The following is a 44,655-nucleotide window of genomic DNA, read 5'->3' on the forward strand; positions in this document are numbered from 1 at the left end:
TGGCCACGCTGGTCGTCAACAAGCTGCGTGGCGGCCTGAAGATCGCCGCCGTCAAGGCGCCGGGCTTCGGTGATCGCCGCAAGGCCATGCTGGAAGACATCGCCATCCTCACCGGTGGCCAGGTCATTTCCGAAGACCTCGGCATCAAGCTTGAGAATGTTGGCCTCAACATGCTCGGCCGCGCCAAGAAGGTGTCGATCTCCAAGGAGAACACCACCATCGTCGACGGTGCCGGCAAGAAGGCCGAGATCCAGGGCCGCGTCGCCCAGATCAAGCAGCAGATCGAGGAGACCACCTCGGACTACGACAAGGAGAAGCTGCAGGAACGTCTCGCCAAGCTGGCGGGCGGCGTTGCCGTCATCCGCGTCGGCGGTGCGACCGAGATCGAAGTCAAGGAAAAGAAGGACCGCGTCGATGACGCCCTCAACGCGACCCGCGCGGCCGTCGAAGAAGGCATCGTTCCCGGCGGCGGCGTCGCACTCCTGCGCGCTTCGCTGAGCATCAAGGCGACCGGCGCCAACTCCGACCAGACCGCGGGCATCGCCATCGTGCGTCGCGCGCTGCAGGCTCCGGCCCGCCAGATCGCGGCCAACGCCGGTGCGGAAGCATCGATCGTTGCCGGCAAGATCCTCGAGAACAAGGGCCCGACCTTCGGCTTCAACGCCCAGACCGGCGAATATGGCGACATGATCGCCATGGGTATCGTCGATCCGGTCAAGGTCGTGCGCACGGCTCTCCAGGATGCGGCCTCGGTCGCCGGCCTGCTGGTCACCACCGAAGCCATGATCGCGGAGGCTCCGAAGAAGGAGTCGGCTGGCGGCGGCATGCCTGGCGGCATGGGCGGCGGCGGCATGGGCGGCATGGGCGGTATGGATTTCTAATCCACGCATCCATCAGCCTTCAGATACGGAAAGGGCGGCCGAGAGGTCGCCCTTTTTCGTTGTCATCGGTCGATTATTTCGCCGGATCGCCCCAGGCTCGGATGCTGCCGTCAATGCGCTGTGACAGCGACCCCTTTGGCTGGCAAGGCACTTTCTATCAACGCGGCGACCTCATCGGCCACCGCCAGTATCGGGGCGCGGTCGCGGGTGGCGCGCGCGATCACCATCAGCCCTTCCAGCGATGATTCGACAAGCAGCGCCAGAGCGTGGGCGCGGCGCTCGGACACCCCTGCCTTGACGAAGGCAGCCTGCAGCAAACCTATCCATTGCTCGAAAGCCGACCGGCACAGTTCGGCCAGCTCCGGCACATCGGTTGGCGAGTCCAGCACCACAGGCGCGATTGGACAGCCAAGCGTGAACTGGTTGTCCTCCAGCATACGCGCGACCGACTGGTAGATATGGTGGACGGCCACCGCCGGATCTTTTTCGGCGGCCAGCTCTTCGCCAAGCCTTTGCGTGACCTTTTCGACGCTGTCGCGCGTCACCTCGATGACCAACTGGTCCTTGCCGCCCGGAAAATGAAAGTAGAGCGATCCTCTTGGCGCACCGGAGGCGCTCAAAATATCGTTGAGCGAGGTGCCGTGATAGCCGCGCTGCCTTAGCAGCAGCGCCGTCGCCTCGATCATGCGGGTTCGGGTATCGTTCGCCATCTCGACCTCTGTCAGGAGCGAGCATTATAGGCCTTGCGCCGAATATGACAACCGGTCTATATATTATGTAGATCGGTCTATATATAGGATTTCATCGAAGAGGAGAAAAGCGAATGACCATCCGTGAGGCAGAAGCCCAATGGCAAGGGTCGTTGAAAGAAGGTTCGGGCCGGCTGCGGCTCGGCAGCGGCGTCTTCGAAGGTGCCTATTCCTTCCCGTCGCGCTTCGAGAACGGTCCCGGCACGAACCCCGAGGAACTGATCGCGGCGGCGCATGCCGGCTGCTTTTCGATGGCGCTGAGCGCCATAGCCGGCAGCGGCGGCCATGTCCCCGCGCGGATCCACACCGTCGCCAAGGTGCACCTCGGCACGAGCAAGGCGGGACCGACGATCATCCGCATCGATCTTGAAACGGAAGCCGAAATCCCGGGCCTGGCGCCCGAGGAATTCCAGCGCCTTGCGCAGTCTGCGAAAGCGACATGCCTGGTCTCCCGCGCTTTGGCTGGTGTGGCTGACATCAGGCTCAAGGCCGACTTGGCCACGGCCGCGGAGAAATGAAATCAGGAGATACTGAGATGAAACAGGATAGCATCATGGTTGTCCATCCAGACGACCAATCCAGACAGACGGCCGAGATCATGCGGCGCTACAACGACGTGTTCCAGCTTCATGATCCATCGACACTCCCGGGCCTGGTGGCCGAGGAGTGCGTCATCGAAAATACCGTGCCGGCGCCGGACGGCGCCCGCCATGCCGGCCGGGAGGCGTGCGTGCGCCTGTGGTCGGCGATAGCCAGCGAACCCGGCACCCGCTTCGACATCGAGGAGACTTTCGTCGCCGGTGAACGGGCGACAATCCGCTGGCGTTACTGGCGTGCCGACGGCAACTCCATCCGTGGCGTCAATCTGATGCGCGTAGCGGACGGGCTGATCGTCGAGGCGATGGGTTATGTGAAGGGATAGGTCTGGCGCTGCCCCTCATTGCCCTGCCGGGCATTTCTCCCCGTATAGTGACGGGGAGAAAGCTGCCTTTGTCCGAACCGGATAGATAGGTAACGGAATGGACCGATTGCATGGGTGACAGTTTTCTTGTCCGCCGGGAGGACCGGCGATGGTTTGGCAAGAGACTGGCATCATGGACGAGCGGCTTCGGTTTGTTGTGGAGTGCCTGGCAGGCGAGGAGACGATGACGCAGCTGTGTGGAGACTTCGGCGTGTCGCGCAAGACCGGCTACAAATGGCTTGGTCGCTATCGCGCGCTCGGCCCGGGAGGTTTGCGTGATCTGCCACGGGCGCCGCTCAATCATGGCCGAGCGACGGCCCTGGATCTGGTGGAGCGGATCGTTGCGGCCAAGGAGACGCACCCGCTGTGGGGCCCGAAGAAGATCATGGCGCGGCTCAAGCGCACCGCTCCCGAGCTGCTGTGGCCGTCGGCCTCGACGGCTGGTGCGATCCTTGCGCGGCACGGGCTTGTCAGCGTCCGCAAGCGGGCACGGCTGCGGGCCTGTGGCAACGGACCATGGCCGCAAGCCGAGGAGCCGAACGCGGTATGGACGGGCGATCACAAGGGCTGGTTCCGGACCCGTGACGGGTGGCGCTGCGAACCGTTGACGGTGATGGATGCGTCGAGCCGCTACCTGTTGGCGCTCGAAGCGACGGGCTCGACGGCGGACGATGAGGCCTGGCCGGTATTCGAGCGGCTGTTTGAGGCGCATGGTCTGCCAGATCGGCTCAGAAGTGACAATGGCCCGCCTTTCGCGTCGGCCGGCGTCACCGGGCTGACGCCGCTTTCGGTGCGCTTCATCAAGCTCGGCATCACGCTGGAGCGGATTGCGCCCGGCAAGCCGCAGCAGAACGGACGGCACGAGCGCTTCCACCTGACCATGCTGCCGCTGGCCAGGGCGCCGGAGGCCGACAGAATGGCCCAGGGCCAGGCCTTCGAGGCCTTCCGGCGCAGCTACAATGAGGAGCGTCCGCATGAGGCGCTGGCCATGGACACCCCGGCGCAGCATTACCGCGCCTCGCCGCGCGCCATGCCCGCGACACCGCCCGAGCCCGACTATCCGGCCGAGGCGGCGGTGCGCAGCGTGCGTCACAACGGCGAGATCAGGTGGAACGGCGGCTTCGTTTACGTTTCCAAGACGCTGGCCGGCGAAGCGGTCGCCGCCACCGAAACCGAGGATGGTGAATGGGCGCTCAGCTTCCATGCCCATCCGCTCGGCATCCTCGACACCAGGCGCATGAAGCTCGTCCGCCGCAGCGCCGCGCCAACCAAACCGCTTGGCGCTGCGGCCGACAGCACAGGGGGAAACTGTAACCCATGTATCCGGTTCAAAGTGTTACCCATCTATCAACTGGACACCTTCGCGAAAGATTTCGCCAATCTCACGCGTTGAAGGAAGGATGCCAGGTTGCGGCCAGCCCCCTTCTCCCCGTCCTAGACGGGGAGAAGATGCCAGCAGGCAGATGAGGGGCGGCGCCAGCTTCGATGACTGCCCGCGATCCTTACTGTCTACCGGTCAGTCAGCGCCAGTTTTGCGCCGAGCGCGACGAAGGCGCCGGCGAAGGTGCGGCGCATCCAGGTCAGCACCATCGGCCGCGATACGACATGGCTGCGGATCGAGGCGGCGAAGATGCCGTAGCCGACGAAGACGACAAAGGTCAGAAGCATGAAGACGGTGCTGAGCTCCAGCATCTTCGACAGCGCATGCGGTTCGGTGGTGCTGACGAACTGCGGCAGGAAGGCGAAGAAGAAGATCGACAGTTTCGGGTTGAGGATGTTGATGAGGATGCCCGAGGTGATCACCTTGCCGACCGAGCGCGGCGCGACATCCTGCCCGACGTTCAAGCCGCCGCTCTCCTTCAACGTGTTCCACGCCATGTAGAGCAGGTAGGCGACGCCCAGATATTTGATCGTCTCGAAGGCGAGTGCGCTGGTGTGCAGCAACGCCGCCAGCCCGGTGATGGCGGCCGCCATATGCGGAATGATGCCGAGCGTGCAACCAAAAGCAGCGACAATGCTGGCGCGCGCGCCACGCGAAAGCCCGGCGCTCAGCGTATAAAGAACGCCGGTGCCGGGCGAAGCCACGACAATCAGCGACGTCAACAAGAATTCGATGCTCACGGATGATCTCCCGGCGTTGTCCCTGCCGCCGGCAACGTAGCCAGCCAAACGCGTGGGCACAAGCCAGCCCGAGGGCCGTTAGTGCCTCATTTCGAATTTCGGCTCACTACCCTTCTTTGCCCTTTGTTCGGAGGACTTCTAAGGCAAGCATTGACCCTGAAGCGACATTCGCATTGAGGTCAACAGCGAGTCTGATTGACTGGCTGCCGCATCGGCGCATAGTCGTCGACTAACGCGATGTCCCCTTTGGGGAACAGTCGTATGAGGGGAGGCAAGCCATGGAAGTCGCAGGTGGCGCTCGTGCCGACGTCCACGTCCCGTATATTCTCGTCCATTCCGATCGCGAGATCAGGCGTCTCAGCCATCAGGCGGGCATCATTAACCCGATCACGCGAAGAATCTTGCTGTCTGCGGGCATAAGTCCCGGGATGCGCGTGCTCGACGTCGGCTGTGGCGCGGGCGACGTTACATTCCTGGTTTCCGAGATGGTAGGCAGCGAAGGTCAGGTCATCGGCGCTGATCGGGCTCCAGCGGCCCTTGCGGCGGCGGAGGGGCGCGCGGCGACGCATCCGATCCAGAATGTCAGCTTCCGTGAAGGCGATCCCGCGGCACTCTCGTTCGACCGACCGTTCGACGCCGTGATCGGCCGCTATGTTCTGATGTTTCAAGCCGATCCTGTGGCCATCCTGCGAGGCGTCGCTCGCCATCTCCGGCCTGGAGGGATCATCGTCTTCCATGAGCCGGATTGGGACGGCTGTCGATCCAGCCCGCCGGCGCCGAGCTACGACGACTGCTGTCGATGGATCGTCGAGACGTTCCGGCGCAGCGGTATCGAGACCAACATGGGTATCAAGCTCGATGCGGCATTCCGCGCGGCTGGATTGATCGCGCCCTCAATGCACTTGGAGGCGGTCGTTGGAGGAACCAAGAGCGGTTTCGAATGGTCACACCAGACCGCTGAACTCATTGTCACGATGCTGCCGGAAATCCAGAGCCGGGGAGTTGCGACGGCCGCTGAGGTCGATATTGAAACCTTGGGACAGCGCATGCAGCGCGAAATCGAGGCGGGTAGCGTGATCGTGAGCCGCTCGGAAGTGGGCGCCTGGTCGCGTGCCCCGACCTAGCCATGACAAGACTGGAGCGACAGGGTAGCCCGTAACAATCCTTCTCCTGGGTTCTGGGCGGCTGCCTTGCAGGAAAGACCAAGGCGAATGTCCCGCTCTTGGCAACGTGCTCGTTCTGGCAGATGAGCCGAACGGCGACTTCCCAACCCATTCCGGGCGCGCTCCTCACGCCTTAGGTATCTCCTTAGCAGCACCACGTTTTCTAGTGGTGAAAACCTGACGGCTGGTACCCGTCGTGGAAGACCGCTCCGGATAGGATTTCCGTCAGCGTACTGTGCTGACTTCGACGACTACGAGGGAACGGCCTGTCGATGGTGCCGGTTGGCTGCTACGCCGTGCCGACCTGGGGAGTGCTGGGGCGGGTTGTGCAAAGAGATGCTGTTTCGGACCGAGGTTCAATCATGATCGACGACCGCCTCACCATCCTGAATTTATACGAGCTGAAGAAGACGCCGGAAGACTTCGAGATAGCGGTAGGCGCGCTGGCAAGGCGGGTCGAAGCCGAAGGTTCATCCGGGAGTCCTGTCCTACAGGTTCTTCGTGAACGCCACGGAGAGGACAGCGCGCGGCGTCATCGACTATAAAGATCCTGACGCTTGGATCGGGCACCACGACATTGCCATGAACTGGCCCGAAATGACCGCGTTGCATGCGGCGGCGACGTTGGCGGAAGTCATCTTTCTCGGCCCGCTGACAGCCGAAATCCAAGCCTGGATTGAAAGCTCGGCGCTGACGGAACGAGTTCGTAGCGGGAATATATTTGCAGGCGGATTCCAGAGGCTGAGTGGCTGGTCGAACGAATGACTGGATGGCGTCACCACTTCCCGTTCGGACTCTCCGGCGGAAGGGTAGAAAAGGGCTCGTGAGCTGTATTCGCCTCGGGCACCAAGCGTTGGATTTTCGCCACTCGAATTCGGCGCGCCAATGTCGACTTTCCACCCGAAGTGGAAAGTCAAACTAAAACACTACCTGAGAGCCGGACTCGTACTACAGCGTCGACAGCCCATGCGCCTTGCGCGCCATCAGGCAATCGTCGCCACCGGGCATGCAGGTGCGGCAGACGTCCGGTCGGACCTCGTAGATGCCACAAGCGGTCGACTTGCCGACCTCGCCGGAAAGTGCCGAACAGCGCACGCCGTCGCAGCGCATGCCGGCTTCGTCGGCGGCCACATAGTCTTGCGGGATCCGGTCGAGCTGAGCGTCATCCTCGGTCGAAAAGCGCGGCCATTCGGCCGAATAGGAACAGCAGGCGCCGCAGCTCTGGCAGTCGAAGAGAGGAGCGGCGCTCTCCTCCAGAGACGAAAAGTCCCCGGCGCTCGCCAGGGCAAGCGGCCCTGACGCAACGGGATCGGCGTTTCGCGGCAAGGGCGCTATTTCTTCTTCCTGGTCTTGCGCGATGCGACATCCGCCGGCGACTTGAACAGATCGGTCGCGGCCTCGGCGGTGACGTCGGCTTTCGGTGCGGCGGCCGGCTTGGCCGGCTTGGCGGCAGCGGTTGCTGCCGGCTGATCCTTGGCGGAAAATTTTATGGCCATATCAATCCTCGTCGGAGAAACGCGATGATGGCGCATTCGGGTTGCGAAGGCGGCCGATCAGCGCCGAGACCGCCGTGATGTTCATTTCCTCGGGCGACCAGTTCCTGGCCTCCTCGATGTGCCGGGGCGCCAGCTCGCGATGCGTGCTGCCGCTATAGGCGGCATCCTGATGGGTGACGCGCTCGTGGGTCTTGGCATTTTCGCGGACATACTCGATCAAATAGTTCGGGCATTCGGAGCGGCCACGCACGCCGAGCCTGACCTGGGCATCGCCATGGGCGCGCCTGCAGCGCTCGAGCTTTTCGAGCACGCGGCGGACATATTCGACCGGCTTGTCGAGTTCTCCCACGACATCGGCGATGGTCGAATCGGCGGCGATCGCCTTTTGCGGGACGCGCTTGGTGGCCATCAGCGTTTGCCCACACGCTTCGGCGAGGCGGGGAGCGCGGCGGCCGCAGCCATCTCGTCGGCTTCCTTTTCCAGGCGCAATTCGCGCAGCCGCGCGGTCTTGGCTTCCCGGGCCTGGCTGACAGCATCCTGTTCGGAAATGATGCGGTTGAGCGACATGGACTGGGTCTGGGTCTTGCTGAAGATGGATTCGGCCTGGTCGCGGGATTTCTTTGAAGTGGCGGTCAAGGTCTTTCTCCCGGTTCGGAGCGTAATGCCGAAAAATGGCGAGACCGGTCTTTCGACCAGGACCACGCACAAAGCAATACGGCAGTCGGATTCAAATTGCTGGAGCACCCTTAACACGTTCAAGCGAACGCGCGGTGCTCTTTTCGAACTTTTGAAGCGCCCCAAACGCAAAAGGCCAGGCATTGCCTGACCTTCCGCTGGAGCGCCGCGCGTCCTTTTGGACGCGCTGACACTTTTTCATCTGCGCATGATCCTTCGGAAACGATGTCTCCGGGATCACGCGCTGGAATCCGCCATTCACCGGTGCCGGTACATCCGTGGTCACCGGCGAGGCTGAATTCCGTTTTAGGCCGCCTTCAACTGATCGGCGGACATCTTGCCCGACTTGTTGTCGCGGACCATCTCATAGCCGAGCTTCTGGCCCTCGACGATGTCGCGCATTCCGGCGCGCTCTACGGCCGAGATGTGGACAAAAACGTCGGCGGAGCCGTCGTCAGGTTGAATAAAACCAAAACCCTTGGTGGCGTTGAACCATTTAACTGTGCCTGTGCTCATAACGAACCCTTTCCGTGGCAAATATTCGTTCGCCGTCATGCGAATGCACAACAACGTTTGTCTCGATTTTGATGGGGGAAGTTCGTCAAAGGCGCGCCTGAGCACGCGGATAACAAAAGTCAGTCAAACAAATATCGACGAATTTCTTATAGACTTCTTTTGACGCCGTGTCAATTTTTGCTTTCGCCGCCCGGCGGACCGATCGCCGCCAGGTTGGATTAAGCAGGGATTCGATGGCGGATTTGGCGCCGAAACCGGTCGAGCGTCAGCTGTCGAAAAAAATCGCACCATGCCGGGAACCATTTTGGCATCCATGCATTTTGGGTATCGTCAGCAGTTCACGAGAGCAATCTCAGGAAAGGCTGACACAAAGGACGCCTCCCGTGCAATAAAACGCGCGAGGGGCGTTCTTTTATGGCGAGCGGCAATCGCCGCTTAGCGCCGGCGAGCCGGACGGCTCTGGCCATCGCGGACCCGTGGCCTCGGAACCGAAAAACCAGCCGCCCGTTTGCCCAGGACAAAGGCAAATTAAACCCCAGGAGATGCGGCCATGGTGAACAAGGATCAGGTTGCGGGCCTAGCCAAGCAGTTAAAAGGCTCCGTGAAGAAAGCCGCCGGCAAGGCCACCGGCAACAGGCGCGTCCAGGCTGAAGGCTCGGCCGACAAAATCGCCGGCAAATTGCAGAAGGCCTATGGCGACGTGAAGGATAGGGTCAGAAAGGCGCTCTGATCGCTGCGCTGCCGTTTTCAACAGCGATGAGGAAGCGGCTTAAGTAGCGGTTCAGCTTTTGATAAAAGCGCCGAACCGCTCTAAGTGTTTGTTTTTACGCAATTCCGGACGGAAAACCGCTACGCACTTTTCCTGGAATTGCTTTAGGCGGTTTGCTGTCTGCTTCAGTTGCCGCCGTTAGAAGTTCAGGCTCTTCGAGAAAGCGTTGGTGAAGGCGACCTCGCCATGATCGCCGATGGCTTCACCAAGCACCACGTCCATGCTGTCGCTGGTCACCCGCGCCAGCGCGAAGCCGCCCATATAGGCGGCCTTCGGCTTGAACAGATCGACCCCGTCGCGGCGGTAGATCATCGGCACCTCGTGCTGGTGACCGTGCAAGATAGCGACGACATTGTAGCCCTTCAGCGCCGCCAGCAGCGCCTGCCGGTCCGCTTCGCTCCACCAATGCGGCGGGCCAGGACCGTCATCGTCGAAGGTTCCTTTGGCGGCATCCCATCGTTCGATCGAAAAAACATCCCAGCCATAGTGTTGGAAGAGGATGACGGGGCGGCCATCCGCCGCATAGGTCGCCAGATCCTGCTTCAGCCATGGCAGGCTGGAGAGCGCGCCATGGCCGGTGTCGCCGGCAAAACGGTGCGTCTGGATGAGATGCAGGCCACCCCAGTCCCAGGAATAGTAGTCGGTATCGACATCGTAGTCGGTCGCCGGCACCGGCGGCTTGAAGAACACGCCCGGGCGGTGGTTGACCTCGACATAGTCGCGCAATTCGCGCCGATACCAGTCGACATGAGGTGGTGGGCCATTCTGGTCGAGATCGTGGTTGCCGAGCCCGACATAGACCGGCATGTGCACGCGATCGGGGCCGACGCCTTGCTGATAGCGCTGGCTGAACTGGAGAAGCTGCGTACCCTCGCTGGGCTGGGTGATCTGGCCGCCGCCATCGTCGGTCATGTCGCCGCCGACGACGAGGCCGAGCGGCGTGGCGATGCGGCTGCCGGCCGAACGCAAACCGGTGGCGGCGCCGTTGATTTCGGCCGGCCATTCCTTGTCGTCGATGGCGTTCAAGGCAGCGACACTGCGCAGCAGGGCAGCGTCGGTCTTGCCTTCCTGCTGGCAATTGGGGCTCAACCCGCTGGCCATACGGCAGGCATGGACATCGGCAATGAACAGGAAGGTGGCGTCGACTGGCGGACTGCGCTGCCCGGTCTGACCGAGCGCCGGTCGCGCAACGGCGCCGGCCGCAGCAAACCCTGCCGCCTGCGCCAGGAAGCTGCGCCGGGAGAGTGATCCTGCCAAGATGCGATTCATGGCGCGAAATTCAGCACAGCCGGCGCCTCTTCGTCTAGTTGCCTCGAACAGTATGTCGACACGGTGCCACAGGTCTGGCATTGCTTCCGGTGTCTGAACTCAACTTACGCGGGCAGAGGAGGACGCCATGAAGACTATATCCATCGGCACGACACTCACCATCCTGGCGAGCGCCGCGCATGGTGCCGAGTGCATCGACGCCAAAGCCGCCAAGGCCGGCTTCGTTCTCGAAAGGCCCGGCATCCACAGCGAGTTTCGACCGGCGGCGGGTGGAATGGTGTCGGTTGCCAACGAATACCAGTCTCAATCGCCGCAGACGCAGTTTCTGTTCGGCGGCCTGATCGAGGTGTTTCGCGACAGCGAGACCGGTCAGCTTGCCATGATCCCGCTTTCCGATCTCAGAAAGCTGTTTCCGCTCAAGGCCGGGGCGAAAAGCAAGACCGTATTCGTTCGCCTCGCACCCAACAAACAACCGAAGGGCACCGAGACGCTCGAGATCAACGTCAAGGGCAAAGAGACGTTCAGCCTGGGCGACTGCAAATACAACGTGCTCGCTGTCAGGCAGTCGATCAAGAATGAGGCCGGCAAGACACAGGATGAATTCACCGCGCTCTACGCGCCCGACCTGCAGGCTGTTGTGGCCAGGCGCTATGACGAGGGCACCAACGCCGAAAGCGTGGTCGGCTACGAGGTCATCAAACCGCTGCCGAATTAGGCTCCGGGACGGAGGCGGCTGACGCTCCGATGTCAAAAGGCTCGATACTGCCGCAGCACCCTGCGACGTCGCTTCGCTCCTGCCGAGGAAGCTCCCTGCTCCAGCGCGCTCAGGCAATCGCGCAGCACGCCTGAATCCTGCGTCGTCTTGGCCATCGACATGGCGCCGGAATAGGTGGCGACCGCGAGCGCGGCGAAGCGCTGCGGATCGGTGTCCTGCTCCCTGCCCGCTTGCTGGTCGGCCCTGATCTTGTCGGCGATCGCCTCGCGCCACGCCGAAAAAATGGCGGCAAGGGCAGTGCGAAAATCCGGATCGGCGAGCGACAGTTCATGCGCCAGATTGTTGAGCGGGCAGCCGCGCACGAAACCCTGTTGCTCCAGTTCCGTTGCCACGGCCTCGAACACGCTGCGCACGCCCTCGCGTGCCGAGCCTGCCGCCTGCAGCGGCGCGATCCATGTTGCTTCGACGGCAGCCGCCACCCGCTCCTCGATCACCGTCAACGCAAGCGCCTTCTTGGTCGGGAAATGATGATGCAGCGCGCCGCCAGTGACACCCGCCGCTGCCATCAGGTCACCGAGGCTGGAAGCGTGGTAGCCGCGCGCCTGAAAGGAGGCTTCGGCGACATCGAGCACGCGTTTGCGGAGGCCTTCCGGGTCGTTGGTGCGTTTCCCGGGCCGCACCTTTGGGCGAGCGGTAATCTCTGCTGACATCTCCACACGATAGCAGATTGACAAAACAGGACAACCGGTCTGTTTTAGAACAGGATGATCACCCTGTTTTGGAGATTACGCGATGAGCCTGCCCCTGAATGCCCCGTCGAAATCCAGCTTCAACGCCTCGCCGATCGTCGAGCTCAGGCAATACACGCTGAAACCTGGCCGGCGCGAGGCGCTGATCAGCATCTTCGACGGTCACCTGATCGAGGGTCAGGAAACGGCAGGGATGACCATCATCGGCCAGTTCCGCGATCTCGACCGACCAAACATGTTCGTCTGGCTGCGCGGCTTCGACGGCATGGAAGCGCGCAAAAAAGCGCTGACCGCGTTTTACGAGGGATCGGTGTGGGCCGCCTGGCGCGATGCCGCCAACGCCACGATGATTGACTCCGACGACGTGCTGTTGCTGAAACCGGCATGGCCGGGCGCGGGCTTCGACCTGACGGGCTCGCAACGGACAGCCTTGCCGGCTTACGAAAAGCCAAGCAGAGACAACCGCTTGTCGGATATTGTTGTCATTAAGATTCATCATCTGCGGCCCGGCGCCGAAGTCGACTTCGCCAGCCGCTTCGAAACTGATGCCGAGTCCGTGCTGGCGGCACCTGGCGCGCGGCCACTCGCTGCGTTTGTCACCGAGCATGCCGAAAACAGCTTTCCCCGCCTGCCGGTTCGATCAGGCGAAAACGTTTTTATCAGCGTCACGGGTTTCGACAGCGCCGACGCCCATGCCCGTCATGAAGCAGCGCTTGCCGCCGCGCCGGCCTGGCAGGCATTGCAGTCGGACCAGGCCAGACCGACGGAAACGCTGCGTCTTTCGCCCACCTCACAATCGCTGCTCGGACGGTGACCTGTCGTGAGGACGTCTCACGATCAGGCCTTCGCGACCCGTATGAAACGTTGCCTTCGTTGGACTACCGTTTCGAACGCGTCAGTTTCCGAAGATTGGACTTCAAATTGCCGCCGGCAGCCACGTGGCCTTCAAGCAAGCGGGCCCATGTGGCCACCGCGGCCGAGCGCGTCAGGTTGGTTTGCGCGAATTGCTGCGCCTCCGCGGCTATTTCGGCCTCCATTTTCGGATTGGCACGCAACCATTCGATACGCTCGACCAGGTCGGACATGTTCCGTGCCACCGGGACGTAGTGACGAAACGGCTCGATATCCCCGAAGAACCACTCATGCCATGGTCGGTCCTGCATCAGCACGACGCGCTTGGTGTGCAGCAGCAATTTCAAGCGCCCGCTATAGCCGGCACCTTCGACATCAATCATGTATCTGAATGTGGCGACCTGCTCCTCCATGGTCTTGAAGGTGCCGGAATATTGCACGGAGGCGGAGTCGTAATCAGGCGCGGTGTCATAAGCCTCCAGGAGATCGGGCCGGGCTGTCGCAGCCTGGACCGTTGCCTTACGCGCATCGTTCATGCAGCGCCCTGCCCAAAACGCGCTGTTCTTGCGCGGCTGCCCCTCCGACGCGGCTGCCATCGCCGACGTTTTTTGATCGTAGTCGTCGAATTTCGCCTCTGGCCAGCCATTGAACGTGAAGTCAGGCGCGGCGATCTCGGCATAACCGTCTGCCGAAGCAAAGCCGAACCGCGTCCGGAAATACCTGGATCTTTTTGCAAACGGCACATCGGCCAAGTTGACATAGAAAGATGGGATGCTACGAACGCCGAGCAATGCCAGCGCCTCGGCAATAAGGGTCAGGACCTGTATGTGCCTTTGAAGCCAGACGGCGCGGAAACTTGCCTGCAGCCTTCCCTTGCTGAATCGGCAGTACATTTCACCTCGATTAAGCCTATGCACCAAGCCCCGCCCCTGTTCGGCGACGCGAACAGGTATGGGTAGATTCGGGATCGCTGCGTCGAGGCCTGCCATTTCAATGATGCTCTTCTGCGAGGTTATGTGCGGATTTTAATCGTAGGTGCCGGCGTGTCAGGCGCGACTTTGGCCAGATCGCTGGCTGACGCCGGCTATGCCGTTCGGGTTGTCGAGGCAAAATCGCATCCCAGTGGACACTGCCACACCGAGCGAGACGCGCGGACCGGCATCATGAAGCATGTGTTCGGACCGCATATTTTCCATTCCGACGATGTGGATGTCTGGTCGTTCGTTTCGCGATTTGCAGAATTCAGGCCTTTTGCATTGGAGGTAAGGGCCAGTGTGGCCGGCCGGCTGTTTTCGCTTCCAATCAATCTAAACACGTTGAACCAATTTTTCGAACGGCAGTTCACCGCAGAGGGCGCGCAGGCTCATATTCGGAATCTTTCGGTACCGCTGGACCATGACCCTCGAAATTTCGAAGAACAAGCAATCTCAAGTATAGGTGAGGCGCTTTATAACGCGTTTTTCAAGGGCTATACGCAAAAGCAATGGGGACGTCCACCCGACCAATTGCCGAGCGATATTTTCAAGCGCCTGCCACTGCGCTTTACCGAAGACAACAACTACTTTCACCATTCCAGGATCGGAATTCCGCAAGAAGGCTACACCGCCTTGGTGGAAAAGATGCTTCACCATCCGCTCATCACGGTCGAATACAATACCAAGTTCCACCGTGACGGCGTCGACCGCGAATTCGATCATATCTTCTACACAGGTGGACTGGATGCATTTTTCAATTTCGAGTTCGGGCGGCTGCCCTATCGGTCGCTGCGATTCGAGGATTTCGTCGTCGCTGGAGACTTTCAGAAAAGCGCAATCGTGAACTATCCCGATCCCGAGGTTCCATACACTCGGATTTCCGAACACAAGAAGTTCTCGCCGTGGGAAACACATGAAAAAAGTCTGTGTTCCCGCGAATTCAGCTTTGAATGCGGCGAGAATGACGTTCCATTCTATCCGGTCAATCTGGCAGCCGGATCGGCGTTGCTGGATCGCTACCGGTATGAGGCCACGCAACTCCGCAACGTGAGTTTCGTAGGCCGCCTTGCGACGTTCAAATACCTGGACATGGATGTTGCCATTGGACAGGCGAGGCACGCGGCGGCAGTTACGATGGGCTGTCTTACCACCGATCTCCCGGTGCCCGCCTTCTTTCAGCCATGAGAAGTCAAGAGAGCTACGTCACAGCTTTCCGCGCCTGCGACAGCAAGCAAAGCAGTTGATGAGCATACGCTCTGAGGTAAGTCTATATATGTCGCAAAACCCGTGCTTCTTTTTCGCTGCCGATCAAAATTACTTTCCGTACGCTTGCTTGGCGGCGCGCCGCGTGTTGGACGTATCCGGCCCAATCAAGGGCTTTCTTCTTCAGACTGGTGCCGGCGCAAAGGACTTGGAGGTCGCTGAACGCTTGCTCGGCTCCGCGGTCAGCATCCTCGACGTGTCGAGGTTCATGGAGGCGACAGACTTCAATCCGGGTCATCTGACCTTGGCGACCTATATCAGGCTGTTTGCAGATCAATTGCCTGAGTTCGAGCCCTACGATCGCATCGTCTATGCCGACAGCGACGTGCTCTTCAATCGATCGGTAGCCGACCTCGCCCACACGCAACTGCACGCGCCGTTGCTGGCCGCTCACGACGAGCAGAGCTATTTCGACGCGAAGTACCGGAAGCACCTGCCGATGAAGCCGGGCGCACCGAAATTCAATGCGGGCGTGCTGGTGTTCAACATGCCGCTGGTGCGGCGAGAGGGGTTATTGCAGAGGACTCGGCAACTCTCCTCGCAGCATACCTACGGTCTGGACCAAGGTGCGCTCAACGTTGCCTTTGAAGGCAGATGGCAGACTATGCACCCCTACTGGAACGTCATGACGAATTTCAGCAGTCAGATATCGTTCGGCAAGTCGTTCGCGCGTCATTTCACGCGGGGTAAACCCTGGTCGCAGCGTTCAATCGGCGTCGAGCCCGAAGCCTTGGCCATCTATCGCCAACTCGCAAAGGATACGCCTTGGGCCGGTCATTTCGCCCGGCAGCCGCGGTTCGCCCTCAAAAGCTTCACCCGAAAGCTCGATGCCATCACCGGCTTCCTCATCAATGACGAGAAGCGCAAACGAAGGTCCCGGTTTGACGCCGAACAGGTCAGCAGGATTTTTGCCGATCATGCGGACCGGTTCATGATGGCCGCGCAATATCCCGAGCGCGTTGCCGGGATCGCAAGGTAAGACCAAAAGCAGCCAGTCGGCCGGCTAGGCGCGTGTATCGCTCAGTTAGCCGAACATCAGTCGGCAATGCTTGGGGGAAGCGAAATCGTGTATTTCGGTGCCCGGCTCCTTTTGAGCTTGCGCCACGGCCTTAGCCGGTCTTTCAACGGGATCACAGGTGTTTTGTAAGACTGCGGGACAAGGCCGGCGAGCCTATAGTAGCTGTCAAGAATATTGGTTTGAAGCAGACGGCGTTCCTGGGTGAAGAAGCTGAAATGCGCTACGACCAGATCGCCGAGCACTTTGCCCGGGCGATCGAGCATCGCCGGCAGCGTTGCTGATAGCCACTCTTCCTCGCCGCCACTACCGCTCTTCGGCGGAATAAAAAGATCACCCAGTTCCACTATGTCGGATCCAAAGAAGCCGATCGCGTTGATCGAAAAGCGCGACAGCCGGATCTCCCGGTCCGGCACGCGGAAATCGCCGAGTCTGTTGGCTTTGACGGCTTCGATGAAGACCGGGTGAAGCGCCATCGGAAAACTAGCGTGGGCCCACGAGAATTCGCATGCCGCCTGACACGTAAGTGGCCCGTCGACCAAGACCCTGGAAAGATACTTGATCAGCGTGTTGCAGATTGCGTTGTTGATGATCAACGGCGCATACCACAGAGCCGACCCCCTTTCGCTTGCTACCCTCTCCATGAATCTAGGGAAGAAGCCATCTTCCAGAAAAACCACATCGTCGTCGAGGCGCAAATAGAAAGCGTCCGGATCGTCGCAGAAGCGAAAGAAGTCGCCGATCGCGTTGTTGCTGCCATCAGCATCAGGAAGCGTTTTTATCCTGCAACGCGTGTCTGTCGCAGCCAGCTGTTGGAGATAGGCACGATCGACCTCGTTGCGGCAATTGTCCCACAAATGCCATTCGTATACTTCAGGGCTCTTCAGTACATAATGGCTGAGCAGGCGGAGATATTTCTCGCGACCGGCCGGTGTCACAACAATCAATTTCACGAATAGGATGTCCTGTCATAGCCGCGCATCGGCTCGGCTGTTGCCTTGCCGTTTCTACTCCCGGCGAGATGATCGATATAGCCGCTTTGCTCAAACCACAGCGGTGGTCACAGTGCCAAGAGAATCGCCGGCATAAATGTCTCCCTGATCGTCGCGCAGGATTTCACGCACCGCTCACAGGGCGCATCGCAGGCACAGCCGAAGATTCCATGTTGGCCGAGCGCCATTCAGAAACCTGTTCTCGAAACCATTCAAGGGTCAGCCTAACGCCTTCTTGATAGCTGACCTTCGCTCCCCAGTCTGGAAGAACACGCCTGGCCAGAGTCAGGTCCGGGCATCGATTTGTGGGATCCTGGGGAGCTGGCGGATGATGCTCGACCCGGGAACCTGGAACGAGCGAACAGACGAAGTTTGCGATCTCCAGCACAGACACCTCGCAATCGTTTCCGATATTCAAAGGGCCCCGGTACGATATGTTGTCGCGCCAGAAAAAACGCTCCAAACCGTCGACGATATCCTCGACATAACCCCAACTGCGGGATTGAAGACCGTCGCCATAGACCGTCAGGATTCCGGTGGTCAGGGCTTGGCTGATAAAATTCGATATAGCGCGACCATCGTCGATACGAGTTCGCGGTCCATATGTGTTGAACAATCTCGCGACACGGACATCGAGTCCGCTGATGCGCTGAGATTCAAACAACAGCGCTTCGGTGCAGCGCTTGCTCTCGTCGTATGACGATCGGGGTCCTATGCAATCCACCGAGCCCCTGTAGCTCTCCGGCTGCGGAGAGACCAAGGGATCGCCATAGACTTCCGACGTCGAAGTGAAGCAGAAGCGACCACCCGGTTTGAGTAGCGTCAGAAGATTCAGCGCGCCCCCGATGTTGGCCTTGATCGTGCGTACCGGCTCGCGCATGTACCATGATGGAGAAGCAGGCGACGCCAAGTGCATGATTTCATCGAAGCGCTGGTGCGATGCGAAGCTCTCGGCGTCTTGTACTTCCAGGCTCAGTCGCGGATCATTGATATGCTCAATGTTCTGCTGCACTCCGGTCCACAGATTGTCGACGACAACCAACTTTCCCAGGTCGGCGCGCAGCAACAGGCGATCGACCAAATGCGATCCGATGAAGCCGCAGCCTCCAGACACCAACACGCTCCGCGACATGGAGTTTCTCCTCGACATTCGGCCATTCAACAAACAGCCGAACTGTTTTCTCGGAGGACGCCATACACGCATTCAGTCCAAAGCCATAAGTTTTTCCTGCCAGTGCACTTTATCCGCGCCGCGCTAGTTCGGATGAGGGTGTTCGAGTGGATCGCCCGCGTTGGAGTTTCTTCCACATACCTCAACCGTCTCGGCGCCAACGCGCCGATCCACCTTCTCGATAGCGAGAGAAGAAAGAAGATTCTCCTTCAACCGATTTGCATCCTTGCCGCCCGCAATCTCCGCTTGAAGCCATTTGTGCAACGCGATACGCCGGTGCCGAATTCGACAGACCGGAGAGACCAAGTGAGCGCGCCAGAGACCAGAACCGAAACCGACACGTTCGGTCCCATCGAGGTCGCCGCCGACCGCTACTGGGGCGCACAGGCGCAGCGTTCGCTGGGAAATTTCAAAATCGGCTGGGAAAAACAGCCAGCGTCGATCGTTCGCGCGCTCGGCATCGTCAAGCGGGCGGCGGCCGAAACCAATATGGAGCTGAAGCGGCTCGATCCGGCTATCGGCAAAGCGATCATCGAAGCCTCTCAGGAAGTCATCGACGGCAAGCTCAACGATCATTTCCCGCTGGTCGTCTGGCAGACCGGCTCGGGCACGCAATCCAACATGAACGCCAACGAGGTGATCTCCAATCGGGCGATCGAACTGCTGGGCGGTGTCATGGGATCCAAGAAACCGGTGCACCCCAACGACCACGTCAATATGAGCCAGTCGTCGAACGATACCTATCCGACGGCCATGCACATCGCCTGCGCCGAGCGCATCGTGCACGACCTGTTGCCGGCGCTCAGGCATTTGCACGCCGCGCTGGAGGCCAAGACCAAAGCTTTTGCCCACATCATCAAGATCGGCCGCACGCATACGCAGGACGCGACGCCCCTCACCCTTGGCCAGGAATTCTCAGGCTATGCCGCGCAGGTCGCCTCATCGATCAAACGCATCGAGATGACGCTGCCCGGCCTGCAGGAACTGGCGCAAGGCGGCACCGCCGTCGGCACCGGTCTCAACGCGCCGGTCGGTTTTGCCGAGAAGGTGGCGGCGCGCATTGCTGACATCACCGGCATCGGCTTCGTCACGGCGCCGAACAAGTTCGAGGCGCTAGCGGCCCATGATTCCATGGTGTTCTCGCATGGCGCCATCAACGCCTGCGCTGGCGCCCTGTTCAAGATTGCCAACGACATTCGTCTGCTCGGCTCCGGCCCGCGCTCCGGCCTTGGTGAACTGTCGCTGCCGGAAAACGAGCCGGGTTCATCGATCATGCCGGGCAAGGTCAACCCCACCCAGTGCGAGGCGTTGACGCAGGTCTGCATCCAGGTGTTCGGCAACAATGCGGCTGTGACCTTCGCCGGCAGTCAGGGCCATTTCGAGCTCAACGTCTACAACCCGCTGATGGCCTATAATTTCCTGCAGTCGGTGCAGCTGCTCGCCGACGCCTCCATCTCCTTCACCGACAATTGCGTTGTGGGCATTGAGGCGCGGGAGGACAACATCAAGGCCGCCCTGGACCGTTCGCTGATGCTGGTGACAGCACTGGCGCCGACCATCGGCTACGACAATGCCGCCAAGATCGCCAAGACCGCGCACAAGAACGGTACAACCTTGCGCGAGGAAGCGCTGGCCACCGGGCTGGTCACCGAAGCCGACTACGACCGCCTGGTGCGGCCGGAGGACATGACGCATCCCGGGTGACGTGACGTCATCCCCGATGATTTTTGCGCTGATCGCAGAAACGTTACTGCTGTGAACGATCTGTAACCAAATCCGCATCTTTGGTGAACAGTCGACCTGCTCTATCTGGATGGCACTACAACCCCTTCCGGAGAGAGTCACCATGTCCACCAACACGTCCGTTGCCGGTTCCGGCACCGTTTCCAACGCCTCGGCCACCATCCTGCTTGGCCGCGTCCTGCTTTCAGTCATCTTCGTGCTTTCCGGTTTCGGCAAGCTTACCGCGATCGCCGGCACCGCAGGCTACTTCGGCAGCATGGGCCTGCCGATGCCGACCGTAACGGCTGTTGTCGTCGGCCTGATCGAGCTGCTCGGCGGTCTCGCCATCCTCATCGGTTTCCAGACCCGGATCACCGCCTGGGTGCTGGCAGTCTTCACTGTCGCCACGGCGCTGGTCGCCCACACCGGCTGGGCCGATCAGATGCAGATGATCAGCTTCATGAAGAACCTGGCGATTTCCGGCGGTTTCCTCGTGCTGGCTTCCTCGGGCGCCGGCGCCTATTCGGTCGACGCCAAGCGCGGCTGACGCAAGCTAGTAGCTGTTGCAGCAAGGGGCGCGGAATTTTCCGCGTCCCTTTTTCGTTGTCGATCTACCAGACTGTCGATTGGCCGGGCCGAGTGGCCTGGCCCGAATTTCCGCTAAGATCGAGGGCGTCGGGGAGGAACAGACCAACCGGCGTGGCCGACATCGGAGGTGACCAATGCCCCGCAATGCGCTGCTTCTGCTTTCCCGTCTTCTGCTTGCCGCCCTGTTCGTTCCGTCCGGCTTCCACGCGCTTACCGACATTACCGGCACATCAGGCTATTTTGCCGGCCTCGGCCTGCCGCTGCCGACGCTCGTGGCCTGGGTGACGGGGCTGTTCGAGCTGGTCGCCGGACTGCTCATCCTCGTCGGCCTCAAGACGCCGATCGTGGCACTCCTGCTTGCCGCCTTCTGCATCGCGGCAGGCTTCATCGGCCATTATGGCCAAGGTGGCGACGATCCGACGCTGGCCTTCATGCATTCACAGATGCTGATGAAGGACATCGCGCTATCCGGCGGTTTTCTGGCGCTGGCGATGGCTGGCGCAGGCGCCTATTCGATCGACGGGCGGGCTTTTAGGATCGGCCCTGAAACGACTTGACCAGACTACTTGGCTGGCATATTGGGGCCGCCCTCGACCGCCAGCACCAGTCGGCGATTGGTGACCCTCGCCAGTTGCGCCAGGCGGCCGGCAGGCCGCTCGCCGTAAAGATCGGCCAGCGACGCCGGCAGCACAAGCGCAAGCACGCCATTGCCGCGATTCTCCCATTTCAGCCGCGGCATGACGCCCGGCATCGCCGCCGTCAGCACGTAGACGACGCGCATCACCGCGGCCAGTGCGCGGGCGCGCTCGAGATAGCGCGGCGTCGCCAGCCCCCGGATTTCCGGAGCGGCATCGTTGAACAAGCCCTCGTGGCGAAACAGGTTGACAAGCGCCAGGAAGGCGCGCCCGGGATGGTCGACGCCGATGAAGGAGGCATGAGCGATGATGTTGAGCGACTGCTTGCCGCGATATTCGGGATGCGCGCGCCAACCGATGTCGGCAAGCAGACAGGCGGCCTGGCGATAGCGCCTCTCGTCGTCGGTCTCGTCGATGCCGAAGGCGGCAAAGGTCTTGCCCGTCCACTCGACAAGCTCATGCGCGTGGGTGACCGAGCGCGAGCGCAGCCGGGCGAGTTCCTCCGAAGCCGAGATCAGCGGATCTGCCTTCTGCTCGGCCTCGCCGAGCAGCGAATAGAGAAAGCCCTCGCGCACGCCCAGCGCCGAGACGATGATCTTGGACGGCTGCATCGCCGCCATGATCTCCTGGAGCACGATGGCGCCATAAGGCAGCAGCGAGCGGCGGTTCTTCGAGACGCCTTCGATACCCTTCACCTTCTCGATCTCACCCTTGGCCACCTGCTTGAGGAAGTTCGCGGCGCTTTCGATGCCGATCTCGTAATGGTGCATGACGCTCAGCGGATAGTTGGTCATTTCCATGTGCAGCCGGGCGAGGTTTCGCCAGGTGCCGCCGACCGCATAGAATGGCCTGCCCCGCCCGCCTTTCAGGAGCTTTGCCTTCGCGAGCTCGTCGCGCGCTATCTTTCCGGCCTGGGCCAGTGAGTTCTTCGCCATGTCCTGCAAGCGCAGGCCGCCCAGCGGCAGCGTGATGCCGTCGCCGATCGTCTCGCCGTCGACGTCCACCAGCTCAAGGCTGCCGCCACCGAGGTCGCCGGCGATGCCGTCAGCCGGATGGAAGCCGGAAATGACGCCAAGCGCGGAATAATGGGCTTCCTGGCGTCCGCTCAGCACCTGGACCTCGGTCTTGAGCACATCTTCGGCGCGGTGGATGAAATCGGGACCGTTGACCGCCTCGCGGGCAGCCGCGGTCGCCAGCACATACATGTGCTCGGCGCCGGCCTGCTCGGACAGCGCACGGAAACGGCGAAACTCCTCCATCGAGCGCGTCACCGCCTCGGGGTCCAGCTTTCCGGTCGACACGATGCCGCGACCGAGGCCAGCCAGCATCTTTTCGTTGAACAGCGTGGTCGGCGAGCGCGCCAGCCCCTCATAGACGACAAGACGGATCGAGTTCGACCCGATGTCGATGATGGACAGCGGTCGGCGGTCCTGAAGCCGGCCCTGGGACGTTGAAATCATCAGCCGGTCGCTGCGCCGTTTTTCTTGCGGCGCTTGAACTGCGCGATGCGCTTGGGCGCATGCGATTTCAGCGCATCACCCCGTCCGGAAAGGCTCGGATTGGTCATGAAATATTCCTGCGCGTTGAACGGTTCCTCGCCCTCCTCAAGCACGGCGCGCCGGGAGGTTCCGTCAGCCAATACGTCGAAACTTTGCTGGTTGTCCATGATGTTGCCCAGCATGATCTGGCCGAGGACTTGTTCATGCACCGTTGGATTGGTGATCGGCACCATGGTTTCAACACGACGGTCAAGATTGCGCGGCATCAAATCGGCCGATGAGATGTAGACGACCGCCCCGTCCGACGGCAGTCCATGGCCGTTGCCGAAACAATAGATGCGGCTGTGTTCGAGGAAGCGGCCGACGATCGACTTGACCCTTATGTTTTCCGACAGGCCCGGCACCTGAGGCCTCAGGCAGCAGATGCCGCGCACGACTAGATCGATCTCGACGCCAGCGCGGCTGGCGTCATAGAGCGCGTCGATGACGATCGGGTCGACCAGCGAATTCATCTTCATCCAGATGCGGGCCGGCCTGCCCTCCAGCGCATGGGCAATCTCGGCCGAAATGTGCTTGAGGATGCGCTTGCGCAGCGTGAAGGGCGAGATGGCCAGCCGCATCTCCTCGGTCGGCTCGGCGTAGCCGGTGATGAAGTTGAACAGCTGGGCGACATCGCGGGCGATCGTCGGATCGGTGGTGAAGAAGGACAAGTCGGTGTAGATGCGCGCGGTGACCGGGTGGTAGTTGCCGGTGCCGAGATGCACGTAGTTGCGCAGCTTGCCGTCCTCGCGCCGCACCACCAGCGACATTTTTGCGTGGGTCTTCAGCTCGAGGAAGCCGAACACGACCTGAACGCCGGCGCGCTCGAGATCGCGGGCCCAGCGGATGTTGGCTTCCTCGTCGAAACGCGCCTTGAGCTCGACCAGCGCCGTCACCGACTTGCCGGCCTCGGCCGCGTCGACCAAGGCGCGCACGATCGGGCTGTCGTTCGAGGTGCGATAGAGCGTCTGCTTGATCGCCACCACTTCCGGATCGGCCATCGCCTGGCGCAGGAACTGCACCACCACATCGAAGGATTCGTAGGGGTGGTGAACGATGATGTCCTTCTCGCGTATAGCAGCGAAACAGTCACCGCCATGCTCGCGGATGCGCTCGGGAAAGCGCGGATTATAGGGCGTGAACTTGAGATCGTCGCGGGCGATGGCGACGATCTCGGAAATCTGGCTGAGCGCCAGCGGACCGGTGAGCACGCTGATGCGGCTCGACGAGACGCCAAGCTCGCCGGCGACGAACTCGCGCAGCTCGGCCGGCATCAGCTTGTCGAATTCGATGCGGATGACCGAGCCGCGGCGGCGGCGCTTCAGCGCCGTCTCGAACAGGCGCACGAGATCCTCGGACTCCTCCTCGACCTCGATGTCACTGTCGCGGATGATGCGGAACGTGCCGGAGCCCTTGACTTCGTAGCCGGGGAACAGCTTGCCGATATAGAGGCCGACCGCCTCTTCCAGTGGAATGAAGCGGACATGACGCTTGCGGTCAGGCAAGCGGATGAAGCGCTTCAGCGCCACCGGCAGACGCAACAGCGCACTCATCTCCTCGCCATTCCTGCGATGGCGCAGTTGCAGGGCCATCGAGAAGCCGAGATTGGGAATGAACGGGAACGGATGCGCCGGATCGATCGAAAGCGGTGTGAGCACCGGGAAGACCTGCTCCTGGAAATGATCCTCGAGCCAGGTCTTCTCGTCCTTGGTCAGCGCATCGCGGCTGATGCTCTCGATGCCTTCCTTGTCGAGCAGCAGCATCAGCGCGGAAAGGCTATTCTGCTGATCCTCCTGCAGACGCTCGACCTCGCGCAGCAGCTGTTCCAGCTGTTGTTCGGGGGTGCGGCCGTCCGGGCTCTTCAGCGTGATGCCTTCGCGAACCTGGCCGGCGAGACCGGCGACGCGGACCATGAAGAACTCGTCGAGATTGGCGGCCGATATCGACAGGAAGCGGACACGCTCGAGCAGCGGATGATTGGCGTTCAGCGACTCCTCAAGGACGCGGCGGTTGAATTGCAGCCAGGAAAACTCGCGGTTGACAAAGCGGTCCGGGTTGCCGCCCTCTGGGCTCGCCACCTCGACAGTGGTGAATTCGCTCTGCACCGGCTTTAGTTCGTTCATGGTTCCTGCTCGTTTCGCACCCGCTGCCCAGAGCGTCACGCGTCGTTCCGGATGCGCAAAGGACGCTCTACCACTTTTAAGCTACGCATGATCCCCAGCGAAACCGAATTCGATTTTCGCGGCCATGCCTTAACCGGCTTAGCTTATCCTGTGACAGGCTTTTACGACAGTTTGATTTCATCGATCTTGCAAAGAGACAGCTTATGATCCAGATGCAATCCAGGTACAGCGCAGCGCGTCCTTTGGACGCGCAAAGGACGCGGTAGAATTTTGATTTTGCGCATGATCCGAGGTCATGCGGCAAATTTAGGAGACGACGATGGCAGCCGGTTCCATTCCCCATTTCCAGAACGATGCGGGCTATGCGGCGATCGACATCGGCGTCAAGGAATTCATGTGCACCGGCGCCAACCCGCCTTTCGACCATCCGCATGTGTTTCTCGACATGGGCGACGACAATGAAAAGGTCTGCCCCTATTGCTCGACGCTTTATCGCTATTCGCCAAAGCTGAAGGCGACGGAAACGCAGCCTGCGGGATGCCTGTATATCGACCAGGCCGCCTGACGCGCACGTCATCCCTATGGACGACACGCGGTCCGGGCAGGTCGTCATCGTCGGAGCCGGCGTCGCCGGACTGACTGCGGCGCTGGCATTTTCCGAGCGCGGCTATCTGGTGCGGCTGTTTGAGCAGGCGCCGCGCCTCGAAGCGGCCGGCGCCGGCATCCAGCTCTCACCCAACGCGACGCGCATCCTTCGCCAGCTCGGCGTGCTCGACCGGCTGTTGCCGGCGGCGGTGCGGCCGGAGGCGGTCGTGCTCAAGGACGCCGCCACGCTGCGCGAGCTGGCGCGGGTGCCGCTTGGCGAAGCAGCCGAAAGGCGCTGGCAGGCGCCCTATCTCGTCGCTCATCGGGCTGATCTGCAAGAGGCGCTGATGGCGCGCCTTGCCGAACAGCCGGACATCAGTCTCGTCACCGGAGCGCGCGTCGGCGGCGTCGCGGCAGGACCACACCATACCACGGCAACAGTCGAGATTGCCGGCAAGACCATCGAAGCCGACGGCTTTCTGCTGATCGGTGCCGACGGCGTCTGGTCGGCGATCCGTGCTTTTGGCGGATTTGCCGCCCAAAGCCGGTTTTCGGGCGAGCTTGCCTGGCGCGCGACGGTCAGCGCAGACAGTGTCGCGGGAGAAGCCGTTGCGGCGGTTGGCGCCGCCAATTGCGTGACCGCCTTCCTGCATCCCGGCTTCCACCTCGTCGCCTATCCGGTCAGCAATGGCGCGGCGTTCAATCTGGCCGCCTTCACCAGGGGCGAGATCATCGCCGAGGGCTGGTCGGGCCACGCCGACCCCGAAATCCTCGTCGGCGCCATGCGTGGCACGGCGGCAGCACTGGCCCGGCTTGCCGAGGATGCCGGCCTGTGGACGGCATGGCCGATCCATACTGTCGACCAGGCACAGCCATGGACGACGCCCGCCGGCATCGCGCTGATCGGTGATGCGGCGCATGCGATGACGCCGTTTGCGGCGCAGGGCGCGGCGATGGCGATCGAGGATGCCGCGACCCTTGCCGGCTTTGTCGCCGCCTCGCCCGCCGATCCATGGGGCGCGCTTGCTGCCTGGGAAAAAATGCGGCGGCCGCGCATTGCCAAAGTCGCCCGCCGCGGCGCCGTCAACCGCTTTGCCTGGCACGCTTCCGGGCCGGTGGCGGTCGCGCGCAACCTGTTCCTGAAGCTGCGCTCGCCCGAAAAGCTCGCGGCGGATTTGGACTGGCTCTATGGCTGGCAGGCGCCGGACTCTGGCGGCCAATAGCGCCAGGCATCAATTATAAATCCGCATCGATAGGTCCAGCGTGGCCGGCAGCGGATTCCACCAGCCTGTCCGCAGGCCGGCGATACGCAGAGCAGCCGCGGTCCAGGTGTTGCAGCCGACCAGCGCGTTGAAATGGCCGTTGGCTTCGTAGAAGCGGTCGAACCTGGAATAGGCGGCGTTCTCGATCGGGATCGGGCCGTTCGGCCCTTGCTGGAAACTCGCGGCGATGAAGTCGAGCAACGCCGCAAAACGCTCCTCGCCGACGTCGAAGCCGGCAACGTCGGGGTGCGGCTCGGCAATGTTGCCGGCGACATCGATATGCATCACCGAAGCGTCACGGGTCAGCGCCTTCATCACCGGCATGGCCTTCAGCTCCGACCAGGTCGGCGTCTCCAGATAGAAGGCGCGCCCGCCCCAGCCGAAGACGATGTAGCGGACCTCGGCCATGTCGGCGGGAATGCCGCCATCGACCAGGAAATGGAAGCGCTTGCGCACGTCGTCATCGACCGGAATGGCGATATCGGTGTGGATCGGGTTTTTCAGCACCAGGATGTGCCTGCTGGCGATAGGATCGGCGGCCGCCGCCGGCAAGAGCGGCCGTGGAATGAATGTGCCCAGCACCACGGCGAGCACGATTGCCACCACCAGAATGGCGAGAAAACGCCCGAGCTTTTTCATGAAGGACAGCTTTTTCATGAGCGACGGCCTTGCAATCGGGGCGCGATCGCCGGCTGACAGCTCAGACGCAAAAGAGCCCGGCCGGGTTTCGGCCGGGCTCTTTTGATTTGCGCGAGAGCGATCAGTGCAGGATCTGCGACAGGAACAGTTTTGTGCGCTCGTGGCGTGGATGGTCGAAGAACTCGGCTGGCGTGTTCTGCTCGACGATCTGGCCCTGATCCATGAAGATCACCCGGTTGGCGACCTTGCGGGCAAAGCCCATCTCGTGGGTGACGCAGAGCATGGTCATGCCCTCTTCGGCGAGGCCGACCATCGTCTCCAGCACTTCCTTGATCATTTCCGGATCGAGCGCCGAGGTCGGCTCGTCGAACAGCATGATGCGCGGGTTCATGCACAGCGAGCGGGCGATGGCCACGCGCTGCTGCTGGCCGCCGGAAAGCTGGCCGGGATATTTGTTGGCCTGTTCCGGGATCTTGACGCGCGTGAGGAAGTGCATGGCGATTTCCTCGGCCTGCTTCTTCGGCGTCTTGCGCACCCAGATCGGCGCCAGCGTGCAGTTTTCCAGGATGGTCAAATGCGGGAACAGATTGAAGTGCTGGAACACCATGCCGACCTCGCGGCGCACCTCGTCGATTTTTTTCAGATCGTTGGTCAATTCCTTGCCGTCGACGAAGATTTTGCCCTTCTGGTGCTCTTCCAGCCGGTTGATGCAGCGGATCATCGTCGATTTGCCGGAGCCCGAAGGGCCGCAAATGACGATCCGCTCGCCGCGCATCACCTTCAGGTTGATGTCCTTCAGGACATGGAATTCGCCGTACCATTTGTGCATGGCGATGATGTCGATGGCGACATCGGTGGTGGAAACCTGCATCTTGGCGGCATTGACCTTGATCTCTTCCGCGCTGACTGCATTTTCTGTGGCCATGGAAGGTTCCCTTTTTTGTTCTTAGCGTTTGTAGCTGGTGTCGAGCCGGCGTTCCGTGAACATCGAATAGCGCGACATGCCGAAACAGAACAGCCAAAAGACGAAGGCAGCGAACACCAGGCCGGACCTGGCCGTCTGCGGCGTTGCCCAGTTGGCGTCGGAAAAATTCTGTTTGACGACGCCGAGCAGGTCGAACATCGAGATAATTGAAACCAGGCTGGTATCCTTGAACATGCCGATGAAGGTGTTGACGATGCCCGGAATGACCAACTTCAGCGCCTGCGGCAGCACGATCAGGCCCATCTTCTGCCAGTAGCCGAGGCCGAGCGAATCCGCCCCCTCATACTGGCCCTTGGGGATCGCCTGCAGGCCGCCGCGCACCACTTCGGCCATATAGGCAGCGGCAAACAGCGACACGCCGATCAGTGCCCTGAGAAACTTGTCGAAGCTGACGCCGGCCGGCAGGAACAGCGGCAGCATGACGCTTGCCATGAACAGGACGGTGATCAGCGGGATGCCGCGCACCGTCTCGATGAAGATGACGCACAGCATCTTGACGATCGGCATCTTCGATCGCCGGCCCAGCGCAAGCACGATGCCGAGCGGCAGCGACACGGCAATGCCGACGAAGGACAGGCTGAGCGTAACCAGAAGCCCGCCCCACAGCGAGGTTTCGACATGCGGCAGGCCGAACACGCCGCCAACCAGCAGGATGAAGGCAAAGATCGGCAGCGCGCCGAAGAACAAGATGGCGTTCAGCCCCTTGCGCGGCACCTTCGGGATGAGCAGCGGCACCAGAAATGCCACGAACAGGATGGCGACCAGGATCGGCCGCCAGCGCTCATCGATCGGATAACGGCCGAACATGAACTGGCCGAACTTGGCGTTGACGAAGGCCCAACAGGCTCCGGACCAGCCGTCCGGCTGGATGCCGCCCTGCGCCACCGTGGCGCAAAAGGTGCGGTCCGTGCCGGTCCATTGGGCGTTGATGAAGGCCCAGCTGATCAATTGCGGCAGGATCATCGCGACCAGCACGATGCCGATGATGGTCAAGATCGTGTCGCCGGCCGAAGCAATCAGGTTCTTACGTATCCAGGCGCCCAGGCCGCGCTCGCTTGGCGGCGCCGACTGTGCCAGCGCCATTTCGACGCGGACGAAGGAAAGGTCGTGCTCCTGCATGTCCCTACCTCTCCACCAGCGCCATTCTGGCGTTGACCACGTTCATGATCGCCGACGTCAACAGGCTGAGCGCGAGATAGACCACCATCATGATCAGCACGCACTCGATCGCCTGGCCGGTCTGGTTCAGCACCGTGCCGGTCGTCGCCGTCAGGTCGGGGTAGCCGATGGCGATGGCGAGCGAAGAGTTCTTGGTCAGGTTCAGATACTGGCTGGTCAGCGGCGGAATGACGATGCGCATGGCTTGCGGGATGACGACAAGCCGCAGGATCGATCCCGGGCGAAGCCCGAGCGCGCCGGCCGCCTCGGTCTGACCCTTGCTGACGCCCATGATGCCGGCCCGAACGATTTCGGCGATGAAGGCCGCCGTATAGAAGGACAGCGCCAAATAGAGCGACAGGAACTCCGGCTTGACCTGAAAGCCGCCAGTCAGGTTGAAGGTCGATTGCTTTGGGTAATCGAAGCTCAGCGGGAAGCCGCTCAGCGCGTAGGCCAGCAACGGCAAGCCGGTGATCAAAGCCGCCGATGTCCAGAACACCGGGAATTGCTGGCCGGTCGCCATCTGCCGCTGACGCGCCTTGCGGGCGACGAACCACGCCATGGCAATGCCGAGAAGCAGAGCGACCAGGATCAGCCAGGAGCCTTCGCCCCAGATCGGACGCAAAAAGTAGAAGCCGCGCTGGTTGAGAAAAGAGCCGAATGGCAAATTGATGCTTTCGCGCGGCGGCGGCAGCACCGAAAGCACGCCGGAATACCAGAAGAAGATGACCAGCAGCGGCGGGATGTTGCGGAAGACCTCGACATAGACCATGCAGATCTTGCGGATCAGCCAGTTGTGCGAAAGCCGGCCGATGCCGAGGATGAAGCCAATGATGGTGGCGGTGATTATGCCGGCGCCGGCAACGATGAGCGTGTTGATGAAGCCGACCACAATGGCGCGGCCATAGGTCGAATCCGACGAATAGGCGATGGCGCTGTCACTGATGTCGAAGCCGGCGCGGCCCCTGAGGAAGCCGAAGCCTGATGCAATGCGCAGGCGCGTCAGATTGTCGATGGTGTTTTGGACGATCCACCAGACCAACGCCACCAGCACGATGACGACCACCGCCTGGAAGAATATGCCGCGGACCTTCGGATCATTGATAAAGGAGCCGCGGCTTGGCTCCTCGCGAAGAATTTCCTGCGATGCCATTCGACCATCCCCTGGAAAGAGAAACCGGAAGGCAGGAAAGCTGCCTTCCGGATCACATTTCGATCAGCGGATCGGCGGAGCGTATTGCAGGCCGCCCTTGGTCCACAACGCGTTGATGCCGCGCGCGATCTTCAGCGGGCTGCCCGAACCGACATTGCGTTCGAACATTTCGCCGTAATTGCCAACTGCCTTGACGATGTTGACGACCCAGTCGTTGGAGACGCCGAGATCGGTGCCGATCTTGGTGTCTGCTTCCTGGCCGAGCACGCGCTTGATCTCGGGATTGTCCGAGGCCTTCATCTCCTCGACATTGGCCTTGGTGATGCCGAGTTCCTCTGCCTGCAATAGCGCGAAATAGGTCCATTTGACGATGTGGTACCACTGGTCGTCGCCCTGGCGCACGGCCGGTCCGAGCGGTTCCTTGGAGATGATCTCGGGCAGCACGACGTGGTCGGCGGGTGCGCCGAGCGTCAGGCGGATGCCGTAGAGGCCGGACTGGTCGGTGGTGTAGACGTCGCAACGGCCGGCGTCATAGGCGGCGTTGACCTCTTCCAGCTTTTCGAAGACGACGGGGTTGTACTCCATCTTGTTCGACTTGAAATAGTCGGCAAGGTTGAGCTCGGTCGTGGTGCCGCTCTGCACGCAGACCGCCGCGCCCGAAAGCTGCAGCGCGGAATTCACGCCCGGCAGCTTCTTGGCGTTGATCATGAAGCCCTGGCCGTCATAGTAGGTGACACCGACGAAGTTCAGCCCAAGCGCCGTATCGCGGTTGATGGTCCAGGTGGTGTTGCGCGACAGGATGTCGATCTCGCCTGACTGTAGTGCGGTGAAGCGTTCCTTGGCGCTGAGCGGCGTGAACTTGACCTTGGTGCCATCGCCAAAAACGGCGGCCGCGACAGCGCGGCAGAAATCCGCATCGATGCCTTGCCAGTCGCCCTTGTCATCCGGCGCCGAGAAGCCGGCCAGACCGGTCGAGACGCCACATTGGATGAAGCCCTTGGCCTTGACGTCGTCGAGCGTGGCCGCCGACGCGGCCGAAGCCACCAACCCAAGCGCGGCGGCGCCCAGAATGCCAATTGCAATGTGTTTCATAACCCACAGACCCTTTTCTGTTTTTTTCAGGCGAACCTGACTTTTTTTCGGTGTGAATGCAGCTTCCCGTTCCGGCCCATTCCCGGAACCCCGCATCGCAACCGACGCGCTGCCTCCCATTCACGAACTGCATCGAAGGCGATTATTCCTGTGAGGTCAAGGAAAATGACCGAAACCGAAAGAGTTTGAAAACCATTTGCCGCAAATGCCCGAATTGCAGACAAACGCGCCTGGATATTAGTCAGCAGTGCGAACAAAGCCGGCAAAATCCGGTCAACGCAAATCGGGCTGGGCCTTTTGAAATCCGCCTTCGGAAGGCTGCGCTTTACAGGGTTGTCATGGATCAATTGGCACATCCAAAGACCGCCGCCTGGCGAGCGTCGGGCGGTTGCGCGGCCAATGCCGCCGCACTATGGCTAGCGCTTGATCAGAGGCGAAGCGAATGACAAAAGACGGCAACGAAATGGGCATCAACACGCGGCTTGCCCACTCGGGCAACAATCCGCACGACTATTTCGGCTTCGTCAATCCGCCGGTGGTGCATGCCTCGACCGTGCTCTATCCCAATGCGGCGACGATGGCGGCACGCAGCCAGAAATACACCTACGGCACGCGCGGCACGCCGACCACCGACGCGCTTGCCAGCGCCATCGACGGGCTGGAAGGCTCGGCCGGCACAATTGTGGTGCCGTCTGGCCTGGCGGCAGTGACGGTGCCGCTGCTAGCCTTCCTGTCGGCGGGCGACCATGTCCTGATCGTCGATTCCGTCTATCACCCGACCCGCAATTTCGCCGACACGATGCTGAAGCGCCTGGGCGTTGACGTCGAGTATTACGATCCGCATGCCGGTGCCGGCATAGCGGCGCTGATCAAGTCCAACACCAGGGTCGTGTTCACCGAATCGCCGGCCTCTAACACTTTCGAGGTGCAGGACATACCGGCCATCGCCAGCGCGGCACACGCCGCCGGCGCGATCGTCATGATGGACAATACCTGGGCGACGCCGCTCTACTTCCGCCCGCTCGACCACGGCGTCGACATCTCGATCCATGCGGCGACGAAATATCCGGCCGGCCATTCCGACGTGCTGCTCGGCACCGCGTCGGCCAACAAGGCCTGCTGGAAACAGCTTTGCGAGACCTTCTACACGATGGGCTGCTGCGCCGGGCCGGACGACGTCTATCAGGTGCTGCGCGGCCTGCGCACCATGGGCGTGCGCCTCGACCATCATCAGCGCAGCGCACTTGATATCGCCGGCTGGCTGGAGGGCCAGCCGGGCGTGGGGCGCGTGCTGCATCCAGCGCTTCCCAGCCATCCCGACCATGATCTCTGGAAGCGCGACTTCTGCGGCTCAAGCGGCATTTTTTCGATCGTCCTTGCGGGCGGCGGCCAGAAACAGCAGCATGCCTTCCTCGACGCGCTCAGGATATTCGGCCTCGGCTATTCCTGGGGCGGCTATGAGAGCCTTGCGGTGCCGGTCTTCCTCGGCGACCGCGTCGTCGCCAAGGGCCCTTATGACGGCCCGCTGGTGCGCCTGCAGATTGGGCTCGAGGACGTCGATGACCTCAAGGCCGATCTTGCGCGCGGTCTCGCCGCGGCGAAGGCGGCATAAGCGGGGAACTGCCGCCGCAGCGGCCCTGCATGCGCCGGGTCTCGGCCGCATCAGCAAGATTATTTCCCGAAGCTGTGATTTTCCGGATCGGTTTGGCTTTCAAATCCAACATTCTGGCCTCATTGCGAGGCCATCAGCCGCAAGCGGCACGTCCCAAACCCAGTTTCGCCACCAGAGTTGTCAGTACCATGGCCTTTCGCCTCTTTGTCCCAATACTTGCCGGCGCTACGCTGCGCGAGCGGATCATCGCCTGTATCGGTGCGACGATCGGCATTGCGTTGACCGGCGCGATCAGCGGTCTGGTGCTCGGTAGCGGCCCGCATGTGCCGCTGCTCGTGGCGCCGATGGGTGCCTCGGCCGTGCTTTTGTTCGCGGTGCCGGCGAGCCCGTTGGCGCAACCCTGGTCGATCATTGGCGGCAACACCATATCGGCGCTCGTCGGCGTGCTCGTGGCGTATTTCGTGCATGAGCCCATCCTTGCGATGGGCATTGCGGTGTCATTGGCCATAGCCGCCATGTCGTTCACCCGCTGCCTGCATCCACCAGGTGGGGCTGCCGCCCTGACGGCTGTGATCGGCGGACCGGCCGTCATCGGTGCCGGCTTCCTGTTTCCTTTCGTGCCGGTGGCCTTGAACTCGATCGTGCTCGTCGCGCTCGGATACGGCTTTCACAAGTTGTCGCGACGGACCTATCCACATGTGACGGTGGCCGCGCCAAAAAACAGCCACGGCACCATCGATCCACCCGCTCAAGAGCGTATCGGCTTCCGGCCCGAGGACATCGATGCTGCGCTTGGCACCTTGGAGGAGACATTCGACATCGACCGCAACGATCTCGAACGGCTGCTGCGGCAGGTGGAGTTGCAAGCGATGGTGCGTACGCACCGGACCTTGCTGTGCAGGGACATCATGTCGTGCCATGTAATTTCGGTCGATGAACACGCTCGCGCCGACCAGGCACGTCATTTGCTGCTCGCCCACAACATCCGGACGCTGCCGGTCGTCGATTCGGAGGCCAGGCTTGTTGGCGCCGTCGGACTGCGAGAACTGGCATGGGCCTCGGATACGGTGAAAAGCGTGACAAAGGCCGTGGCAACCGCCTCGGCGAGCGCGCCTGCCATGGGCCTCCTACCCGTGCTCACCGACGGCCGCAGCCACGCCGTCGTCATCATAGACGACAACAGGCGCATCCTCGGCCTGATCACGCAGACCGATCTGCTGGCCGCAACGGCCCGCACGCAAACTGCAGACAGGCTGCTGGCGGAAGCGGTAGCGTAGTCGCTGCCGGCCGCCGGCTGCCGGAAAATGTCGGGAACCTTTTCCCGGCTAGGCCGTCCAATGTTTCGATCGGAGGATTTGCTTCCGGTCAGGAGATTGGCTTGCGATGAGGAAACCGGTCATGTCGGCTGTCTTGACCGTCATGCCTGCCGCAGCTGGCGAGATGCAGCTTGTCGGCCGCGCGCTGGCACGGGAGGGCGGAGCCTTCCGCACGATTATCAAGATGCACAACCAGCGACTCTATCGTATCGCCCGCAGCGTCGTTCGCAACGACAGCGAGGCTGAAGACATCGTGCAGGAGGCTTATGTCAAGGCCTTTGCGCATCTCGGGGATTTTCGCGGGGAATCCTCGCTCGCCACATGGCTGTCGCGCATCGTCATCAATGAGGCGCTTGGGCGCTTGCGCAAAAGACGGCGAACGGTAGCCATGCCGCAAACTCCACACGCCGAAATCATCAAATTTCCCCTCGATCCCAGCGACGATCCGGAGCGGACGATGGCGCAACGGCAAATCCTCGAGCTTGTCCAACGGGCGACCGATCGGCTTCCCGATGTGTACCGGACAGTGTTCGTGGCGCGGGTGATCGAGGGTCTCAGCATCGAGGAGACCGCCGAACTGCTTGATGTGCGGCCCGAAACCGTCAAGAGCCGCCTGCACCGCGCCCGCGCCCTCGTGCGCAAGGCGCTGGACGATCAGATCGGCCCGGTGCTGCTCAATGCCTTCCCCTTCGCCGGCCGCCGGTGTGAACGGCTGACCGCCGCGTTGATGCAGCGGCTTGGCTTTACAGACTGATTTTTCCCGAATTCCCGGGAACGTTTGCCCCCGCCCGGCATCCAATCATCGTCAACTGAAATGCCCGGAGCCAACCGCATCCGGCGAAGGAGAACGTCATGTTTATTCGATCGACCACCGCACTGGCAGCGCTTTTCCTGCTCAGCGCAGCGCCGTTGGCGCAAGCCGCCGACAAGCCGACCGACCCGCAGATCGCCCACATCGCCTACACAGCCGGCGTGCTTGACGTCGAGGCGGCCAAACAAGCGCTGGAGAAATCGAAGAACAAAGAGGTTGTAGATTTCGCCAAAGATATGGTGCGAGACCATGAAGCCGTAAACAAACAAGCGCTTGACTTGGTCAAGAAGCTCAAACTGACGCCGGAGGACAACGCCACCAGCAAGGCGCTGACCGAGGTGGCGGCCGAGGAACGAGCCAAGCTCGCCAAACTCGACGGCGCCGCCTTCGACAAGGCCTATGTCGCCAACGAGGTCGCCTACCATAAGCAGGTCAACGGCGCGCTCAAAACCCTGCTGATCCCCTCGGCCGAGAATGCCGAACTGAAGAGCCTGCTGGAGACCGGCCTGAAGCTATTCCAGGGCCATCAACAGCATGCCGAGCATGTCGCCGGCAAGCTGAAATGAGAACAGCACCGACGGCGTCGAAACGGCATCTGTGGGTTGCTTTGGCGCTAACCATTGGTGCCGCACCAGCCAAGGCCGACACGATTGAGGTGACGATCGAGAAGCTTGTATTTTCGCCCGCAAGCATCGAGGCGAAGGTCGGCGACACGATCGAGTGGGTCAACAAGGACGTGTTCGCCCACACGGCGACCGTCAAGGGCGGCTGGGAGGCTATGATCCCGCCGAAGAAGGCGGCGAGCCTGACGCTGAAGACGGCGGGTTCGGTCGACTATTTCTGCCGCTTCCACCCCAACATGAAAGGCCATCTGACGGTGGCGTCGCCCTAGCCATGCCAGCGGAGACCGCCCTGCGCGCAGCGCGGTCCGGCGGCGTCAAGCCGCCTGGTAGCGAGGCGCCGGTTCGCCGGTTTGTGTCGCGGCGAACAGGGTGGCGCGGGCGGCGTCGTAGGTTTCCCACAGCGCACGGTCGTGGACTGACGGCAGCGTGATGGCTTCACCCTGATCGAACCCTGCCAGGGCCGCGTCGACCATGTCTTCCGCGGTCATCACCACTGCCGGGTCGAACGCTGAAAGCGGCATGCCGGCGAATTCGTAGAATTCGGTGGCGGTCGCAGCTGGAAGAACGAGCTGCAGCCTGACGCCGGTCCCGGCAAGCTCCTCCTGCAGGCCACGGCTGAAGTTCACCACATAGCCTTTGGTGCCGCTATAGAGGGAGGTGATCGGCAGCGAGTGCAGCGCCATGACCGAGGCTATATTGATTATCGCCCCGGCGTTGCGCGACAGGAATGCCGGCAGCGCCGCTCGGGTCAGGCGCGTCAGCGCCGTGATGTTGAGCGCGATCGTCGACGCGGCATTCTCGTCGGACGTGTTTATCGTCGATCCAAGCGTTCCGTTGCCGGCGTTGTTCACAAGCAGCGTGATGGCGGGGTTGGTGGCGAGCACCTTCTCGACGCGCGCCAAGCCGTCCTCTTTGGTCAGGTCGGCGCCGATCACCTCGACCTTGGCGCCATAGGCCCGCGACAACTCCGCTGAGAGGGTTTTCAGGCGTTCGGCGCGTCGCGCCACGAGCACAAGATCATAGCCACGGGCGGCGAGGCGGTCGGCATAGACGGCGCCGATGCCGGCGGAGGCGCCGGTAACGACGGCGATCGGCTTGGAAGCTGAGTTCGACATGGGTCATCTCCTAAAGTTGAGCACTCAAATGTTGAGTGCTCAACCAACTAGCCAAATCTCTGCCCCATTGCAATGGTTCAGCACTCAACTATTTTGTGAAGATGGGAAAAACGGTCGAATCGTTTGCATCGCTCGAAAGTCGGGACGAGCCCGACGCGGAAGCGCCCGGCATGCCGAACGATTTCGTCTGCATCAATTCGTCGCTGCGTCGTGCGGCGCGGCGGCTTGGCCAGTTGTATGACGTGGCGCTCGTCCCAACCGGGCTGACGTCAACGCAAACGCTTCTGCTCGGCCAGATCGACGGGCTCGGGGCCGTTTATGGCGAGGACGGGCCGACGCTGCAGGTCCTCGCCGCCCGCCTGGCGATCCAGATTTCAGCGCTGACGCACGCGTTGCGGCCGCTTGTGCGCGACGGTCTGGTCGAGGTCCGCCAGGATGCCCACGACCGGCGAACGAAGCATGCCGTGCTGACGCCGCTCGGAAAAGCGCGATACCAGCAGGCATATGTTGTGTGGGTCGAGGCCAACAGGCGCGTCGAGGCGATTTTGGGGGCGGCCGCGGCCGAAAAGCTGAGGAGCCTCGCCGACGATGTCGCCTCGCAGAACTTTCTCGACGCCTATGTTTCGGGCGAGAAGCCGGCGAGCGGCACCGAACCGTCGGAACATTAGAGCGCCACGCGTCGTTTGGGATGCGCCACGGGCCTTAGTCTAGGTCTTTCTTCGACCAGCAACCGCCGCTCGGACGTCGGCGGACAATCTGTGCTAAAGTAACCCTATGAAAGCATGGCTGGAAACGGCAAAGCGCCGGGCGCGCGACATCAAGCTTGATGTCGTCGCCCTGTGGTTCGCAGCGCGCGATCCTCGGGTGCCCTGGTCCGCGAAACTCGTGGCGGGGATGGTGGCCGCCTATGCGCTTTCCCCAATCGACCTGATCCCGGATTTCATCCCGGTGCTCGGCTATCTCGACGACCTGATCATCGTGCCGCTCGGCGTAATCCTGGCCATAAGGCTTGTTCCGCCGCCGCTGATGGACGAGTTTCGAGCGCGGGCTGCCGCGCTCGAAAAACACCCGCAAAGCAGGACGGGAATGTTCTTTATCGTGGCGCTCTGGCTGGCCTTGGCGGCTTTGCTGATCTGGGCGTTCTGGCCCACCCGCGCCAAATAGTCCGATCAGGGCTTCTCCGCAATCGAACGCCTCGAATATCTCCGGAACCGGCTCCAGCGATATGTCCCCTTGTGCCTCACTCACCCGCAGCAGTGCGCGTCCACGAACCGGAATAGCTTGGCTCGCGGCGCGCGATCCAGGCATCGAGCCCTTCGCGCAGATCGGCGGTCGGCGCCATGCGAGCGAACTGTTCGGCCTCAACCATCAACCCTTCCGCGATGGACTGGTTGATGCCGCGCGTAACTGCGGTGAGGATGCTGGCGACCGCCAGCTGTGAATGCCGCAGAATTCGCTGAGCCAGGTCAAGTGCTGCCGGCATCAGGTCGTCATGTGGAACCACCTGGTTGACGAGGCCGAGTTCGAGTGCGCGCTGCGGCGAAAACGCCTCCCCTGTCAGCAGCAACTCGAGGGCCCGCTTGCGTCCGGCCAGCCTCGGCAGGCGCTGCGTTCCGCCGAACGTCGGCGGCATTGCGAGAACGATTTCGGGTTTGGCGAACGAGGCACGTTCGCTGGCGATGGCGAGCGGCACGGCCTCGGTGATTTCGCAACCTCCGCCGAAGGCAAGACCGTTGACCGCGGCGATGACGGGTTTGCGGAACGCTTCCAGTCTGGCCGTCAATCGCTGCCCACGCATGACGAAGTCGCGCAAGGCGGCATCGGCGCCAAGCGCCACGCTTGCCGAGAATTCGTGGATGTCGCCGCCCGCCGAGAACGCCCGCTCGCCAGCGCCGGTGAGGATGACTGCCCGGATGGAGCCATCGACCTCGATAGCGTCGAGGATGGCCAGCAGGCGGTCGATCAGGGCGTAGTTCAGCGCGTTGAGTTTTTCAGGGCGATTGAGGGTCAGGACGGCAACCCCGTCGCGAACCTCGCTCAGGACAAGTCCGGTCATTTGGCTTCCTTTCCAGCATGCGGTGGCAGGAACAGGAAAGGATCAGGCTCTCGATTGCTTGTATATTCACTAGTCGGTATACATTGCCCCATACCCCAAGAGCTCAGCCCTACCCGCAAACGTATTGTCGATGCCGCGACGAAGCTGTTCTATGCTGAAGGGATTGGCCGCGTCAGCGTCGATGCCGTCGCCGAAAAGGCAGGCCTCACCAAGCGCACGCTTTACTATCATTTCAAGAGCAAGGACGACCTGATCGCCGCTTATCTCGATGGCCGCGACCAGCCGAATCTGAAGCAGATGGCCGGCTGGTTCGACGCCGCCGAAGGCGGTCCCGATCGCAAGGTCGAGGCGATCTTCACCAATCTGGCACGCGTGGCACGCCATCCCAAATGGAAAGGATGTGGTTTCCTGCGAACGGCCGCGGAGCTCGCCGCCATGCCCGGACACCCGGCGATCAAGGTCGGGTCACGACACAAGGCGAATTTCGAAAAATGGCTGGCCGGCGAAATGTCAGGCCGCAGCATTTTGGAGCCACAAACCCTGGCGCGCGAAATCGTCCTTCTGATGGATGGCGCGTTCTCGATCATGCTGATCCACCGCAACCCCGACTATATCGAGGCAGCCGGACACGCCGCTGCCATGCTCGTTCGGGCGAGATCCCAAGACAGCGCCTGACGAAGGATTGCTGCCGCGACGATCCGTGCCGGCTAAAACCCAAGCGCCAGCCACGCCGTTCCGGCAAGCAGCGTGACCAGCGTCAGCGGCAGGCCGACCTTGAAGAAGGCGGCGAACGACAGAGTTGTGCCGGAGACCCGCGCGTGCTCCGCGACAATCAGATTGGCGACCGAGGCGAGCAGCGTGAAATTGCCGGCCAGCGTCGAGCTCATCGCGACGATCAGCCAGGCGCGCTCCGGGTTTTCCAGGCCGGGTATGAATGGCCGCAGCGCCAGCACGGCCGGAACGTTGCTCATGATGTTGGACAGCACCGCGGTGAAGCCGGATAGCCGCCAGACATCGTCCAGGCCGAGGTTTTTGGCCGAGGCGATGATGTCAGGGCTGAGCAGCGTCTTCTCGGCGCCGGCGACGACGATGAACAGGCCGGCGAACATGAACAGCAGCGGCCCGTCGATCTCGCGGTAGATGCGCGCCGGCTTGATGGCGCGGGTCACCAGAAGAATGGCGCCGCCGATGAGCGCCGCCTTGGCGACCGGCACGCCGGCAAAGAAAGCGATCGCCAGCCCGATGCAGACGACCACCGCCTTCAGCACCTGTCCCTGCAGCATGCGGCCGCGATAGACTTCGGGGCTGAGTTCGGCCTTGCGCGCGAATTCGGCCCGGTAGACGATGCGCACGATGACGATGACGGCGACGAGGCCAAACAGGGCGACGGGCGCCAGGGCCGCCGAGAAGGCCGGATAGGAAATCCCCGACAGCGCGCCTATGACCATGTTCTGGGGATTGCCGGTGATGGTGGCGACGCTGCCGCAATTCGACGCCGTGGCGGTGGCGATCAGATAGGGAATCGGGTTGCGGTTGATGACACGGGTGACGTGGACGACGATCGGCGCCATGACCAGGCAGATTGCGTCGTTGACCAGGAATGCTGATAGAATGCCGGTCAGCAGCGTCACCATCACCAGCAGCATGAACGGCGCGTGCGCATGCTCGATGGCGACGGCGCCGAGTGCGCGAAAGGCGCCCGACACTTTCAGATGCGCCACGACGATCATCATGCCGAGCAGCAGCGTGATGGTGTCGAAATTGATCGCGCGGTAGGCGTCCTCCAGGCTGAGCGCGCCGATGGCGATCATCGCCGCGCCGCCGAGCAAAGCAATGCCTGCCCGGTCGAGGCGCAAGCCAGGTATCCTGCCGATTGCGACGCCGGCATAGGTCAGGATCAAGATCAGCAATGCCGCCGCAGCCATCAATGTCATTCGTGGAAAAGCCCCGTTCAGATCCGCCCTGCCCCGCCATTGGCGAACACGGCCCGCCAACGCCCCTCCTCACTGCGGACATGGAATGAACGCAAGCACACAGGAGGTGCCCGCGACGTCGGCGAATCTTATCTGCGAGGCGTGCGGACGATCGGTGATACCTGAAAAAAGACACGGGTTCACGCGCCGTGTCGCAGCGCGATCTGTCACCTATGTCATGGCGCAGAACCGGCTCGACCCATTGCGCGACAGGCCGCTTCATCCCCTTTGGACGCGGCCAGGGGGCGCTTGGACTGCGTTTCCAGAGCGCTCGATGTTCCTTGGCTGGTTCCCGCCAAAGGATTGAAACTCCGTTGAACGGCTTCCTGTTCGCTGCGCTCTTTGCAGAGTGTGGACGCCTCGCCCTCCACACAGAACGTTTTCATCAAGCCCAGGCCCGACGTCCGATATCCTCTCAAACCGTGAAGCCGCCACGATCGCGGCCTCGGGCCTCCGAATAGCGGAGCTGTAGGTTGCGGACCTTTCCCATGAAGGCGTCCTTCAGCCGCCGTTAGCAGGTGCTGCCGGAGCGGGCGCGGCTGGAGCAGGTTCGGCCGGTTTCGCCGGAGCGGGCGCGGCTGGCGCTTCGACCTTGGGCGCTTCGACCGTAGGCGCTTCAACGTTGGGCGCTTCGACCTTTACGTCGATGTCCTTTCCGGTGCCCCCGCCATTGATGTTGATAACGCCAGTGAACAATAGCAGGATCACGATTGCGATGATTGCGAGAACGACGGCGACAGCAGTACCGGCGCCATTTCCGCCTGAGTTAACAACGGTTGGACCGTCAGCCATGACTACCTCTCCTATCTCTGAATTATTACTGTCGGCAAACGGGACCGGCGGGCACTTCGTTCCTCCGCTGGGCTTTGGTCCGAGATGCGGCAAGACTGAAGTCTTTGGGTCAAAGACAGAGGGCTGAGGGCCGGCAACCAGGACCTTACCACTGCATTGGTATTGGGCCGCCGAGCAAAGTCCCTTCATCGGTGGTTCACCGGGTGCCCGCTGTACGTGCATCATCGGCGGGCACCCGATATGACACTCTAACAGCGGAAAGTACTGTGACCCTTATCCAGAGCAGACAGAATGTCGATGAGGTCGCAAGCCGACCCGCAAATGACAATCAAACTCCTAACCCAACAGATTTCTCGGTGGTTGATCTCATCTCGTCGAGCGACGACGAGGTCGCTGCCATTGTCAGGCGAACAGAGCGCCTGGCCCTTGCCGTGATTATAGTAATGGCGATCTTCCTGATCTTTGCACCGGTGGTCTTCATTGCCCTGAGGTATGGGATCTGAGATGTCCGCTTTAGCCCTTGTCCCAAAAATCCTCGTGATTGACGCTGACGATGCCACCGCCGACGTATTTGCGGGTCACCGGCCCGGCCCTCAGCGCGAATGCCAGTATTTCCATAGGAAACAAAAAAACCCGCCGCACAGGAGAGCGACGGGGCGATCAAGCGGTCACCGAGCGCGGGGTGGGTCGGGACTTGCCCGGTGCGCGGATCGTGAAAAATCGTAGGCTGCCGGCTGCGTCGCGTCTACCAACCGGCGGTTGGAAGGATGTGTTTGATTCGGCGGCGCAGCCGCTTACCGTCCCAGCGGCTGTTTGGAAGCTGAAAGAAGTTCTTCCTCGTCCACCACTCCGGCCATGTAGTTGGCAATAATTCGGGACGCGAGCACTTCACGTTGTTGTTCCGATTGGTGGTCAACCTTCAAGCGATCGAACACGCGACCAAGCAGCGCCAGCTCGGATGAATTGAAAATCCCGACAGCCTCGGCCTTTCGTTGAACGGGCATAACCAAGCTTCCCCCAAAAGCGGCATATGCAACAAACAATCAGAAAAAACGAAATCACGGAAGAAAAAACGGACATCTTTCCCAACAACATCCGGGGCGAGATCAGAACCGCGCCTGGAAGATAAGCGGTTGCTTAACAGTTGAATGGGGAGCGGTGGGCCTATCCCCCATCTAGCCCGCCGCTGAAGATCGGGAGCTGCGGCCCGCGCTCTGAGGAGGAGCGCGGGCTATGCTGGGATTCCTATCTCGAGGGATTTCCGCGATCGCCACAAAGTGTCAGCGGACGATGATTATGCATCACGCCGGAGCAGGTGTCGAAGGTGATCCACAAGCGCGGCAGCCATCAGGCAACCCTGACCGAGGCCGCGAAGTATTGCCGCGGCACACTGACCAAACTCTCCGACCCGGGGCCGCCCGCGGGGGCAGCCCGCATCTACCGCGCTCCTGGCGTGGGAGCGGCCAAGTGCGCGTGCTTCTGGAAGATACCAATCTTGTCGGGATAGGTAATCCGGATCTCGCGTCCGCATCCCTCGCACTTGTAATGGGAAACGACCTGAAACCAACTGCCGTTCTTGATGACGGTGAAGTTGCACTGCGGGCATTGGAAAGTCAGGCCAACAGAAAATAGGCTGGGAGAGAGGGACATTGCAGCGCCTCGCATTCTGGATATCTTAAAGGCGGCTTGGTTAGTCCAGCGTCTCGACGACGAAGGATGCGGCAATCAAATCGTCGGCATCAATTCTACCCTTGCCGTCCTCCATGACGGCTGCGACCTTTCGAAAGGTCTTCAGTTCCTTCTCGGTAATCCGCGCGCCGCGCATCCTCTTGTTGAGGTCGGTCACGCGCATTCGGAGTGCCTTGGATGCTCCAATCTCACGGTTCGACACGATGATCACATTCCTCCGTTGCTGGCTGCCCGCCGCACCTTCCGGCACGGCGAGCTGTCCTCCCAGTCGCTTAGGTTATTCGATGACTTTGATGACCTTGCGTGTGCCTGGATCAACGACAACGGTCCGGTCGTCGACCACCACGTAACTGTATTTGGTGTCGGGAACTTCATGAAGCTCGACTGTATCGGGCAGGGTTGAGCCGATATTGAGCTCTACCCCTGGGATTTTCACCGATGCGAGCGGCTGCTTCTTCACATATTCCCTGACGACGGTCTCCTGCTCGGGCTCGATGATTACGTCCTGAGCGGCAGCAGCGCCGATACCTGCCAGCAGCAGAAACCCTGCGACTGCAGTGGAAAGACGCATTCTCATAGCTTTCTCCTTTATGTGAGATCTCTTGCGATGGACGGGATCCTCTTTGCGCCCGGTCCACTCAAACCTGAGGCAGCCGCAAACGTTCCTTGGTTGGGCTTCGGTCTGATCCGAGACGGGACCTAAGTCTGTCCTGCTTCGTGTAATAGGCCGGACATCGCGTCATCGGGAAAGCGATGACCAAGCCACGCCGCGCCCTACGGAGGGGAAGGACGCGGGCTGATCGGGAGGGGACACCGATCTCGCAGCTTGGTTCACAGGAGAAGATGCTGCAGAAGCC

The 44,655-nt window shown here is 61.5% G+C and carries 54 protein-coding genes; 27 read left to right on the forward strand and 27 right to left on the reverse strand.

The window, feature by feature from the left end:
* On the forward strand, positions 1–881 hold an 881-nt coding region (gene groEL / locus EN885_RS30880), incomplete at its 5' end, for a chaperonin GroEL (protein ID WP_128335249.1).
* Between the two features lie 110 nt (positions 882–991).
* Here groEL and EN885_RS30885 read toward each other — a convergent pair.
* A complete protein-coding gene (locus EN885_RS30885; protein WP_128244014.1) occupies positions 992–1,591 on the reverse strand; it encodes a TetR/AcrR family transcriptional regulator in 600 nt (199 codons plus the stop codon).
* A gap of 113 nt (positions 1,592–1,704) precedes the next feature.
* Between EN885_RS30885 and EN885_RS30890 the strand changes: the two genes are divergently transcribed.
* From EN885_RS30890 to EN885_RS30900, 3 genes are all read left to right on the forward strand, one after another.
* Complete coding sequence (locus EN885_RS30890; RefSeq protein ID WP_128244013.1) at positions 1,705–2,148, forward strand: OsmC family protein; 444 nt, start codon at positions 1,705–1,707, stop codon at positions 2,146–2,148.
* Between the two features lie 17 nt (positions 2,149–2,165).
* On the forward strand, positions 2,166–2,552 hold the full coding sequence (locus EN885_RS30895) for a nuclear transport factor 2 family protein (protein WP_128244012.1): 387 nt from the start codon (positions 2,166–2,168) through the stop codon (positions 2,550–2,552).
* Positions 2,553–2,700: 148 nt separating this feature from the next.
* Entirely contained in the window at positions 2,701–3,984 is a 1,284-nt protein-coding gene (locus EN885_RS30900; protein WP_128244011.1) for an integrase core domain-containing protein, read from the forward strand.
* A gap of 116 nt (positions 3,985–4,100) precedes the next feature.
* Here the strand turns inward: EN885_RS30900 and EN885_RS30905 are convergent, their stop codons facing one another.
* Entirely contained in the window at positions 4,101–4,712 is a 612-nt protein-coding gene (locus EN885_RS30905; protein WP_095489278.1) for a LysE family translocator, read from the reverse strand.
* A 278-nt stretch (positions 4,713–4,990) separates the two neighbouring features.
* Here EN885_RS30905 and EN885_RS30910 point away from each other — a divergent pair, with 278 nt between their 5' ends.
* The 3 genes from EN885_RS30910 to EN885_RS34480 all read left to right on the forward strand — a co-directional run bounded on the left by EN885_RS30910 (position 4,991) and on the right by EN885_RS34480 (position 6,640).
* Complete coding sequence (locus tag EN885_RS30910; RefSeq protein WP_128244010.1) at positions 4,991–5,836, forward strand: class I SAM-dependent methyltransferase; 846 nt, start codon at positions 4,991–4,993, stop codon at positions 5,834–5,836.
* 401 nt (positions 5,837–6,237) lie between these two features.
* On the forward strand, positions 6,238–6,420 hold the full coding sequence (locus tag EN885_RS34475; RefSeq protein WP_245493177.1) for a hypothetical protein: 183 nt from the start codon (positions 6,238–6,240) through the stop codon (positions 6,418–6,420).
* A 37-nt stretch (positions 6,421–6,457) separates the two neighbouring features.
* Positions 6,458–6,640 carry a hypothetical protein gene (locus EN885_RS34480; RefSeq protein ID WP_245493178.1) on the forward strand — a complete coding sequence of 61 codons (183 nt, stop codon included), beginning with the start codon at positions 6,458–6,460 and terminating at the stop codon, positions 6,638–6,640.
* Positions 6,641–6,823: 183 nt separating this feature from the next.
* Here EN885_RS34480 and EN885_RS30920 read toward each other — a convergent pair whose 3' ends face one another.
* The 5 genes from EN885_RS30920 to EN885_RS30940 all read right to left on the reverse strand — a co-directional run bounded on the left by EN885_RS30920 (position 6,824) and on the right by EN885_RS30940 (position 8,562).
* Positions 6,824–7,159, reverse strand: coding sequence for a YkgJ family cysteine cluster protein (locus tag EN885_RS30920; RefSeq protein ID WP_245493180.1), 336 nt, complete (start codon positions 7,157–7,159; stop codon positions 6,824–6,826).
* Between the two features lie 47 nt (positions 7,160–7,206).
* A complete protein-coding gene (locus EN885_RS30925; protein WP_095489281.1) occupies positions 7,207–7,371 on the reverse strand; it encodes a hypothetical protein in 165 nt (54 codons plus the stop codon).
* A gap of 1 nt (position 7,372) precedes the next feature.
* Entirely contained in the window at positions 7,373–7,780 is a 408-nt protein-coding gene (locus EN885_RS30930) for a hypothetical protein (protein ID WP_095489282.1), read from the reverse strand.
* The gene (locus EN885_RS30935; protein WP_095489283.1) at positions 7,780–8,007 is read right to left on the reverse strand and encodes a hypothetical protein; all 228 of its coding nucleotides are present in this window, start codon (positions 8,005–8,007) and stop codon (positions 7,780–7,782) included. The genes EN885_RS30930 and EN885_RS30935 overlap by 1 nt, the downstream gene beginning before the upstream one ends.
* Positions 8,008–8,352: 345 nt before the next feature.
* Positions 8,353–8,562 carry a cold-shock protein gene (locus EN885_RS30940; protein WP_010915421.1) on the reverse strand — a complete coding sequence of 70 codons (210 nt, stop codon included), beginning with the start codon at positions 8,560–8,562 and terminating at the stop codon, positions 8,353–8,355.
* Positions 8,563–9,112: 550 nt separating this feature from the next.
* On the opposite strand from EN885_RS30940, the gene EN885_RS30945 reads away from it, so the two are divergent.
* Positions 9,113–9,292: a CsbD family protein gene (locus EN885_RS30945; RefSeq protein WP_128244008.1), complete on the forward strand. Its 180-nt coding sequence runs from the start codon at positions 9,113–9,115 to the stop codon at positions 9,290–9,292.
* 177 nt (positions 9,293–9,469) lie between these two features.
* Here the strand turns inward: EN885_RS30945 and EN885_RS30950 are convergent, their stop codons facing one another.
* A complete protein-coding gene (locus EN885_RS30950) occupies positions 9,470–10,600 on the reverse strand; it encodes a metallophosphoesterase (RefSeq protein ID WP_128244007.1) in 1,131 nt (376 codons plus the stop codon).
* Positions 10,601–10,727: 127 nt separating this feature from the next.
* Between EN885_RS30950 and EN885_RS30955 the strand changes: the two genes are divergently transcribed.
* Positions 10,728–11,315: a hypothetical protein gene (locus EN885_RS30955; protein ID WP_128244006.1), complete on the forward strand. Its 588-nt coding sequence runs from the start codon at positions 10,728–10,730 to the stop codon at positions 11,313–11,315.
* A gap of 32 nt (positions 11,316–11,347) precedes the next feature.
* Here the strand turns inward: EN885_RS30955 and EN885_RS30960 are convergent, their stop codons facing one another.
* Positions 11,348–12,025, reverse strand: a complete 678-nt coding sequence (locus tag EN885_RS30960) for a TetR/AcrR family transcriptional regulator (protein WP_164897951.1) — start codon at positions 12,023–12,025, stop codon at positions 11,348–11,350.
* Positions 12,026–12,158: 133 nt separating this feature from the next.
* On the opposite strand from EN885_RS30960, the gene EN885_RS30965 reads away from it, so the two are divergent.
* Positions 12,159–12,878 (forward strand): NIPSNAP family protein, encoded by a 720-nt coding sequence (locus EN885_RS30965; RefSeq protein ID WP_245493181.1) that lies wholly within the window; start codon positions 12,159–12,161, stop codon positions 12,876–12,878.
* A 64-nt stretch (positions 12,879–12,942) separates the two neighbouring features.
* Here EN885_RS30965 and EN885_RS30970 read toward each other — a convergent pair whose 3' ends face one another.
* On the reverse strand, positions 12,943–13,905 hold the full coding sequence (locus tag EN885_RS30970; RefSeq protein ID WP_128244004.1) for a glycosyl transferase family 90: 963 nt from the start codon (positions 13,903–13,905) through the stop codon (positions 12,943–12,945).
* Positions 13,906–13,932: 27 nt separating this feature from the next.
* On the opposite strand from EN885_RS30970, the gene EN885_RS30975 reads away from it, so the two are divergent.
* The gene (locus EN885_RS30975) at positions 13,933–15,075 is read left to right on the forward strand and encodes a UDP-galactopyranose mutase (protein ID WP_128244003.1); all 1,143 of its coding nucleotides are present in this window, start codon (positions 13,933–13,935) and stop codon (positions 15,073–15,075) included.
* 88 nt (positions 15,076–15,163) lie between these two features.
* Positions 15,164–16,132, forward strand: a complete 969-nt coding sequence (locus tag EN885_RS30980; protein ID WP_164897952.1) for a glycosyltransferase — start codon at positions 15,164–15,166, stop codon at positions 16,130–16,132.
* A 56-nt stretch (positions 16,133–16,188) separates the two neighbouring features.
* On the opposite strand, the gene EN885_RS30985 is transcribed toward EN885_RS30980, so the two are convergent.
* A complete protein-coding gene (locus EN885_RS30985; protein ID WP_095489291.1) occupies positions 16,189–17,121 on the reverse strand; it encodes a hypothetical protein in 933 nt (310 codons plus the stop codon).
* A 163-nt stretch (positions 17,122–17,284) separates the two neighbouring features.
* Positions 17,285–18,292 (reverse strand): NAD-dependent epimerase/dehydratase family protein, encoded by a 1,008-nt coding sequence (locus tag EN885_RS30990; RefSeq protein ID WP_127295209.1) that lies wholly within the window; start codon positions 18,290–18,292, stop codon positions 17,285–17,287.
* Between the two features lie 345 nt (positions 18,293–18,637).
* On the opposite strand from EN885_RS30990, the gene fumC reads away from it, so the two are divergent.
* From fumC to EN885_RS31005, 3 genes are all read left to right on the forward strand, one after another.
* The gene (fumC, locus tag EN885_RS30995; RefSeq protein WP_127205411.1) at positions 18,638–20,035 is read left to right on the forward strand and encodes a class II fumarate hydratase; all 1,398 of its coding nucleotides are present in this window, start codon (positions 18,638–18,640) and stop codon (positions 20,033–20,035) included.
* A gap of 142 nt (positions 20,036–20,177) precedes the next feature.
* A complete protein-coding gene (locus EN885_RS31000; RefSeq protein WP_095489293.1) occupies positions 20,178–20,600 on the forward strand; it encodes a DoxX family protein in 423 nt (140 codons plus the stop codon).
* 175 nt (positions 20,601–20,775) lie between these two features.
* A complete protein-coding gene (locus tag EN885_RS31005; RefSeq protein ID WP_095489294.1) occupies positions 20,776–21,198 on the forward strand; it encodes a DoxX family protein in 423 nt (140 codons plus the stop codon).
* Between the two features lie 5 nt (positions 21,199–21,203).
* Here EN885_RS31005 and ppx read toward each other — a convergent pair whose 3' ends face one another.
* A complete protein-coding gene (ppx, locus tag EN885_RS31010) occupies positions 21,204–22,736 on the reverse strand; it encodes an exopolyphosphatase (protein ID WP_095489295.1) in 1,533 nt (510 codons plus the stop codon).
* On the reverse strand, positions 22,736–24,937 hold the full coding sequence (locus tag EN885_RS31015; protein ID WP_095489296.1) for an RNA degradosome polyphosphate kinase: 2,202 nt from the start codon (positions 24,935–24,937) through the stop codon (positions 22,736–22,738). The genes ppx and EN885_RS31015 overlap by 1 nt, the downstream gene beginning before the upstream one ends.
* Before the next feature lie 319 nt (positions 24,938–25,256).
* Here EN885_RS31015 and EN885_RS31020 point away from each other — a divergent pair, with 319 nt between their 5' ends.
* Both EN885_RS31020 and EN885_RS31025 read left to right on the forward strand, forming a co-directional pair.
* On the forward strand, positions 25,257–25,502 hold the full coding sequence (locus EN885_RS31020; RefSeq protein ID WP_095489297.1) for a zinc-finger domain-containing protein: 246 nt from the start codon (positions 25,257–25,259) through the stop codon (positions 25,500–25,502).
* A gap of 16 nt (positions 25,503–25,518) precedes the next feature.
* The gene (locus EN885_RS31025) at positions 25,519–26,745 is read left to right on the forward strand and encodes an FAD-dependent monooxygenase (protein ID WP_127205416.1); all 1,227 of its coding nucleotides are present in this window, start codon (positions 25,519–25,521) and stop codon (positions 26,743–26,745) included.
* Positions 26,746–26,754: 9 nt separating this feature from the next.
* On the opposite strand, the gene EN885_RS31030 is transcribed toward EN885_RS31025, so the two are convergent.
* The 6 genes from EN885_RS31030 to EN885_RS31055 all read right to left on the reverse strand — a co-directional run bounded on the left by EN885_RS31030 (position 26,755) and on the right by EN885_RS31055 (position 32,158).
* A complete protein-coding gene (locus EN885_RS31030; protein WP_095489326.1) occupies positions 26,755–27,423 on the reverse strand; it encodes a TIGR02117 family protein in 669 nt (222 codons plus the stop codon).
* A gap of 121 nt (positions 27,424–27,544) precedes the next feature.
* On the reverse strand, positions 27,545–28,348 hold the full coding sequence (locus EN885_RS31035; protein ID WP_095489299.1) for an amino acid ABC transporter ATP-binding protein: 804 nt from the start codon (positions 28,346–28,348) through the stop codon (positions 27,545–27,547).
* 21 nt (positions 28,349–28,369) lie between these two features.
* Positions 28,370–29,527 carry an amino acid ABC transporter permease gene (locus tag EN885_RS31040; protein ID WP_095489300.1) on the reverse strand — a complete coding sequence of 386 codons (1,158 nt, stop codon included), beginning with the start codon at positions 29,525–29,527 and terminating at the stop codon, positions 28,370–28,372.
* Between the two features lie 4 nt (positions 29,528–29,531).
* Positions 29,532–30,719 (reverse strand): amino acid ABC transporter permease, encoded by a 1,188-nt coding sequence (locus EN885_RS31045; protein WP_095489301.1) that lies wholly within the window; start codon positions 30,717–30,719, stop codon positions 29,532–29,534.
* Between the two features lie 63 nt (positions 30,720–30,782).
* Positions 30,783–31,811, reverse strand: coding sequence for an amino acid ABC transporter substrate-binding protein (locus tag EN885_RS31050; RefSeq protein WP_095489302.1), 1,029 nt, complete (start codon positions 31,809–31,811; stop codon positions 30,783–30,785).
* Positions 31,812–31,837: 26 nt separating this feature from the next.
* Complete coding sequence (locus EN885_RS31055) at positions 31,838–32,158, reverse strand: hypothetical protein (protein ID WP_128244001.1); 321 nt, start codon at positions 32,156–32,158, stop codon at positions 31,838–31,840.
* 95 nt (positions 32,159–32,253) lie between these two features.
* On the opposite strand from EN885_RS31055, the gene EN885_RS31060 reads away from it, so the two are divergent.
* From EN885_RS31060 to EN885_RS31080, 5 genes are all read left to right on the forward strand, one after another.
* Positions 32,254–33,423 (forward strand): cystathionine beta-lyase, encoded by a 1,170-nt coding sequence (locus EN885_RS31060; RefSeq protein WP_095489303.1) that lies wholly within the window; start codon positions 32,254–32,256, stop codon positions 33,421–33,423.
* A 188-nt stretch (positions 33,424–33,611) separates the two neighbouring features.
* Entirely contained in the window at positions 33,612–34,700 is a 1,089-nt protein-coding gene (locus EN885_RS31065) for an HPP family protein (protein WP_126107077.1), read from the forward strand.
* 121 nt (positions 34,701–34,821) lie between these two features.
* Positions 34,822–35,493 carry an RNA polymerase sigma factor gene (locus EN885_RS31070; RefSeq protein WP_095489327.1) on the forward strand — a complete coding sequence of 224 codons (672 nt, stop codon included), beginning with the start codon at positions 34,822–34,824 and terminating at the stop codon, positions 35,491–35,493.
* 98 nt (positions 35,494–35,591) lie between these two features.
* Entirely contained in the window at positions 35,592–36,116 is a 525-nt protein-coding gene (locus tag EN885_RS31075; RefSeq protein ID WP_128244000.1) for a DUF4142 domain-containing protein, read from the forward strand.
* Positions 36,113–36,442 (forward strand): cupredoxin family copper-binding protein, encoded by a 330-nt coding sequence (locus EN885_RS31080; RefSeq protein ID WP_128243999.1) that lies wholly within the window; start codon positions 36,113–36,115, stop codon positions 36,440–36,442. The genes EN885_RS31075 and EN885_RS31080 overlap by 4 nt, the downstream gene beginning before the upstream one ends.
* A gap of 45 nt (positions 36,443–36,487) precedes the next feature.
* On the opposite strand, the gene EN885_RS31085 is transcribed toward EN885_RS31080, so the two are convergent.
* A complete protein-coding gene (locus EN885_RS31085) occupies positions 36,488–37,288 on the reverse strand; it encodes an SDR family oxidoreductase (protein WP_126107080.1) in 801 nt (266 codons plus the stop codon).
* Positions 37,289–37,458: 170 nt separating this feature from the next.
* Between EN885_RS31085 and EN885_RS31090 the strand changes: the two genes are divergently transcribed.
* Positions 37,459–37,956 carry a MarR family transcriptional regulator gene (locus EN885_RS31090; RefSeq protein WP_245465688.1) on the forward strand — a complete coding sequence of 166 codons (498 nt, stop codon included), beginning with the start codon at positions 37,459–37,461 and terminating at the stop codon, positions 37,954–37,956.
* A gap of 106 nt (positions 37,957–38,062) precedes the next feature.
* Positions 38,063–38,452, forward strand: coding sequence for a YkvA family protein (locus tag EN885_RS31095; RefSeq protein ID WP_127295195.1), 390 nt, complete (start codon positions 38,063–38,065; stop codon positions 38,450–38,452).
* A 76-nt stretch (positions 38,453–38,528) separates the two neighbouring features.
* Here the strand turns inward: EN885_RS31095 and EN885_RS31100 are convergent, their stop codons facing one another.
* Entirely contained in the window at positions 38,529–39,344 is an 816-nt protein-coding gene (locus EN885_RS31100; protein WP_095489310.1) for a crotonase/enoyl-CoA hydratase family protein, read from the reverse strand.
* A 90-nt stretch (positions 39,345–39,434) separates the two neighbouring features.
* Between EN885_RS31100 and EN885_RS31105 the strand changes: the two genes are divergently transcribed.
* Positions 39,435–40,019, forward strand: coding sequence for a TetR/AcrR family transcriptional regulator (locus EN885_RS31105; RefSeq protein WP_126107081.1), 585 nt, complete (start codon positions 39,435–39,437; stop codon positions 40,017–40,019).
* 32 nt (positions 40,020–40,051) lie between these two features.
* On the opposite strand, the gene EN885_RS31110 is transcribed toward EN885_RS31105, so the two are convergent.
* Together EN885_RS31110 and EN885_RS31115 are read right to left on the reverse strand one after the other, a co-directional pair.
* Positions 40,052–41,278, reverse strand: coding sequence for an anion transporter (locus tag EN885_RS31110; protein WP_128243997.1), 1,227 nt, complete (start codon positions 41,276–41,278; stop codon positions 40,052–40,054).
* Positions 41,279–41,818: 540 nt separating this feature from the next.
* Positions 41,819–42,109 carry a hypothetical protein gene (locus tag EN885_RS31115; protein ID WP_126107084.1) on the reverse strand — a complete coding sequence of 97 codons (291 nt, stop codon included), beginning with the start codon at positions 42,107–42,109 and terminating at the stop codon, positions 41,819–41,821.
* Positions 42,110–42,375: 266 nt separating this feature from the next.
* Between EN885_RS31115 and EN885_RS31120 the strand changes: the two genes are divergently transcribed.
* Entirely contained in the window at positions 42,376–42,612 is a 237-nt protein-coding gene (locus EN885_RS31120) for a hypothetical protein (RefSeq protein ID WP_126107085.1), read from the forward strand.
* Positions 42,613–42,903: 291 nt separating this feature from the next.
* Here the strand turns inward: EN885_RS31120 and EN885_RS31125 are convergent, their stop codons facing one another.
* Entirely contained in the window at positions 42,904–43,113 is a 210-nt protein-coding gene (locus EN885_RS31125) for a hypothetical protein (protein ID WP_127295191.1), read from the reverse strand.
* A 463-nt stretch (positions 43,114–43,576) separates the two neighbouring features.
* On the opposite strand from EN885_RS31125, the gene EN885_RS33730 reads away from it, so the two are divergent.
* Entirely contained in the window at positions 43,577–43,741 is a 165-nt protein-coding gene (locus EN885_RS33730; RefSeq protein ID WP_164547239.1) for a hypothetical protein, read from the forward strand.
* A 58-nt stretch (positions 43,742–43,799) separates the two neighbouring features.
* Here the strand turns inward: EN885_RS33730 and EN885_RS31135 are convergent, their stop codons facing one another.
* Positions 43,800–44,000: a hypothetical protein gene (locus EN885_RS31135; protein ID WP_095489328.1), complete on the reverse strand. Its 201-nt coding sequence runs from the start codon at positions 43,998–44,000 to the stop codon at positions 43,800–43,802.
* Positions 44,001–44,075: 75 nt separating this feature from the next.
* A complete protein-coding gene (locus tag EN885_RS31140; RefSeq protein ID WP_126107088.1) occupies positions 44,076–44,375 on the reverse strand; it encodes a DUF1236 domain-containing protein in 300 nt (99 codons plus the stop codon).
* Positions 44,376–44,655 lie beyond the last annotated feature (280 nt).

The sequence above is a fragment of the Mesorhizobium sp. M6A.T.Cr.TU.014.01.1.1 genome, assembly GCF_004022765.1.
GTDB lineage: Bacteria > Pseudomonadota > Alphaproteobacteria > Rhizobiales > Rhizobiaceae > Mesorhizobium > Mesorhizobium mediterraneum.

Coding starts and splice junctions, on each gene's coding strand:
- EN885_RS30900 (WP_128244011.1), top strand. CDS start 2,701: ATGGTTTGGCAAGAGACTGGCATCATGGACGAGCGGCTTCGGTTTGTT.
- EN885_RS31085 (WP_126107080.1), bottom strand. CDS start 37,288: ATGTCGAACTCAGCTTCCAAGCCGATCGCCGTCGTTACCGGCGCCTCC.
- EN885_RS30955 (WP_128244006.1), top strand. CDS start 10,728: ATGAAGACTATATCCATCGGCACGACACTCACCATCCTGGCGAGCGCC.
- EN885_RS31035 (WP_095489299.1), bottom strand. CDS start 28,348: ATGGCCACAGAAAATGCAGTCAGCGCGGAAGAGATCAAGGTCAATGCC.
- EN885_RS30895 (WP_128244012.1), top strand. CDS start 2,166: ATGAAACAGGATAGCATCATGGTTGTCCATCCAGACGACCAATCCAGA.
- EN885_RS31080 (WP_128243999.1), top strand. CDS start 36,113: ATGAGAACAGCACCGACGGCGTCGAAACGGCATCTGTGGGTTGCTTTG.
- EN885_RS31115 (WP_126107084.1), bottom strand. CDS start 42,109: ATGGCTGACGGTCCAACCGTTGTTAACTCAGGCGGAAATGGCGCCGGT.
- EN885_RS31015 (WP_095489296.1), bottom strand. CDS start 24,937: ATGAACGAACTAAAGCCGGTGCAGAGCGAATTCACCACTGTCGAGGTG.
- EN885_RS30970 (WP_128244004.1), bottom strand. CDS start 13,905: ATGGCAGGCCTCGACGCAGCGATCCCGAATCTACCCATACCTGTTCGC.
- ppx (WP_095489295.1), bottom strand. CDS start 22,736: ATGATTTCAACGTCCCAGGGCCGGCTTCAGGACCGCCGACCGCTGTCC.
- EN885_RS30910 (WP_128244010.1), top strand. CDS start 4,991: ATGGAAGTCGCAGGTGGCGCTCGTGCCGACGTCCACGTCCCGTATATT.
- EN885_RS30890 (WP_128244013.1), top strand. CDS start 1,705: ATGACCATCCGTGAGGCAGAAGCCCAATGGCAAGGGTCGTTGAAAGAA.
- EN885_RS30930 (WP_095489282.1), bottom strand. CDS start 7,780: ATGGCCACCAAGCGCGTCCCGCAAAAGGCGATCGCCGCCGATTCGACC.
- EN885_RS30950 (WP_128244007.1), bottom strand. CDS start 10,600: ATGAATCGCATCTTGGCAGGATCACTCTCCCGGCGCAGCTTCCTGGCG.
- EN885_RS31045 (WP_095489301.1), bottom strand. CDS start 30,719: ATGGCATCGCAGGAAATTCTTCGCGAGGAGCCAAGCCGCGGCTCCTTT.
- EN885_RS30980 (WP_164897952.1), top strand. CDS start 15,164: ATGTCGCAAAACCCGTGCTTCTTTTTCGCTGCCGATCAAAATTACTTT.
- EN885_RS30925 (WP_095489281.1), bottom strand. CDS start 7,371: ATGGCCATAAAATTTTCCGCCAAGGATCAGCCGGCAGCAACCGCTGCC.
- EN885_RS30990 (WP_127295209.1), bottom strand. CDS start 18,292: ATGTCGCGGAGCGTGTTGGTGTCTGGAGGCTGCGGCTTCATCGGATCG.
- EN885_RS31020 (WP_095489297.1), top strand. CDS start 25,257: ATGGCAGCCGGTTCCATTCCCCATTTCCAGAACGATGCGGGCTATGCG.
- EN885_RS30960 (WP_164897951.1), bottom strand. CDS start 12,025: ATGTCAGCAGAGATTACCGCTCGCCCAAAGGTGCGGCCCGGGAAACGC.
- EN885_RS31070 (WP_095489327.1), top strand. CDS start 34,822: ATGTCGGCTGTCTTGACCGTCATGCCTGCCGCAGCTGGCGAGATGCAG.
- EN885_RS34480 (WP_245493178.1), top strand. CDS start 6,458: ATGAACTGGCCCGAAATGACCGCGTTGCATGCGGCGGCGACGTTGGCG.
- EN885_RS31140 (WP_126107088.1), bottom strand. CDS start 44,375: ATGAGAATGCGTCTTTCCACTGCAGTCGCAGGGTTTCTGCTGCTGGCA.
- EN885_RS31040 (WP_095489300.1), bottom strand. CDS start 29,527: ATGCAGGAGCACGACCTTTCCTTCGTCCGCGTCGAAATGGCGCTGGCA.
- EN885_RS31100 (WP_095489310.1), bottom strand. CDS start 39,344: ATGACCGGACTTGTCCTGAGCGAGGTTCGCGACGGGGTTGCCGTCCTG.
- EN885_RS31110 (WP_128243997.1), bottom strand. CDS start 41,278: ATGACATTGATGGCTGCGGCGGCATTGCTGATCTTGATCCTGACCTAT.
- EN885_RS34475 (WP_245493177.1), top strand. CDS start 6,238: ATGATCGACGACCGCCTCACCATCCTGAATTTATACGAGCTGAAGAAG.
- EN885_RS31030 (WP_095489326.1), bottom strand. CDS start 27,423: ATGAAAAAGCTCGGGCGTTTTCTCGCCATTCTGGTGGTGGCAATCGTG.
- EN885_RS31000 (WP_095489293.1), top strand. CDS start 20,178: ATGTCCACCAACACGTCCGTTGCCGGTTCCGGCACCGTTTCCAACGCC.
- EN885_RS31095 (WP_127295195.1), top strand. CDS start 38,063: ATGAAAGCATGGCTGGAAACGGCAAAGCGCCGGGCGCGCGACATCAAG.
- EN885_RS31005 (WP_095489294.1), top strand. CDS start 20,776: ATGCCCCGCAATGCGCTGCTTCTGCTTTCCCGTCTTCTGCTTGCCGCC.
- EN885_RS31065 (WP_126107077.1), top strand. CDS start 33,612: ATGGCCTTTCGCCTCTTTGTCCCAATACTTGCCGGCGCTACGCTGCGC.
- EN885_RS30940 (WP_010915421.1), bottom strand. CDS start 8,562: ATGAGCACAGGCACAGTTAAATGGTTCAACGCCACCAAGGGTTTTGGT.
- EN885_RS31075 (WP_128244000.1), top strand. CDS start 35,592: ATGTTTATTCGATCGACCACCGCACTGGCAGCGCTTTTCCTGCTCAGC.
- EN885_RS31125 (WP_127295191.1), bottom strand. CDS start 43,113: ATGCCCGTTCAACGAAAGGCCGAGGCTGTCGGGATTTTCAATTCATCC.
- EN885_RS30885 (WP_128244014.1), bottom strand. CDS start 1,591: ATGGCGAACGATACCCGAACCCGCATGATCGAGGCGACGGCGCTGCTG.
- EN885_RS31025 (WP_127205416.1), top strand. CDS start 25,519: ATGGACGACACGCGGTCCGGGCAGGTCGTCATCGTCGGAGCCGGCGTC.
- EN885_RS31050 (WP_095489302.1), bottom strand. CDS start 31,811: ATGAAACACATTGCAATTGGCATTCTGGGCGCCGCCGCGCTTGGGTTG.
- EN885_RS31060 (WP_095489303.1), top strand. CDS start 32,254: ATGACAAAAGACGGCAACGAAATGGGCATCAACACGCGGCTTGCCCAC.
- EN885_RS30945 (WP_128244008.1), top strand. CDS start 9,113: ATGGTGAACAAGGATCAGGTTGCGGGCCTAGCCAAGCAGTTAAAAGGC.
- EN885_RS31090 (WP_245465688.1), top strand. CDS start 37,459: ATGCCGAACGATTTCGTCTGCATCAATTCGTCGCTGCGTCGTGCGGCG.